At 68.7% G+C, this 57,671-nt stretch carries 30 protein-coding genes and 2 pseudogenes (2 of these 32 cut by a window edge); 10 read left to right on the top strand and 22 right to left on the bottom strand.

Annotated features, from left to right (window positions below):
- The 4 genes in view from AB0M29_RS20435 to AB0M29_RS20420 are tightly spaced (each overlapping or abutting the next) and all read left to right on the top strand, a layout consistent with a single transcriptional unit that may run on beyond the window.
- Positions 1 to 197: the end of a glycosyltransferase family 9 protein gene (locus tag AB0M29_RS20435; protein ID WP_365384407.1), read on the top strand. The gene continues 964 nt to the left of window position 1, outside the view; the window shows 197 of its 1,161 coding nt (coding positions 965-1,161); its start codon lies beyond the left edge, outside the window; it ends in the stop codon at positions 195 to 197.
- The gene (locus AB0M29_RS20430) at positions 194 to 1,333 is read left to right on the top strand and encodes a hypothetical protein (protein ID WP_365384405.1); all 1,140 of its coding nucleotides are present in this window, start codon (positions 194 to 196) and stop codon (positions 1,331 to 1,333) included. The genes AB0M29_RS20435 and AB0M29_RS20430 overlap by 4 nt, the downstream gene beginning before the upstream one ends.
- Entirely contained in the window at positions 1,318 to 2,079 is a 762-nt protein-coding gene (locus AB0M29_RS20425) for an SDR family oxidoreductase (RefSeq protein WP_365384403.1), read from the top strand. The genes AB0M29_RS20430 and AB0M29_RS20425 overlap by 16 nt, the downstream gene beginning before the upstream one ends.
- Positions 2,072 to 2,635, top strand: a complete 564-nt coding sequence (locus AB0M29_RS20420; RefSeq protein WP_365384401.1) for a histidine phosphatase family protein — start codon at positions 2,072 to 2,074, stop codon at positions 2,633 to 2,635. The genes AB0M29_RS20425 and AB0M29_RS20420 overlap by 8 nt, the downstream gene beginning before the upstream one ends.
- Positions 2,636 to 2,654: 19 nt before the next feature.
- Here the strand turns inward: AB0M29_RS20420 and AB0M29_RS20415 are convergent.
- The 11 genes and pseudogenes from AB0M29_RS20415 to AB0M29_RS20365 form a co-directional block, all read right to left on the bottom strand.
- Positions 2,655 to 3,512: pseudogene (locus AB0M29_RS20415) on the bottom strand (hypothetical protein).
- Positions 3,513 to 3,684: 172 nt separating this feature from the next.
- Entirely contained in the window at positions 3,685 to 5,967 is a 2,283-nt protein-coding gene (locus AB0M29_RS20410) for a UvrD-helicase domain-containing protein (RefSeq protein ID WP_365384399.1), read from the bottom strand.
- Positions 5,964 to 12,722 carry a DEAD/DEAH box helicase gene (locus AB0M29_RS20405; RefSeq protein WP_365384397.1) on the bottom strand — a complete coding sequence of 2,253 codons (6,759 nt, stop codon included), beginning with the start codon at positions 12,720 to 12,722 and terminating at the stop codon, positions 5,964 to 5,966. Before AB0M29_RS20405 ends, AB0M29_RS20410 begins: the two co-directional genes overlap by 4 nt.
- A 105-nt stretch (positions 12,723 to 12,827) precedes the next feature.
- Positions 12,828 to 13,769 (bottom strand): hypothetical protein, encoded by a 942-nt coding sequence (locus tag AB0M29_RS20400; protein WP_365384395.1) that lies wholly within the window; start codon positions 13,767 to 13,769, stop codon positions 12,828 to 12,830.
- Positions 13,770 to 13,827: 58 nt separating this feature from the next.
- Positions 13,828 to 15,024, bottom strand: coding sequence for a DUF3696 domain-containing protein (locus tag AB0M29_RS20395; protein ID WP_365384393.1), 1,197 nt, complete (start codon positions 15,022 to 15,024; stop codon positions 13,828 to 13,830).
- Positions 15,021 to 16,400 carry a DUF262 domain-containing protein gene (locus AB0M29_RS20390; protein WP_365384391.1) on the bottom strand — a complete coding sequence of 460 codons (1,380 nt, stop codon included), beginning with the start codon at positions 16,398 to 16,400 and terminating at the stop codon, positions 15,021 to 15,023. Before AB0M29_RS20390 ends, AB0M29_RS20395 begins: the two co-directional genes overlap by 4 nt.
- Positions 16,397 to 21,856 (bottom strand): hypothetical protein, encoded by a 5,460-nt coding sequence (locus AB0M29_RS20385; protein WP_365384390.1) that lies wholly within the window; start codon positions 21,854 to 21,856, stop codon positions 16,397 to 16,399. Before AB0M29_RS20385 ends, AB0M29_RS20390 begins: the two co-directional genes overlap by 4 nt.
- Before the next feature lies 1 nt (position 21,857).
- Positions 21,858 to 24,824: an SNF2-related protein gene (locus tag AB0M29_RS20380; protein WP_365384388.1), complete on the bottom strand. Its 2,967-nt coding sequence runs from the start codon at positions 24,822 to 24,824 to the stop codon at positions 21,858 to 21,860.
- 105 nt (positions 24,825 to 24,929) lie between these two features.
- Positions 24,930 to 26,048, bottom strand: a complete 1,119-nt coding sequence (locus AB0M29_RS20375) for a serine/threonine-protein kinase (RefSeq protein ID WP_365384386.1) — start codon at positions 26,046 to 26,048, stop codon at positions 24,930 to 24,932.
- Positions 26,036 to 26,524 (bottom strand): ASCH domain-containing protein, encoded by a 489-nt coding sequence (locus tag AB0M29_RS20370; protein WP_365384384.1) that lies wholly within the window; start codon positions 26,522 to 26,524, stop codon positions 26,036 to 26,038. The genes AB0M29_RS20375 and AB0M29_RS20370 overlap by 13 nt, the downstream gene beginning before the upstream one ends.
- On the bottom strand, positions 26,521 to 28,578 hold the full coding sequence (locus AB0M29_RS20365) for a GNAT family N-acetyltransferase (protein ID WP_365384383.1): 2,058 nt from the start codon (positions 28,576 to 28,578) through the stop codon (positions 26,521 to 26,523). The genes AB0M29_RS20370 and AB0M29_RS20365 overlap by 4 nt, the downstream gene beginning before the upstream one ends.
- Positions 28,579 to 28,802: 224 nt before the next feature.
- Between AB0M29_RS20365 and AB0M29_RS20360 the strand changes: the two genes are divergently transcribed.
- On the top strand, positions 28,803 to 29,984 hold the full coding sequence (locus AB0M29_RS20360) for a Shedu anti-phage system protein SduA domain-containing protein (RefSeq protein WP_365384382.1): 1,182 nt from the start codon (positions 28,803 to 28,805) through the stop codon (positions 29,982 to 29,984).
- 357 nt (positions 29,985 to 30,341) lie between these two features.
- On the opposite strand, the gene AB0M29_RS20355 is transcribed toward AB0M29_RS20360, so the two are convergent.
- The 5 genes from AB0M29_RS20355 to AB0M29_RS20335 form a co-directional block, all read right to left on the bottom strand.
- Positions 30,342 to 31,442, bottom strand: a complete 1,101-nt coding sequence (locus tag AB0M29_RS20355; protein WP_365384381.1) for a S1 RNA-binding domain-containing protein — start codon at positions 31,440 to 31,442, stop codon at positions 30,342 to 30,344.
- 482 nt (positions 31,443 to 31,924) lie between these two features.
- A complete protein-coding gene (locus AB0M29_RS20350) occupies positions 31,925 to 33,085 on the bottom strand; it encodes a hypothetical protein (protein ID WP_365384379.1) in 1,161 nt (386 codons plus the stop codon).
- 315 nt (positions 33,086 to 33,400) lie between these two features.
- Positions 33,401 to 33,805 (bottom strand): DISARM system phospholipase D-like protein DrmC, encoded by a 405-nt coding sequence (drmC, locus tag AB0M29_RS20345; protein ID WP_365384377.1) that lies wholly within the window; start codon positions 33,803 to 33,805, stop codon positions 33,401 to 33,403.
- Positions 33,806 to 33,860: 55 nt separating this feature from the next.
- A complete protein-coding gene (locus tag AB0M29_RS20340) occupies positions 33,861 to 34,331 on the bottom strand; it encodes a DUF5615 family PIN-like protein (protein WP_365384376.1) in 471 nt (156 codons plus the stop codon).
- Positions 34,328 to 34,972 carry a DUF433 domain-containing protein gene (locus tag AB0M29_RS20335; protein WP_365384375.1) on the bottom strand — a complete coding sequence of 215 codons (645 nt, stop codon included), beginning with the start codon at positions 34,970 to 34,972 and terminating at the stop codon, positions 34,328 to 34,330. Before AB0M29_RS20335 ends, AB0M29_RS20340 begins: the two co-directional genes overlap by 4 nt.
- A 219-nt stretch (positions 34,973 to 35,191) precedes the next feature.
- On the opposite strand from AB0M29_RS20335, the gene AB0M29_RS20330 reads away from it, so the two are divergent.
- Genes AB0M29_RS20330 through AB0M29_RS20315 form a run of 4 tightly spaced genes read left to right on the top strand, consistent with a single transcriptional unit; the run spans position 35,192 to position 43,639 of the window.
- Complete coding sequence (locus AB0M29_RS20330; protein WP_365384373.1) at positions 35,192 to 36,814, top strand: TIGR02677 family protein; 1,623 nt, start codon at positions 35,192 to 35,194, stop codon at positions 36,812 to 36,814.
- Entirely contained in the window at positions 36,811 to 38,136 is a 1,326-nt protein-coding gene (locus tag AB0M29_RS20325; protein ID WP_365384371.1) for a TIGR02678 family protein, read from the top strand. Before AB0M29_RS20330 ends, AB0M29_RS20325 begins: the two co-directional genes overlap by 4 nt.
- Positions 38,133 to 42,371, top strand: coding sequence for a TIGR02680 family protein (locus AB0M29_RS20320; protein WP_365384369.1), 4,239 nt, complete (start codon positions 38,133 to 38,135; stop codon positions 42,369 to 42,371). The genes AB0M29_RS20325 and AB0M29_RS20320 overlap by 4 nt, the downstream gene beginning before the upstream one ends.
- On the top strand, positions 42,368 to 43,639 hold the full coding sequence (locus AB0M29_RS20315) for a TIGR02679 family protein (RefSeq protein ID WP_365384367.1): 1,272 nt from the start codon (positions 42,368 to 42,370) through the stop codon (positions 43,637 to 43,639). Before AB0M29_RS20320 ends, AB0M29_RS20315 begins: the two co-directional genes overlap by 4 nt.
- Positions 43,640 to 44,084: 445 nt before the next feature.
- Here AB0M29_RS20315 and AB0M29_RS20310 read toward each other — a convergent pair whose 3' ends face one another.
- Both AB0M29_RS20310 and AB0M29_RS20305 read right to left on the bottom strand, forming a co-directional pair.
- Positions 44,085 to 49,301, bottom strand: coding sequence for an NACHT domain-containing protein (locus AB0M29_RS20310; RefSeq protein WP_365384365.1), 5,217 nt, complete (start codon positions 49,299 to 49,301; stop codon positions 44,085 to 44,087).
- Between the two features lie 681 nt (positions 49,302 to 49,982).
- Positions 49,983 to 52,349 (bottom strand): hypothetical protein, encoded by a 2,367-nt coding sequence (locus AB0M29_RS20305; RefSeq protein ID WP_365384363.1) that lies wholly within the window; start codon positions 52,347 to 52,349, stop codon positions 49,983 to 49,985.
- Between the two features lie 339 nt (positions 52,350 to 52,688).
- Here AB0M29_RS20305 and AB0M29_RS20300 point away from each other — a divergent pair, with 339 nt between their 5' ends.
- Complete coding sequence (locus tag AB0M29_RS20300) at positions 52,689 to 52,907, top strand: hypothetical protein (protein WP_365384362.1); 219 nt, start codon at positions 52,689 to 52,691, stop codon at positions 52,905 to 52,907.
- A gap of 118 nt (positions 52,908 to 53,025) precedes the next feature.
- On the opposite strand, the gene AB0M29_RS20295 is transcribed toward AB0M29_RS20300, so the two are convergent.
- The 4 genes and pseudogenes from AB0M29_RS20295 to AB0M29_RS20280 all read right to left on the bottom strand — a co-directional run.
- A complete protein-coding gene (locus AB0M29_RS20295; protein ID WP_365384360.1) occupies positions 53,026 to 53,250 on the bottom strand; it encodes an Imm53 family immunity protein in 225 nt (74 codons plus the stop codon).
- A 663-nt stretch (positions 53,251 to 53,913) separates the two neighbouring features.
- A pseudogene (locus tag AB0M29_RS20290) lies at positions 53,914 to 54,126 on the bottom strand (integrase); the annotation flags it as partial.
- A 222-nt stretch (positions 54,127 to 54,348) separates the two neighbouring features.
- Complete coding sequence (locus AB0M29_RS20285; RefSeq protein ID WP_365384358.1) at positions 54,349 to 56,217, bottom strand: DUF1998 domain-containing protein; 1,869 nt, start codon at positions 56,215 to 56,217, stop codon at positions 54,349 to 54,351.
- Positions 56,214 to 57,671, bottom strand: the final stretch of a protein-coding gene (locus tag AB0M29_RS20280; RefSeq protein ID WP_365384357.1) for a helicase-related protein. It continues 1,800 nt past the right edge of the window; the window shows 1,458 of its 3,258 coding nt (coding positions 1,801-3,258); the start codon falls outside the window, past its right edge; the stop codon is at positions 56,214 to 56,216. The genes AB0M29_RS20285 and AB0M29_RS20280 overlap by 4 nt, the downstream gene beginning before the upstream one ends.

The following is a 57,671-nucleotide window of genomic DNA, read 5'->3' as shown; positions in this document are numbered from 1 at the left end:
ACGCACACAGCAAGTGGCGCACAGGCCATCCCCACCACCACGCCGTAGCCACAACCTTCTCCGAACGCATGCACCAAGGCGACCTCTGTCCCGTACGCGACACCATCGCGCCCGGCGCCGACGTCCACCTCGACGCGATCACCCCCGCCGCGCTGGCCCGCGTCTGCATGGAACTGCTGGGCAGGGCATACGGATGACTGCAGACCGACGGCGATGGCGCATCGGCGCCATCCGCCGCGCCACCCGCAACCTCTTCCTCCCGCTGGACGCCAACGGCCATCCCCTGCTGATCAAGTACACGCGAGACCGCGAGGAGGCCCGCCAGGAAATCCGCGGCCACGCCCGACTTCTCGGCCACTACCGCGTCCCCGCACTCCACGCCCACCTGCGCGTCCCCCGCGGACACTTGCTGGCCTACGAGCGACTGCCCTCAGCCCCCGACCGAGGCTTGCTGCTCGACCTGCTGAACACGGAGACGGTCACCGCGGAACTCCAGCAGTACATGGACGACCTCACCACCGCCTACCGCAACGTCATCCTGGAGACCGCTCAGGAAGCGCCGCCCACCGACGTCGTCCGCAAGCTGTACTGGGACCGGGCTGCAGCGGGGGGACGCCTGGATACGTACTACCGCGGCGCGAACTTCCCCGTGGCCGACGGCATCGTCGACCTGCCGATCACCCGCCTCGCGGAGTACGTCCTCGTGGCGAACGGCCAACCCCTGGTCTTCGGCTGGACCGCCACCCTCCGCAGGCTGCGCGCCCACTTCCAAGGCGCCAAATCCGTATGGGCCGCCCTCACCCAGGGTGACCCCACCGATGTCAATCTCGCCCACCCACTGGCTTGGCTCGACTACGACACCGCCGGGCTCAACAGCATCCTCGGCGAGTTCGCCAACTTCCTCTGGTACATCACCGCGCTCGGCGGCTGGCTCGTCCCCACCTACAACCGGGCCGCCTTCGCCGACCACCCCGCCACATTCGCCCACGTGGAAGCCAACTGGCCCCGTCTGCACCGGGTGTACGTGAACCACAGCGCCCGCACGATCCACGTCGACTACACCCCGCAGCTCTGCGCACCCCGAAGAGCGGCCGCGGCCGCCTACTGGAATCTCCTCGTCCAGCCGATCGCCGACAAGCTCTGGCCAGACGGCAACCTCGCCGAACTCCTGCGCCCCTACCTGGCCATGCGCATCCTCGCCGTCTACAACCTGGCCGACCTCGCCCCCGTCGACCGGCTCCTGCTTCTGGTGCGGCTTGCCGAGGTCACGGGCCCCACTTTCGACCCCGTCACCTTCTTCACTACCGAGGAGGCACCATGCCTGGCCCCTTGAACGGGCGCACCGCCCTCGTCACCGGAGCAACCGGCGGCCTCGGCAGGGCCATCGCCCGTCGCCTGGCCGCCGACGGCGCCGCTGTCGTCCTGGGCCACTTCGGCGCCTGGGACGACGCCCGTGAACTCGCTGACAAGATCACCGCCGACGGCGGCACCGCACGTCCGTTGGAAGCCGATCTCCGCGACCCCGACGCGGTCCGCTCCCTCTGCCGCCAGGCCCACGGCCGCCCCGGCCCCGTCGACATCCTCGTCAGCAACGCCGGCGCCTACCCCCGCACAAGCTGGGCCGACACCACTCCCGCGATCTGGGAGGACATGTTGGCCACCAACGTCACCAGCCACTACCTCCTGGCACACGAACTCACCCCCGCCATGGCCGCCCGCGGCTGGGGCCGCATCATCGCCATCGGCTCGGTCCTCGCCACCACCGGCCGCCACGACCTCTCCGCCTACATCAGCGCCAAAGCCGGCCTCGAAGGACTCACCCGTGCCCTCGCCCGCGAACTCGGCCCCGTCGACATCACCGCCAACTGCGTCGCCCCCGGATCGATCGCCGTCCCCGCCGAAGCCACGGTGGTCCCCGACCAGGAGGCCATGACCACCCGCCAACTCGCCCGCCAATGCATCCAACGCCGCGGGCACCCCACCGACATCGCCGCCGCCGTCGCCTTCCTCGCCACCCCCGACGCCGGCTTCATCACCGGCCAAACCCTCCGCGTCGACGGCGGCTGGATCCTTGGCTGACATCTGGCTCATGCGCCACGCCGCCTACGAAGGCCACCGCCCCGGCCACCACGCCCCACCCGACGCCCCCCTCTCCGCCGAAGGCCGCACCCAAATCCACCGCGCCCTCCCCCTCCCCGACGGCATCACCGCCATCGTCACCAGCCCCCTCCACCGCGCCCGCCAAACTGCCGGCCTCCTCTCCGATCTCACCGGCGCCCGGGTCGTCGACACGACCCCGCTCCTTGCGGAGTGGCGCGCCCCCAGCATGGTGATCGGCCACACCCCCGACACGTACCCGCCCGAGTACCGCGCCTGGCGCGTACAACGCGCCACCAAGCCCTGGCTGGCCTGCGGGGACGGCGAGAGCCTCACCGAGCTGTACGACCGGGCCGGCCGCTGCGCCGACTACCTCGCCGAAGTCCACCGCGGCCGGAACGGCGACGTGTTGGCTGTATCCCACAGTGTGCTTCTGAGCGCATTGACGTGCCTCGACACCTGCTCGCAGAACCCCGAAGTTGCCTTGCAGCAGGAATGGCCCTTCGCCCACCTGATCAACGCCGCTACGAGGCTGTGAACCACAGCGGCCTGGTGTCTCAGCCGGATTGAAGCTCCTCCATCGGCCGCTCGGCTGCCAGTCGAGCGGGCCGAAGGCGAGGGTCCTCCGGATGAGCATACGGCCCGGCGATCTTCGCGCACGCGAACAGTGCCATCACCTACCGTCCCGGCTGTCCAGGTCACGGTGGCGCTCCCTTCGCACTCGCTCGGCCAGTTCCGGTACCGCGAGGGGCTGCGCCCACAGCGACGCCGAATCCAGGCCCCGAGGCGCCGTGCCCCAGTCCTCTCAGTCGAACAGACAGAACCGCGGCCCCGTCACGTTCGCCCAGTTCATATCTCCATGGGCAGGACGCCATTGCCCCACTGCCGCAGCCGGCGCGCCGCGAAAGACCGCGCGGATGACCTGGCTGACGTGAGCCGCAGTGATCGCGACCGTGTCCGGCGTCGCCAGCCTCGTGGTGTGCGCGCAGGCCAAAGCGTCCAGGGAGGAGTTCAGCGTCGACCACCAATCGCTTGGCAGCTCGGGCGCCTCAGTCAGAACGCCACCCGACTTCACCGGCGTGTCGGGCAACAGGTCCATCTCGTCCGCACGCCACATGACGCCTTCAGCGTCATCCCGCCAGGACACCGCCGACCACCACGTCGGCTGGGCGACGCCCACCAGGAGCGCGGCGCACTCCGCACCATTCCACTCCTGCACCCCGATCCGCGAACGGCCGCCGCTCGATCCGCACCCACGTACCGGCCTCCGACCGCGTCCCGATAGTCCGCCGCTTACGTACCACGCCCTCCCGGTCCAAGCCGGTCTGAAGCGCGCGCTCGACCCGCGTCATAACCTCGTCCACCGGTTCTTGGCGCAAGTCGACCGCTCGAGTCGAAGATGCCGAAGGAGTCATACCCGGGAACCTAGCGCCGCTGCCGCAGCCCCAGATACCTCCATCGGCTTCCGTCTACAGAAAGCGGGAGCCAGTCACGCTCACAGACGACCAACCGCCATCACCCCACCCCTCGCACACGGAAAAACGGTCATAGGATGCTGTGCAGCAGCGGCGACAGGCCGTGCCAGGCTCACTTAGCCGGAAGCAGCGGCGCCAAGAAGCGGCTCGGCTCGCCGTGCCAGGTGATGGCCAGGGCGTCGCGGGCGCGGGTGGCCGCCACGAAGAGCAGAGAGCGGGCGCGGTGGAGTTCGCGCTGGTAGCGGCTCGCGTCGGTGTGGGCCCACGCGTCGACGGAGGCGCGCGGGACGAGTCCCTCGGAGGCTCCGGCGATAATCAGGCAGCGGTACTCCAGGCCCTTGAAGCGATACATCGTTCCGATGTGGACGCCCTGCTCGCTGCGCGGGCCGTTCTGCGTGATCTCCGTGGCCGTGATGCCGCGACGGGCGAGGCGATCGGCGAGTTGGGTGACCATGTCGTTTGTCGGGACGCAGATGGCCGTGGATTCGCGGGGTACGTCGTGCCAGGCCCTCAGCTGTTCCACCACCAGGTCCATCTCCTCGTCCCAGCTGCGCGCCCCGCGCAGCGAGGGGGATGGGCCGTGGAGGACGGAGCGGTACCCGGCGAGGGTGTCCGTGTCGCCGTCGAGGTCGTCGTAGTCAGCGCCGTCCAGGACGCGGATGGCTTCGCGGAGGATCTCCCGGGTCGTACGGTAGCTGAGTGTTAGTCGCGATGACCGGCCGCGGATGTGGACGCCGAGGCTACCGAGGGTGACCTGGTTGTCGTAGATCCGCTGGTGAGTGTCGCCGACGAGGAAGATGTCGTCGGGGGCTGACGGCACCATGGCACGCAGCATCTTCCAGTGGGCGGCGCTGAGATCCTGGGCCTCGTCGACCACGATGTGCCGGTAGCGGTAGCGCAGCCAAGCGCCCGACCCGGCCTCGACGTCGAGGTTGTCGAGGCCGCCGCGGTCCTGACGTTCCCCGGCACGCTTCTCGGTCTTGTCCCGGCGGACGGTCTCCAGCCGAGCAGCCCGCTCGGCGACCTGGCGGTGGGTCTCCAGTCCCTTGGTCTCCAGCCGCTGGACGAAGCGCTCGGCGAGCTGCCACACCTTGGCCCGCTCGGCGCGGCTGAGGCTGACTCCCCGTCCGGCCCGACGGACGACGAAGTAGTCGTTCCGGGACGTGACGGCCTGGCCGAGGATGACCTGGTTCCACTCGTCGCTGAGGAACTCGGCGTTCCAACGGGTGTCACCCACCTCCACCAGAAGTTCGCGCCATTCGCGGAGCGCTGCGGTGTCGTCGATCCGCCGGTTCGCGTTGCCCGGGTCCGCCTCGTTGACGATGCGGGTGGCCAACTGGTCGACGTGGGTGATGTCGACACGGGCAAGTACCTCGGGGCCGCCGAGCGAGAGGATCCGGGTCCGCAGGTCCGCCGCGAGGTTCCGGTTGAACGTGGTGAAGAGGACGGGCTTGTCGCGGCCGGGCGGGAGGTTGCGCACCAGGTGGCGCACGCGATGGAGGGCGACGATCGTCTTGCCGGTCCCCGGCCCGCCCCCGACGCGTGCGGGGCCGTTGTAACGCCGGTGGACCAGTTTCTCCTGCGTCGGGTGGAGAAAGTTCTTCCAACGCCCGAAGTCGCCCTCTTCCAGGATGCTCTGCAGCGACTCGTCGTCGGTGATGACGACGGTCTGGGAGCGGTCGACGGCCGCCTGCCAGTCGTCGGTGTCGAGGTTCTTCTCCGGCTCTGGCACGGCGACGGGTGCGGTGACCTGCTCCATCACCTCGTCGTACGGGACCCCGTCGCGCAGCCGGAGGAGCACCTCCCCTGTGTGGCGGGGAGCGTACTCGGCGAGGCCGAGCAACTCGTCGTCCGTGGTGAGCTTGCGGACGATCGGCATGAGGGGCGCGGCGACGCCCAGGTCGGCGAGCTGCTGATCGGTGTACGCAGCGAAGAGCCGCTCTTCCGGAGCCGCAGCCGCAGCCGGGGCCGGTTCCGGCGCGGGTACAGACGCGGGGGCGGCCGGCGGCTTGGGTTCACTGCGCAGCACCTTCTGCTCGACGACGTGGAGGTCGACGTACTCGATGGCGCCGGTGACGTAGTTGATGCCGTAGTTGAGGCGGTCGAGGTTCTCGTAGACGTGGCTGCGGTGCTGAACGGCGACGAGGAGCCAGTCGTCGCGGCCAAGGCGGATCATCAGGGCCCGCCACTCGCGGTTGACGCGCGCCGACCAGAGCCGTTCGTGTCCCTCCAGCCGCTTGAGGTGGAGACGACCTGATTCGGGGTTGCGCCGGAAGTCGTGCTGGAACGTGTAGAACGCCCCGAGGACCGCACGGTCCAGCTTGATGATCTCCTTGTCGGCCTTGTCGAGTAGGCGCAGGGTGACGCCCGTCCGCGGCGCGCCCGTGACGCTCATCGCTGGTACTCCTCATGGTCGTTCGCCGCCCCGCCGCCCCCCGCGCGGGAGGGGCCATCCTCCCCGCCAGAGGGGCCGCCCGCCAGCTCGCCGAGTTCGCCGGCGTCCCATTCCGTCGCGGTACGCACCTGCCAGCCCGCCACCCGGTACGCATTGTCCCGCTCCGCCGCGTCGACGTCCCGCCCCGAACCCGGGTCCGGCCGGTGCGCGAGTACGACGCCGACGCGCCGGTCGGGCCAGGCGAGTTCCGCGGGCCAGGCTTCGGCCCCCAGCTCGTAACCAGCTTCCGGCACTGGCACGTCCCGGTTCGCGAGCGCCTGGGCGAGCGCGAGCAACCCGGGCTCGTCGACCAGCAGCTCGATTGTGTCGTCCCAGGCAGGATCCCGTACACCCGCCGCGGGCTGCGGTACCCCCCGCTGGGATGCGAGCCATCCGACGCCGCCGGTGACCCCCAGCTCACGGGGCTGGAAGTCGGCCAGCATGCCGGTCGTGAGCTGCACCCCATCGCCCTCGCCCGCGTCGAGGAACTGGAGCAGATTGCTCCAGTACAGCCACGCCCGCCAGCGCCTGCGGTGCCCAGCCTCGTCGTCCCGCACCGACTCCGCCCGGTCGTCCAGTACGGTCAGCGCAGTCCACACCGCTCGGGTCGGCCCCCCGCGCGGGTCGAGCACGATGGTCAGCGGGCATCCTGACGCATCACGAGTGGCCATGACCTGGACGGCACCGTGCCCACCGGCCAGCCGCTGGCCGCGCAGCGATTCGCTGATCCTGCGCCCGATGTCCGCCCCGTCGGCCAGCGCCCTGCTTGTGGCGGAGACGGCGGCGAAGCCGGCGAGCGCGCTCTGGGTGCGCCGACGCCATACGTCAGGATCCGGGTCAGTGAGGTAGCCGATCAGCGTCTCGACCGGATTCGCCCACACCAGGCGCGTCAGGTCACGGGTGTCCCCGGCATGCATGCGCCGGTGCACGTCCATGGCCGTCTTCTGCGCGGTATTCGGGTACGGACGCCACGGGGGGGCGGCCTGCGGGCCGGTCTGCCCGGTCCAGGCCTGCACGTCGTCCCAGGTGAGCTGGAAGACCTGCCAGCCTTCCGTACGCAGCCGAGTGCGCTTGGCCGCGTCCTGCTCGGCGCAAGGGTGCTCGGGGCTGGCGTGGTAGCGGTACCCGTCGAGGTAGACGGCCACCCGGCGGTCACCGCCGGTGCTACGGAAGACCACGTCCGGCCGGGTGAAGCCGAGCGGGGTCTGGGTCTCCATCTGCCAGCCGCGGACGGTGCCGTCGGCGGCTTTGAAGCGCAAGGTGGTGTCCCGGGTGCCGTCCGCCACGAGCTCGGTGCGGACGCTGACCTCGTCGGTCCGCTCGGCCCATTCCAGCAGGCCTCGCCGGAAGAGCGCCTCCAGTTCGCTCTCCACCTGGTGGACCAGGGTGATGTCCCGGGTGGTGGCGACCGGTCGGACCTCCCACCGGTCCTCGGTGCGGCCGAACAGGTCGCCGAGCATGTCCAGCGCTTGCTCGCGGGAGACCAGTTCGTACTCGCTGTCGCTGACGTGTCGCAACAGGCACCGGTGGCAGGCGGATCGGCCCTGCCCGACGCACACGCAAGTCTCGATCGCTTCACGGGCCGCGGCGAGGACGTTCCTGAGGCCGTCCTGGCCGGCGAAGCGGTGCAGGTAGCCAGTGCCGCCGGGGAGGGTGTCGTACAGCACGAGGTAGTGACGGCGGTGGGCGCTCTCGCCGCCTTCCTCCGGCATGGAGTCGGTAAGGACGGCCAGGTGGTCGGGGTCACCGCCGTAGCTGCGGGCGATGCCGGCGAGCAGCAGCGCCTTGAACGAGACGAGTCTTTCCCGGGTGTGGGCGGTGACGGCGGGGATGAGGATGCGCAGCGCGTCGGTGTCCAGTTCGTGGGCGAGTAGCAGCCGCTCGCCGCGCCGGGCTGCATCGGCTCCGGCGCGTCGCCTGGGGCACCAGGGGCGGTGGTACCTGCCGTACCCGGCCGGGTCGCCGGTGTCGTGGGCGGCAGGGCCGCCGTCCGGGTCGGCGAAGCCGCACGCGTCGCAGACCCAGAAGGGGTTGAGCCGGACCTCCTGCCCGGCGAAGGAGGTGTCGGTGCCGCCGTCGACCCGGACGGCCCCGACGTTGATGTGCCGGATCTTCGCCTGCCGGGTGAACTCCCAGCCGAAGGTCGCGTGCGAGTGCTGCCAGGCCTCCTCGACGTCGCGCGCGTCGATGTCCACTGCGGGGACGACAGTGTAGTGCCGCCGCTCCCGCTCATCGGTGTCGTCGCGTACGCGCACGTCGTCGCGCTTGTCCCGGGAGGTGACCCGGTGCGGTACGAGGACCTTGTGCAGGCAGCCAACGTCGCCGATGGCGGCGGAGCAGCAGCGGGGGCAGGCCGAGGCGTCCTGCTCGGCGCGGTGGGTGCGAATGTGCCCGCAGTCGGGGCAGACCCTCCACCACAGCCAGGCAGGGCGGCCGGGGCTGCCGACGTCGAGGCCGGTGACACGGTGCTTGTAGCCCTGGACGTAGTAGTGGTTGCCGGGGGCGAACTCGGTGAGGGCCAAGCGTGCCGGGCGGCTGTGCCGGAGGGCCTTGCTCTGGTCCTTCCGGTCGTCGATGCGGTCCTCGCCGCCCCTGCGGCGGCCCTCGCGAGTGTCGTCGTCGCGCTTCTCGGTCCAGGTGAGGGTGGCTTCCAGCTCCGTGCTCGTGTCGATCAGGCTGTAGTTGGGCAGCAGACCGAGGTCGACAAGGGCCCCGTGCGCGGTGGTGCGGCTGATCTCGCGGGACAGGCGCGCCACGTCCCGGCGTTCGGCCCGGAGCTCGCGCCCTTGCCGCTCGTGGTCAGGGTCGCCGGCAACGAGCAGCCCGTGGGCCTGGTCGATGGCCTCGGTACGCCGCTGGAGTTCGGCCCGGCGCTCCTCCCAGCGCGTGCGAGCGGCGTCCAGGACGCCGCCGAGACCTTTCGGGCCAGGATCGGTCGCGTACGTGACGAGGGCGGCGCGGGCCTGCGGACTTACGCCGCTACCGCGGGTTTCGTCGTACGGGGGGAAGAGGTCGAGGAAATTCTGGACAAGGCGTTCCCCGGCGGCGTGCGCGGCCTCGGCGAACTCCGCCTGCCAGGCCGCCGTCCCGAACAAATCGGTGGCCCGGCTGGGCAGCGGGCGCAGCGACGTACCGTCGGGCGCGGTCAGCCGCCCGGCGGCGGCGAGGTCGAGAAGGTGGGCCAGGTACTGGCGGCGCAGGATCTCGGCCGCCGACAGGTAGCAGCCGGGCGGCAGCACGTCCCCGGCGATCATCAGTCGGGGGTCTTCGAGGTAGTAGCGGTCGCGCGGGCCCCGGTCGACCATAGTGAGCAGGTACGCGTTGCCGGTGCTGCGGCCGGCCCGGCCCACGCGCTGGATGTAGTTGGCCGGCCCCTTCGGTAGCGAGGCGAGTACGACGGCTGACAGGTCGCCGATGTCGATCCCGAGTTCGAGAGTGGGAGTGCAGGACAGCACCTGCGGGTTGGCGTAGTGGACGTCGACGCCGTCGCGGAAGGCCTTCTCGACGGCTTCCCGCTTGGCGCGGCTGAGTGCGCCGGTGTGCTCGGCCGTGTTGATGGTGAAAACGCCCGCGTCTCGGTACATGCGCCGGTAGAAGTCGTCGGTGAAATCCCGTTGCCTCAGGCCGCTGTCCAGGTCGCGGCCGGTGCGGAGCCTGCCGGCGCACCGGTAGCGGGGGCAGGGCTGTCTATACCACAGGTCGGCGAGGTCGGGGTGGACGGTCTGCTCCCAAAAGCAGCGCGGGCAGTGCGCGGTGGCGTGGGGCAGAACCTCGTCGGCGAGCTTGCGGACCTGGATGTGGCCGGGTTGCAGCCCGTAGACGCGGGTGGCGCCATCCAGCGCGGTGCGTACGGAGAGGGCGCCCATGTCGGCGAGCGCGGGCAGCAGGCGGGCGAGGAAACCGCCCGCGGCCTCCGGGGGCAGGCCGAGGGCGCGTACCACCCAGTCCTGGTACCAGCCGAGCCGGCCACTGAGCACGTCGAAGTCCTCGCTGCCCTGCTTGGGCGAGCCGAGGAGGAAGGCGGGTGCGGACAGCCCGCGCGGGAAGGCCGGCATGCCGGTCGCCCGCCCGCCCCAGATCGCCCACCGCCGCACCCCCGCCTGGTCGAGCCAGGGGTCCAGCCAGGCGTGCCGGACGGCGCCCCGGGTGCGCAGCCGCTCCAGCAGGCCCTTCACGAAGCCGAGGTACTCGTCGGGCCCCGGCGCGGACCCGTCGGGCAGGGCGATCTCCCCCGGCGTGGTGAGCAGCAGTTCCCGTACGAGGTCCGCAACGGCGTCCGGGTCCTCGATGGGCACGTCGGCGGCGACGGTACGGGTGAACTCCAGGGTGCGTCCCTGCCGGGACCGCAGCCCGAACTCCATGACGGTGGCGAACGCCAGGCGTTGCGCGATCAGCTCCCAGGTGGCCCGGGACCCGCGGCTGCGGCCGGACAGTAGGGTGTCAACGCCGCGGACCATGTGCAGGTCCGGCGGGATGACGGCGGCCTGCACCTCCGTGCTGTCGACGACGTCCGCGATCAGGTCGGCGGCCAGGTCGTTGAGGGTGGTCGGCTCGTCCTCGTCGATGCGGCTGGCGAGCAGTGCGCGCAGCGAGAAGGTGTACGAGCGGCTGGCGACGTATCCAGCGCGGTGGGCGGCGTCCTGGACGGAGTCGTTGAAGAGCAGGGTCTTGTTCTCGTGCAGCGTCTTGTCCAGCTCGCCGCCGGTGAAGAGCTGGGTGATGGAGGCGGCGGCGAGCGCGGCCAGACCGGTGCCGAGGTAGCGGATGGAGTTGAAGGTGCGGCAGGCGGGGCACTGGTCGCGTTCCGCGGCGCGGTCGCCGTCGAGGTCGACGTGCACGAAGGCGGCGTCGTGGCCAGGGCCCGGCCGACCGGGCCCGCCGCCAAAGTCGTTCTCCGGCGACAAGGGCCGCAGCCGCCCGCGGCTGCCCTCAAGGACCATGACGACCGGCCCTCCGCGACGGCGTTCCGCCCCGGGGCCCAAGGCCGCCTCGTGCGCTTCATGCGGGGTGGCGGCGATCATGTTGCGCACCCTGCGCTTGTCGCGACTCACGGAGGCGCGGCGAATCCTCGTCGCGGTCAGGTCGAGGTCGGCCGGGTCGATCTCCGGAGAGTACGCAGCCCAGCCGGAGCGCCCGCATTCGCGGCAGAACACGGCGGGCAGGAAGACGTCCGCGGGCGGCGTGGCGCTGTCGTCGGCTGGTACGGGGGGCTGCTCGGCGGCGTCCAGGGGTACGGCGGGGCCCTCGCCGTCGTACGGGAAGGGCCGGGCGGCGAGTTCACGGTCGCTCAACCGGCCGCCGGCTGGCACCCGTTCGTCGTCCCAGCGGAATTCGGCGCGGGCCGCGCTGACCCCGCGCAGCACGCGGGTGACCGACCGCACCCAGTGGTGGACCTCGATGGACAGCAGCGGCTGCCCGGGGTCGTCGCGGTTGCGGGCGTACGACAGCAGCGCGATGTACCGGGCGAGTGCCAGCGCGGCCACCCGCGGCCGCTGCTGCACGTCCGCGCCCCAGTGGTAGGCATACCGCGGCAGCACCTCGGTGATCTCGGCGAGGGTCTTGGGGGCGCCGTCGAGGATCTCCAGCACGGCGGCGGTGAGCCGGTGCCGGCGCAGTACGCCTCCCAGCTCCTCGGGTGTCGGCCCGCTCAGCTTGGTGAAGGCGGTGACGAGGGCGTCCATGGCGTCTCGGTCCCGGGTGGGGTCGCCCAGCGCCAGGACCTCCTGCGGGGAGGGGAAGGGCAGGGTGAAGTCGCTCTCGCCGGTGAAGTCCTTGGCGGAGCGTCTGTCCTCGCCGACGACCGAGTCCGCCGGGAAGGGCACGCCGAAGACCTGCTCGGCGACCTCACGCATCCCCGCCTCGTCATCGGCGCCGCTGGCCCCGAGGGTGGCCGACGTGGCGACCGGGCAGATCGGCCCGAGCGGCCGGCCGGGCTCGGCAAGCCTGGTCACTGACCCGAGCCGCCGCAGCAGCATGGCCACGTCCGTGCCCTGGGCCCCGTCGTAGGTGTGGAATTCGTCCAGGACCACGAACGCGAGGGCCGGGTCCTGCCACAGCGGCTGGTCCTCGGGTCGCTGCAGCAGCAGGTCGAGCATCTTGTAGTTGGTGATCAGGATGTCCGGCCGAGTACGCCGGATCTCCTCCCGATCCAGGGCGACCGCCGGGTTGGCCCGCTTGAACTCCTGCGACGGCGTGTCGCCGATGTAGAGCGCCGCCCGCACGCCCGCGTCCCGCAGCCGGGTGTCCTTCGGGTCGCTGAGTCGCTTGCCGATGCGCTGCGCCTGGTCGGTGGCGAGCGCGTTCATCGGGTAGAGCAGCACCGCTTTGACGCCCTCCCGTCCTGCCAGGCGCTCCCGCAGGCAGTGGTCGAGCAGCGGAATCAAGAAGGCCTCTGTCTTGCCCGACCCGGTTCCCGTGGTGACGAGCGTGGGTCGCGCCGGCCCGTGCAGTGTGGACAGCCGCTCCCAAGCCAGCTCCTGGTGCCGGTATGGCGTCAGGTGTGGGTGCCAGCTCAGGTGCCGCTTCCAGTCCGCCCCGACGGCCCTGGGGAAGGGGGTACGAATACGCAGGTAGGGCCCGCGGAAGATCCCGTCGTCGGCGTCCCCGAGGAAGTTCTCCAGCGCCCGCCGCGTGCTCTCGTCAGCCAGCGCGTACGTCGTCGCGAGGTACTGGCTCAGGCTGGCCCGTACCTGCTCTGCGGCGAGAGTGGGACGCACGCGCGGGACCTCCTAGGTGCTAGTGCTCCTGGCGGGAGCCGGGCAGGTCGGGGCGCCCGTTCACCGCCTACGGTAGCGGTGACGGCGGGGCTGCTCCGGTCCGGATCACACGCCGCGCTTGCGTCCGACGTAGGCGATGCGCAGGGTGCGCTCCTCGTGGATCAGCCGGAAGTGCATACGGCCCGGTTTCGGCAGGAACTCGCAGTGCCAGTCGAACAAACGGCTCTCACCGTCGTCGTCCTCGAACCAGCAGTCGCGCCTACGGGACTCGAACTCGGTCCGCACGTAGGAACGCCACAGGGGTGCGATGGGTCGCAACTCCGGGTCCCAGTCGCTGACCGCGTCCTGCAACTCGCCGAGCCGTTCGCCCACTGGGCGCACCCACACCTCGGGCAGTGCGGTGAAGTGCTCTTCGGACAGCCGCGTGAACTGTAGCAGCGGGAAGAGGTTCGCGCGTAGGCTCCACAGCTCAGCGCCGGATCGCAGACGCTCTACGGCTTGCTGCCGGCCGGCGTCCGTACCACGTCTGATCCACGGCAGGTGCGTATCGACGTGCTCGCGGGTGGCGGCGTGCATGACCTCGACCGCGGTGCATGCGGAAGCACCCTCCGGGTCCTCCAGCAACTCCTCCCGTTCGAGGGCCAGCCGGTCCAGGTCCCAGCACGGCTTCAGTGGCAGGGAGACGCCAATGCCGCCCATCAGGTGCGCGGCGCCCAGCCCGACCACGGAGTCGCCCTCGTGGCGGTAGTCGACCTCGGAGTAGGTCTCGCCGTCGGGGTAGACGGCCGCGTGCGGGTACTTGGTCTGCATGACCAGTAGCCGCTTCCACAGGTCCCTGGCCGCCGGGGTGCCGATCCACCTGCCGATGGGGTGGCCCTGGGCCAGATGTAACGCGGTGATGGGCTCCTGAGCCACGAGCACGGTGCCGGACCGGTCCACCCTCGCGACGGCGACGACGGCCCTGGCGAGCTCGGTCATGGCACGGTTGACCCGCTCCGGATCGGCGCTCGTCTCGCAGGACTTCTCGTTCAGGAACAGCTGCGGCACGTCTCCCCCTCCGCGATGGTGTGCGCCTCGCCCTGCCTCCCCAGGCAGGCCGGTAATGTCAGCCGATGAGCTGGTCGAGCGTGTTTTCCAGCTCGTCGAAGAACCCGGAAGGCCACTGGTCGAGCATGCCGTCCGCGTCGATCCGCGGCGTGACGACTTCCGTCCCGGTGCCGTCGCCGCGGAAGTAGTGGAACACCGCTTGCTCGGGAGTGAGGCGCCCCTGCTTCACTGCGAGCCGAACGCCGTTGATCACGTGGTCGCTGTGCGTCTCCATGATGACCTGGGCGCCCTGCGCGGCAGCAGCCGCGGCCAGCGCGGCCATCTGCGTCTGGCCTTGCGGATGCAGGTGCGCCTCCGGGTTCTCAAGCAGGACAAGGGAGCCGGGGCGGGCTGTCAGGCAGGCCACGACGACCGGTAGAACGTAGGTGAGACCGAAGCCGACGTGACTGGGGCGGCGGCGCCGGGTGGCGCCGAGAGTGCCCTGGAAGCCGTACGAGAGGCGTACGGCGTCGGTGCCCTCGATCGCCACTGCCTCGATGTCCACTCCAGGGCACAGATCGCCCATCCAGGCAGCGGTCTGGTCGAGCAGGAGATCGGACGAGGCACGCGGATGACGCATCGGGCCCGCGGGGATCGTCGTGCCTCTTTCGGCGTGATGTCGGAGGAAGTTGACGGTATGCTCTCCGCGCACACCGAGGAAGCCCCGGCCGATAGCCGCCTGGTGGTCACGCGGGTAGAACTCGGCGGGCGAGATGCGGTCCGCGTGCAAGTACTGGAAGTGCTGGGGATCGGTGAGGAAGGACGGGGCCAAGGATTCAGGTCCAGCTGGTCGGTGACTGCCCTCCGAGGAGAACGGCAGGTCCACGGTCATCAACGGCAGCAAGTTCTGCTCGGCCTCGTACCTCACGTTCCAGCGGTAGTGGTACGGTCCCTCGTCAATGGCGAGGCCGATCTGCGGCTCGTCCTCGGCGAAGTCCTCATGCAGGACGTCCTCTCCCGTTCCCAAGCCGACGAGTTCGCCGTTGAGTAGGAAACCCTGGTCGGGAACGCGGATCACCCCAGACTGTCGCGCCCTAGACAAATAGTCCGAGACTTCGAGATCCCCCGCCTCATACGACTGCCGCAGCAGCGCAAGGGCCTGGAGCACGCTGCTCTTGCCGGACGAGTTGAGTCCGGTGAGGAGGGTAAGCGGGCCTAGCGGTAAAGACGCTTCGCGGAACGCCTTGAAGTTGCGCAGCGTCAGACGGTCGATCACTGCTCTGCTACCCCCCGGAACAACCGTGCCATGTACTGGAATCGCGTACGGACCTTCGCTGGGTCGCCCGTGCCGATAGAGATCGACCGGTCGAAGTCCCAGTCCTGCTGCAGTTCACCGAACCGGTCAAGCAAGATGTCCTGAGACGCTATCAGCCTGCCAATCTCCTCGGGGTCAAGTAGCGCGAGATTGACGGCGATCGTCTCGAACAGCGCCTTGTTGATGGGAGAACGGCCCGGCCCATCACGCCGCTTCCGGAAGGCTTGCTTACCGAAGAGGAAGCTCGCGCAGCCCATGGCCAGCCGGAACTCATGGATCAGCTGCTTCCGCTGCTCCTCGTCGAGCGCGTTAACCCGGTACATCGCTGCGGTGAGGAAGCTGGCAAAGTCCTTCTCTGCGTACTCGGTCGGGTTGGTCAGCCGGAAGGCGAGGAAGCGCAGCACGAGCTCCCGATCGGCCATCCGCTCGCTGGACACACTCCATTGGGTAGCCAGGCCGAAAGACGGGTCTTCGGCCAAGTCTGCGAGGAACGCTCGGACCGGCCCGGCCACCAGCGCGTGCCGCAGCTCCTGCGCCGTTAGCGGTACACCGCCGGTGTTGATCCGGGAGAACACGTTGTACTTGACGCTCTCCGGGGTGCCCTGCTCGATGATGTGGACCGTGAGCTGAGACTCCCGCAGCCTGATCTTCATCCGTCCGGCCAGGTCCTGGTAGGTGCTGCCGTTGGACCCCCACAGGTAGTCCAGACCCCGGAGGGCCAGCGGACCGAGGCCGGTGAGGCCGGGCTCCATGAAGCGGGCGATGGCGGTGAGCCGCTGCACACCGTCCACCACTGCCCACCTGTCGTCGTCCATCTGGGCCATGTGGAAGTTGGAGATCGGGATACGCAGCAGCAGCGACTCGATGAGCCGACTCTGCCTGACATCATCCCAGACCCCCACCCGGCGCTGGAAGTCCGGCTTCAGGTCGATCATTTCCTCCCGCAACCGGGAGAGCAGCAGGTCCACGGTGGTGGTCTCCGTGTGGATCCTGATCTCCTCGGGCCGGAACGGAGCGCCATCGACGTCGTCGGGGGGGTCTCCCTGATCATCCTCGTCGTCGGAGGGCAACTCCAACTCCACGCCGGTCGGCCGGCCGTCGGGGCCGATCTCCAGCGGCACCCCCAGCGAGAACGGATCGTGCTCCTCCCCGACGTCCTCCGGCGTGGCGTACCCCCGGGCCCCCGGCGGTTCGCGCCGCCCGGCACCCGGGCTGCCGCTCTCCGCATCCGCCATGTCGCCCGTCGCCCTCCGTCGCCGCCCGATGCTCTGCCCCACCAGCGTATAGAGGGGGTCGCACCCTGTCAGGGAGGCGGCGCCCGGGCTGGTGGCGTTCACCGCTCCTTGGCTGAGGCGTCTTGGAGGCGCGCGGAGAAGTAGGCGTGGGCCTCGCGCATCTCCTTCTCACGGTCGGCCTTGAAGAAGGGGGCGATGTAGCCCTCGGGGGGGTCAGTGCGCTGCTTGCTCTGGTAGGCGAGGAGGTGTTCGTAGTGGTCTTTGGTCTGGCCGAAACCGTACGTGTAGCGATCGCCGGCGATCTTGCGTTCGCTCGCGTCGAACCACGTCACGGCGTCGAAGTCCTGCATGATCGGGAAGCGGGACTTGTACATGGCGACGAGGGCGTCCGCGCTCACACCGAGCCAGACGGCGACCAAGGAGTCGATTTCCACGAGGGCGGCTCGTCGCGCTCGCTCGGTCCGCAGCGGGGTTGCCCGGTCCCATGTGGGCCCGACCTCGTGGAGAGGCCGCAGGTCCGGCCATTCCACCGCCCACGGTTCGTAGCCTGCCCACGTGGGCTCGTATAGCTCTTCCCACAGCTCGGCGTAGGCGGAGGTCAAGCAGTTGAGCCGCAACGTGCGCAGAAGGAGGGCCGAGGCAAGCGGGTTGTCGACCGTGGGCGCGGGCAGACGCTTGGCGGGGGTCACATCGAGATTTCTCACGCGGACTGTGCGAAGCAAATAGTCCACTGGGAGGGACGCCCAGAACCCAGCCAGCAGCGCTGTACTGCGATTGTTGGGCAAAGCTGCGCTGCGCAGCGCATCGACGTGCGCGGCCCCAGGGGGCAACAAGGCTGTGTAGAGCGCCCTTTCCGTATCGGGTGCGATCATCTTGCGCCACGCCACCCGGTAGAACTCCGTGAACGGTCGCCGTAGCCGCCGCAGCAACTCCGCCTCCACCTGCTCTTCTGTGACGTGGGCGGGCGTCAGGCCGAACCGTCCAGCGGCAACTGTTCGCGCTCGCGCCACCTCGCGCTCCGACGCCTTGAGCTGGCCCAGCGTCCTGCCGTCGCTCCACTTGTCCTGCTCGGCCCGGTAAACGTTGGGCTCCGCGACGTACACGTACTCGGACTCCGGCACTGCGTCGTCTGCCAGCGTCATTGGGTTGAGTCCCAGGACCTCGCCAGCGCCTTGGCTGGGCTGTTTGAACATCGGGTTGGCCAGGCCGATCTGCGGGCCCTTGAGGATCACCTCCGACCAGTCGGCGGGCCTCCAGGTCACGCCCATGTCGTCCGGCTTGTTGTAGCCGATGAGGTCGTCATCCTTCGCGGTCTTCTCGTTGTACCCGCTGCTGATCTGTGGCTCATACACCCCGAGCCGTAGCGGGTACTCTGCAAGCGCCTCGATCGCCTGCGCCTCGGCCGTACTCACTGGGGACAGCAACCGGGCCTGGCGTACGGGCTGTGTCTCGTCGCCCGTGAGCTTCTGCCACCGGGACAGCGTCGCCTCGTCCACACGCACGATCCGCTTGTGGTGCGGTCGCTCGTCCCAACTGTCGCCGTAGCGGACGCCCGGGTCGGGGGCCGTTCCGTCGTCGTCCTCCGACAGGCGCAAGGCGTCCACCGAGAAGAGCCAGGACAGATGGTCGAAGCCGATCTCGCCAGGCTGACCGTAGACGTGCACACCGAAGTGGCTGGACCTGCCGACAGGGGGCGGGAAGAACCTGTTGCCTGAGTTCACGAAGTCGCCGTGGATGCGCAGTCGAGCGTACGCGGCCTCGCGTAGCCGCCCTTCCTTGTCGCCACTGAAGTGTGTGTCTGGGTGGACCAGGCCGATCGTGCCGTGCTCGGCCATGTGCTCCCAGGTCCGGCACATGAACGCGCGGTAGAGGTCCGGGCGTGTCCCCGAGATCAGCGGATACGTCGCAGAGCTGCCCAGAATCTCAGCCACGCAAGTCGTCGTCGTCATGTCGCGCAGATACTGCGTGCGGTCGACAGCGTTCGCCACAATCGCGCCTTTGCGTTCCTTCCGCGCGGTGGCTTGCGGCTTTTCCTCCAGCTGGAACCACGGGTCGAACTCCGCCAACGCCACGCTCTCGTTCCAGTCCGGCCGCACCCACGGCGGGTTCCCCACCTGGAGGTCGAAGCCGCCCGACCGGCTGCGGAAGACGTGCGCGAAGTGCAGCTCCCAGTGGAAGAAGCCGTGGCCATCTTCCGCCTTTATGTCCCGCTCCGTCGAGCCGGCGATCGCCTCCACCGTGTCCAGCCACGGGTGACGGAACGGCAGCAGTGCGGCCGGCTGCATGCCGAGGAAGCCCTCCAATCGGTCCTCCACGTCGGCCAGCAGGTCAAGCGCTTCCTCCGGGGGAAGGTTGTCGATGCCGGAGAGCAGGGAGTCCGCGGGCATGTCCACCTTGCCCAGGACGGCTTCCAGGAAGTCCAGCCAGTCGCCGAAGCTCTGGAGCGGGATCGTCCTCCGCTCCAGCGGGCGCGACGAGGGTCGACGGCGCCCGGCCTCCGGCTCGTCGGGCGTGTCCAGCTCCTGCTGCTCGCCGTCCGGGTCGTCGAAGAGGCCGGCGACCCGCCACCGCTGGTCGCCCACAGCGGGGGCGGGCGGGGGCGGCGGCACGTCAGCGATGGCCACGGAGCCCGCCTCGTACGCCGGGGCCGTGCCGTCGAGTTCGGCCACTTTGTCCAGCGGCCAGAACCACAGCGCGCACCACGCGTCCATCACCGTTTTGAGGCGCCAGTACGGCGTGCCGAGGCGGGTCAGGCGGTCGAGCACCTCCTGCCTGTCCTCGGCCTCTTCGGACTGCTCCAGCCAGTCCGCGCCCCATACGTCAATGCGGCGGGCGACCACCTGCTCGGAGAGTTCGAGGCGGGTGGCAACGAGGGACCACAGGAACTCCACCCGCCTGGCCACGCCCTGCAGGCGGTGCAGCTCCGTCTTGGCGGCGGACCGGTGCCACCGGTCGTAACGCTTCTGCCGCGCCTCCGCCTGCTCGTCGCCGCGCTCCTGGAACGGCTTCGGGCCCGTCGGCGGCTTCTGGACGCGCTTGCGCCACGCGCCGAGGGCCTTGGCCATGTCTGGTGCGAGCTTCTTCGCCTCCGGTTCGCCGGCGACCGCGCCCCAGCCGATCGCGGGCAGCAGGAACTGGTGCACGGCGCCCTCGGGGAGCGGGCCGGCGCGGAAGGGGAGGTCAGTCGGCGGCAGGGTGTTCGTCCTCGCCAGCCATCCGCCGCCGGTCAGGGCGTCGGCGCGGTAGACCTTGCGGGCGGCGCCAATGAGGGAGTTGCCGCGGCGCAGGTGGAGGCCGAACCAGGGGGCGCGCATGCCGGGGTGCATGGAGTTGAGCCAGAGAGATACCTCCGCCAGCTCCACCGCGGTGGCATTGAGGTCGACGCCGTACGCGTTGTGCAGGGCGATGTACGCCTTGGCCTTCTGTAGCTCGACCTGTCGCAGTTCGGGGTCCACCCGGCGGCCCAGTTCGCGTTCACGGCGCCGTAGGTACTCGGCGGCGACCTGGTCGATGGCCTCGTTGAGGAACGCGCCGGAGCCGAGGGCGGGTTCGCAGATCTTCCACTCCAGGAGCTCCCTAGCGGCGGTGCCGGTGCCGTCCTGGTCGAGCCGGTGCTTGAGGGCGAGTTCTACGGTGACCTCGGTGAGGGACTTCGGGGTGTAGTAGGACGCCGACGTCTGCCGGTCGCGGCCAGCCAGTCGGTAGACGAAGGTGCCCTCGGGGTGGACGACCCGTTCGCGGCGGCCGGTCTCCGGGTCGGTCCGCTGGACGAAGACCTCGTCCGGGTAGTCCTGGACACGGGAGGCGGGGATGGTCCAGCTGCCGCCAGAGGGGTCACCGCCCTTGGCGACCTCGTAGAGGTCCTCCTTGGCGAGGGAGCCGGTGTAGGACATCAGGCCCTCGTACACCGCGCCGAGCTGGTTAATGCCGAGTTGGGCGTACGAGATGAATCCGCCGCGCTCGCGGCCGCGTGCCTGGGTGAGCATCAGTCGGCGCAGCACCTTGTGCAGGGTCTCGTTGCGCAGCCGGGTGTCGAGGTAGGGGAGGCGCCGCTCGCCCTCGCCGCCTTCGTACGCTGGGTTCTCGATCTGGTCGTCCGAGATGAGGCGGACGGTTTCCTTGGTGAAGAGCTCGGAGCGCAGTGCCTCGAAGCGCAGTCCCTCGCTGGTGCTGCGGGCGGCGGCGCGGCGGGCGCGGTCGGCCTCACGGATGCGCTCGGTGTACTCAGCCTGCGTGATGGTGCCGGCGGCGAGCAACTCCGCGGCCTCGTGTTCGGCCGCGGCGGCGGCGCGGGCGGCGGCTTCGGCGGCAAGGTCCTCGGGTTCCGTGCCGTAGCGGCGGTGGCCCTTCTCGACCTTCTCGAAGAGCAGGTCGAGCGATTCGTAGAGGTGGAAGCCGCGCCGAGAGCGCTCGCCGACGAGGTCGCGCAGGACGAGGTCGCCGAGCCGCTGGAGGCCGTAGCCCTGCTGGTACTCGGGGTAGTCGGCGGGGAGGATCCCCAAGGCGGGGCTGGCCTCCGCGTACAGCAGGAAGAGGATGCGGTAGAGGTAGCGCAGCGCCTCGCGGCTGAGTTCCTTGGCGAGACGGGCGGGGTCGTCGAGGTCGGCGGGCGCGATGCCGTTCTCCGGGTCGCGTAGGCGCTCCAGGACTGCGTTGGCGATCCACTCGACGCTCAGCCGCAGGCCCTCACGCAGCTCGGTGGAGACGCCGACGGCGTGCTTGCCGGACTTGTCGACGAATCCGGCGAGTGGGGCCGTACCGCCTTCGGCGGGGACGCGCAGCGCGTCGGCGCCGAACAGCGCTGCCAGCGTGTCGAGTTCGCCGCCGTGCCGGTCGTCGCGCCGGTTGAGGGCGGCGTCGAGTGCGGCGGCGAGGTAGCGGCCTTCGGGCCAGGCGAGGCGGTCTGCGAGGACGATGACGCCGCCGACGAGGAGGAGGACGTAACGCGGCGGGGTGTCGCAGGCGAAGAGGAAGTCGGTAAGGGCCTTGGCGTCTTCCAGGGGCGCCGACGCCTCCAGGCTCACGGGGTGCAGCAGTCGGCCGGCGTCGTCCGGGTCGAGGGCAGCGTCGGGCCCGGTGGTCCAGCCGCAGGAGACGGCGTACAGACCGGGCTCCGCGTGGGCGACCTGGACTGTGTACGCGCGGTCGGCGCGGTGGAGGGTGACGCTCTGCTCGTGGGCGGCGGTGTAGCCGAGGGCGTGCAGGGTGTCGAGGTGGAGTTCGGTGACACGCTTGCGCCACCCGGCGGGGGCACTCGCACCGGGTTGGGCGAGCCGTTCGGCGTCCTGAGCGAGGGTGGCGCGGCCGGCGAAGTAGGGGCCGCTCAGGGCGCGCAGGCCCTCGCGGGGGGTACGGGCACGGGGGGGCACGGTGTCCGCGCCGAGCCCCTGCCGCTTCGCCTCGGCGACGGCGTCGGCGTACCGGCGGCGCTCCGCTTCCTCGAGAGCGGCCCAGCGGGCGAGGAGGCCGTCCTTGGCCTTGAGGTCCTTGGGGAGGATCTCGGCGAGGTAGTGGGCGGAGAGGTAGTCGCCATAGTTGACCAGCGAGTCGTACGTCACGTCAGTTCTCCCGCTGGGCGTCGGGGGTGGTCGCCGGGGCGGCCGCGGGACGGTCCAGGACGGCCAGGACGCGCAGCAGCGGGCGACCGGTTGTCCTCAGCTGATCCAACAGCCGGGCCAGTTCGTCGGCAGTCTCCTCGACGAGGCGTTCCCGCCGACCGCTGATGCCGGGCAGAAGGGAGTCGGTACGCCACTGCGCGACCCTGGCGCGGTAGGCGGCGAGCGGTTCGCTGATCCGCTCTTCCCACTGGGCCCTTCCCGCGTCCAGGTGGCCGCGGGCTGCCGCGACGGCGGCCGGGACGAGGGCCTGGAGTCCGTCGAGGTCGCGCGGCCCTCCGGTGCGGGCGAGCCGCGGGCCGACCTTCGCGTCCCGCAACGCGTCGGCCATGGACCGCACCTCGGGCGACCCGGCGTCGAGCCCGCTCACGGCCATCCAGCGCACCACGGTGGGACGGCCCAGCGCGTTTGAGTGGATGCCCTGCACGAGGAACACCGGCCCGTCCACGTGCGGGGTGGTGATGACCGGGGCCTGCTGCGCGTCGAACGCCACGAGGACCTTGTCCGTCAGCCACTCCACCACCGGGTGGATGTCGGTGAGGAAGGAGACCTCCGGCCAAATGGTGGTGCTGCTCTCCCTGGCCTCGGTGAGCTTCCGCTGGGCGAGGGCCCGGTCGAAGGTGACCAGCATCCGCTCGCCGACGCGCTGCTCCTTGAGGTAGCCAGGCGGCAGGGCCTTGAGGCGGTGCAGCAGGTCGGGGGCCTTGGCCGGGGAGAGCGAGAAGTACGTGCCGCCCTTGGCGTCGGTGCCGGTCGCCAGGCCGATCAGGTCCTCAGCCCGCTCCTTGTAGACCTCGTCGAGCGCCGTGGCGACGAACGCGGCTGTATCGCCTTCGAAGAGGGAAATCAGTTCGGCGCGGGCGGGCAGTTCCGTCTCGGTGATGGTGTCGACCTGACCGAACAGGTCGGCGAGGGTAGTGTCGTCGTCCTGCCCTTCAGCCAGGAAGTCCTCGACGGTGCCGCCCGCGACCAGCTCCATGATCAGCCGGCGCTCCTCCTCCTCGGCCCGGTAGCAGCCGGTCACCGCCTCGGCTGTACCGTCCAACTTGTGCGCCTCCTCCTCGCGGCGCAGCAGCTTTTCGGCGACGGTGCGGTCGTCCTTGGCGCCGGGGACGGCCGAGGTAAGGATCAGGGCACGGAACTGCGGCTGGTGTTTCTGCCCATAGCGGTCGATGCGGCCGTTGCGCTGCTCGATTCGGATCAGCGACCACGGAATGTCGTAGTGGATGAGGTGGTGGCATTGCCGGTGCAGGTTGACGCCTTCAGAAGCGACGTCCCCGGTGAACAGCAGCCGGACCGGGGTGTCGGCGAGGCCGAACGACTCCAGTACTTTCGCCTGCTCGTCGTCGCTGAGGCCGCCGTGCATCACGGCCACGGCCTTCGCCTCCCCGTCGGCGCCGACGGGGAAGCCCAGCCGAGCAGGCACGACCTTGGCGAGCCATGTGAGGGTACGGACCCGCTCGGAGAAGACCACGGCACGGACGGTGGATCCGGGGCCCACCCCGATCTGCGTCAACTGGGCGACCAGCGCGTCGAGTTTGGCGGAGTCGCCGGGGGCGGTGCCGTCGCCCATACCGGCGATGATCTCCCGCAGCCGGCTGAGCGCTGCCTGCTCATGAGTGATGGCCGAGCCGGCCGCGAGGCCCTTCTCCTCCGCCTTGCGGACCCGCTCGCCCAGCCTGGCGATGCGGTTATCGACGGTTTCCCGGAGGGCGGTGTGAGAAGAGAGGAACGTCTTGAGTAGGTTGTAGGCGAAGATCTGCTCGCTGGCAACGGAACTCCGGTCCTGGTCGGCTGTGCCGAAATCCGCACCCGCGGGCACGGGCAACCAGTGCTCCGTCAGCTCGGCGAAGACCCGTTCCTCCGCCTCGGTGGCCGCGCAGTGCAGGGACACGGTGGGGCCGCGGTCAGGCCACTCCGTGCCCATCTCGTCCCGCACCTCCGGGCTGATCTTGGTCCGCCTGATATAGAGGTGGCCCAGGTCTTCTGCTGGGTCGTAGTGCTCGCGGTCGGCGATGGCAGCCGGGTCGAGCAGCGAGATCAGGTCGGCGAAGGAGCGCTTGTCACCGTTGTGCGGGGTCGCGCTGGCGAGCAGCAGGGCGTCCGTGCGCGGCGCGAGGGTCTCAGCGAGGGCGCGGCGCTGGCTGCCGGGGTTGATCAGGTTGTGGGATTCGTCGATGACGACGGCGTCCCAGCGGATGCGCTCCAGGTGGTGCCGGTACTGGCCGATGTTCTTGAGGGTGTCGACCGAGATGATCACCCGCTTGTAGTGCGTGAACGGGTTCCGGCCAGCCGGGATCTCGCGCTGGATGCGCTGGATACCGAGCGAGTCGAGCCGTACGAGCGGGATCGAGAAGCGGGTCCACAACTCGTGCTGGAACTGCTCCAGGATGCTCTGCGGGGTCACGACCAGGATGCGCTCGCCGCGCCCGCGGCGGATGAGCTCCGCGAGGGTCAGGCCGATCTCCAGTGTCTTGCCGAGCCCCACGACGTCGGCGATGAGCACCCGAGGGCGGAGGTTGCGCATGGACAGCGCTAGCCCGGCGGGACGCTGCTGATAACCGAGCGGGTCGAGCAGGAAGCGGTCGGTGAGCGCGAGGCCGCGCTCCGACTGGGGGAGCGGGGTCTTGCGCAGGACCGCTTCGAGGAAGAGGCGGCTGCGCCGGAAGTACGACGAGGTGTCGGCGACCAGTTCGGTCTTCTCCGGGTCGAGCAATTCCACGGAGTCGATCTTGCTGAAGAAGACCGCCTCCTCGTCCCGGACGAACTCGGAGACGCCGACCGCTTCGATCCGCTCCCCGTCGTAGTCGGTCGTGGTGGTGTTCCGGACCAGCCACTCCTCGTCCCGTACGAGGATCTGCGCCCCCGGTGGGAAGCGGGTCCCGTCCTGCGCCACCCCCTGATCGCTCACCTGCGGCTCCTTCTGCTGCCCCGTTCGCCCCGTGTGTCCACGACCGCCAAGTCTGTCACGGCGGCCGGGGCGTCGAGCGCGCTTCAGCGTGGGCGAGCGCGCAGCTCAGAAACGTGCCCCGCGGGCGTATCCGGCGCGGATGCGCTCGGCAATCTGCAGCGGCGCGGTGGGGCGTACGCCGGTGGGCCTGCCGACGCCGCGGCTCGCGTCGGGCGTGGGCTCGTCGGGCTCGGGCTGCGACGCGGGGGCCTGCTCGTCGTCCTCTTCCGCCGCGACGTCGAGCACTGCCGGGGTGTACGGAGCGACGGTGTCCGTTCCAGCCGAGAGCTCCGCGGGCAGCTGGGGCAGAGCAATCTCGGGTGTCCGGTCGGTAAGCCGCCGCTTGGCCTGGAAGGCGGTCAGGCCCTGGCCGCGGATGACCCGGACGAGCCGCTCGGTGACCTCGGGCAGCGTCGGCCGCGCCCCGGGGTCCGCGGCGAGCATCTCCGTGACCAGCGGTCGGAGTTCGGGTGGCAGGCCGGTGAGGTCGGGCGGCACCGTCGGATCCTCGATGTTGAGCGCGACGGCCTGCCAGGTCCGTCCCTCGTATGGGTAATGGCCGGTTGCGGCGAACAGCAGCACCGCGCCCAGGCCGTAGACGTCGGCGGACCTGTCCAGCCTGTGCCCGCCCCGGGCCTGCTCCGGCGGCATGCACAGCACGCTCCCGACGACGAAGCCGGTCGCCGTCAGGGCTGTCCGGCGTTCCGCGAGCACGGCGAGGCCGAAGTCGATCACTTTCGGGCCGTACGCGGCCAGAAGGATGTTCTGCGGCTTCAGATCACGGTGCAGGAGCCCCGCGTCGTGGATCGTGCCGAGCCCCTCCGCCAGCAACGCGCCGAGGCTCGCGGTCTCGACGAGCGGCAGCGGGCCGTAGTCGGCGACGAAGCTGCGCAGGTCCGGCCCGTTGACGTACTCCACGGCGAGCCACGGCGGGTCAGCGTCCGCATCCGCCCCGACGAAGGCCGCCACGAACGGTCCGTAGACGGTGCGCAGGCTCTCCACTTCGCTCCGGAAGCGCAGACGGGTGTCCTCGTCGAGGATTGAGGGCTTGATGACCTTCACCGCGGCTTGGTGCCCGGCCGGCGACTCGCCGAGAAACACTTGGCCCATTCCGCCGTCGCCGATCCTGCATACCAGCGCATAGCCTCCGATCGCCGTCGGATCGGCGTCTCTCAGTGGTTCCAAGGCATCACGCTTCCTACTCGAACGCCAGGTAGCGCCTCCCCGATTCCTGGTGCGGCCGCAGCGACCTTCCGGAGATCCTCGCCCGTCAGGTAGCGGTAGCTCTGCGGGGGGTGGAAAGCACCGGCGGTCCGGAGCGCGGCCAACGGCACCGGGGAGTCGAAGGCGATGGGCTCTTCGAGACATAGGCCGCTGGCCCTGGTCGCTCCGCTCATGTACTCGTCGTACTCGCGCCGGCTGATCCCTGCGCTCGTACGGCTGGCCGACCACACCTCGCCCGGGGACGCCACCTGCACGGAGGCGATCCGTGCAATGCCCACGATGGCCATCGTGGGCGCTGTCGCGTAGAGGAGCACCGGAGTTCCCGGCGGAGCAGCGACACGTTGCCGGCGCACCTCGACCCTCTTGGTGCCGGCGAGGATCGCCGTGGCGAACCGTGGGTGGACGGACAACAACATCACGCGCTCCGGATCGCTCACGTCTTTCGGTGCCCCTCTTCGTACACAGCCTGGAACAGCGCGTTGCTGATCTTCGACAGCGTGATCAGCGACAACGGTAGCCGTAGCCCCTCGGCGAGCGCGGCCAAACGCGCATGCGTCACCTGTGCCGGAAAGATCTCCGTGTCCGAAAACCTCAACGCCATGACCTTGTTGGTCGGCTGGGCCTGGGCCCGTACCTCGGCAAGACCATATACGCCCAAGTGTTCGAATCGCGAGAAGAGGGCGTCGGGATCACCGACAACCACGTCGTCCAGCCGGGAGCAGCCGATCACCATCTTGCCCTGCTGCCCGGCGTTCCCCTCACTGACGTACCAGAGGATCCGACCGGGGACCGACTCTCCGCGGTGGCCGGCGGACCGGTAGTAGACGTGCTCACGGCTGATCCCGAGCACGTCATCTCGCGGCAGGAGCATGGCGGGCACGTTGAAGAGCTCCGCGGAGTAGCGGGGCTTTACCGGCGCGATGAAGGAAGGCAGGGCCGTGTCGATGAGTTTCGCGGGCCACCACACTCGTTCCGCCACGCTCACGATCTCGGGGGATGCCCGGGCATCCAGACGCGGTGTTGTGCGCCCAGTTCGTGCCGCGATCCGTCCTGCCGTTTCGGAAACTACTTCGGCCGGTCCGCACATGTCGACGACGAGTGCCGTGAAGCCGTTCCCGTCGTCGACGAATCCGTCGGCGCCCGCAGCAGACCTTGCAGCCGGCGAGAGGTGAGGATCGGCGATACGGACCACTTGAGCGCCCCGCTCCCGCCCCAACCGCTTGAGCATGAAGAGCAGCTGCCGGGCGAGCGTCTCCTCCAGCCGGTGTGCCGCCGTCCGTAAGAAGGCGACGTGCAGCGTGCGCCCGTCCATGGCCCAGGCGTACAGCGCCACTGGGTGTCCGCTGTCATCCCGCAGCAACTCCCTGTGCCACAGCACCCCGTCGGAGTCGAGGGCCGCTAACCGCGCGGCGAACGCGGTACCACTGTCGCCGTCGGCCTGCTGGAAGAAGGCGACCAACTCTCCTTCACCGCCGGAGGCGACCTCCTCAACCGAGAACGCGGTGCCCAGGAGATCCGCCGGGCGGTAGACCTGGGCTTGGCGGAGTTCATCAACATGCAGTGTCACCAAAGCCGGGGAGACCACCCGGACTCCGGCGACATCCCAGACGAGGTCGGTCAGTCGCTCCAGCTCGGGATCACGCGTGGCCAGGACCTGCAACCCCGCGCACGCCGTCTCGGCCACGTATCGCAACCGGCGGCGCAGTTCCACGTCGATCGGCACATCCGCCAGCCGCTCGCTCACCGCCGCGACCAGCTCTTGCTGGCGAGCGGAGACCGAAGTCTTGTCCGGAGACGCAGAGCGGAGTCGGGACAGACCGGCTCGCTGATGGGTCCGCGCCTCCCGGTCCTCGATCTCCCTGATGTCTAACAGCAGTTGAGGCGTGTAGGCGAGTTCGATCAGGTCCGCGAGCCAACCGGCCTCCAGAGCCCGTGATTCTTCGACGTCCTGCTCGGTACCCGCGCCCTGAAGCCCGGAGAAGACGCTGTGGTCGACTGCCACCACCAGCAACGCGTCGCTTTGCGCTTCGGTGAACAGGTCGTCGTGGCCGAGATCGAGCCACCACGTGTCGAGGGTTTCCTTGTCGCCACCGCGCCCCAGCCCCTCGCCCTTCGGAACGAAGCCGAGGCTGCTCCACATGGGACTCAGCCCGTAGTCCCGTCGACATCTCGCCCGGATACCGAGACGGTGCGATTGCCGACGGCGCAGCTCCGCAATCAGAAGAGCCGCGATCCCGTTGCCCCGACGTTCCTCCGCTACACAGAGGTGCGCGAGACGCACGTACTGGTTGCGCTTGGGTAAGCCGAAGAGCGCGTACCCGACGATCTCGTCCTCGTCCAGTGCCACCAGCAACCCGCCGTCATCTGCGTACTTTTGGTAGGCGGGTGGCGTGAGCAGGCCGAGCCGTTTCGTGTAGCGGTCACCAAGGGCGATGGCTGCAGCGAGTAGTTCCGGCTGCTCCCCTGTCACTGGCAGCACGTTGATCGCCATGCGCCCCTCCGAACTCGGCATAGTCCGACAGATCCAACTCTGAGCGCATACTGCCGAACCTGGGCGACACCGGCCACCGCTTGATCGCATCTGACCTGTTTAGATCGAATGGCACCCAAGTCACACCAGCGCATTCGAAATGCCATCGCCCCGTCGGCGATCGCGGCTACGGTTAGCGCGTCGTTTACAAGGAGGGGAAAGTGCCGGGGCTCAGGTGGCAGGTCGTGGCCGAGGGCCTCGAACGCAAGTGTGCGACGCCGACGAGCGAGCAGATCAGCGTCGCCCGTGGGCTGGGTATCGACCTGGGGCGTACCACTCCCGCGCCGGTCGCCGCCGCCGAGCTGCGTGTCCTGCTGCGCATCCCTTTGGAGCTCGCGCTCGCAAGGGATTTCGGCGACGAAGAGTACGAAGTCCTCCTCGAATTGGCGGCCCGCACCGACTTCGAGGTTCCCCGCATGGACGAGCTCGAGTGCCGAGAGGTGCTCAACGCCTGGCTGCGCGTCGCCCGTGACCGCGAGTCCGCGACTGCCCTGCGCAGGCTGGAGCCCGCGGTCGAGGACGTTGTTGCCGCGCACGATCGGCGCAGGGGGCCGGATCTGTACGGCGAGATTTCATCAATCGGAGCCAACGGCCGTCTGCATTTTCGGGGCGGCCACGGGCTCGGGACCGCCCCACACCGGGTCACCCGCATCACCCGCCCCGGCGAGGACGGCTATCTCGACCGGCTCCGCATGGCCAGGGAATACGCCGCTGCGGTCCAGAGCAACCCGGCCCGGATCACCCGAGCCGAGGAGGCGCAGCTGGCCCGCTGGCGAATCAACTTCCCAGCGACCCCTGCGGCAATCGAGGCCCTGCGGAACGCACTAGAGACAGCCGACGACGAAGCCGCGATGCAGCGACTCCTGGAGAAGCACCCGGCGCTACTGGCCGGCACCGTAGTGGGCACCCACGACACCTGGGTCCGGCCTCAGGTCCAGCTCGGAAACCACTACATGGCTGACTTCATGATTGCCGGTCAGACTTCCCTAGGACTTCGGTGGACCCTGGTCGAGCTGGAGAGCCCGGTCAGTCGCCTGACCAACCCCGGCAACAGGCGGCCGACGGCCACCCTGCGGCACGCGGTCGACCAAATCGAGGACTGGCGCAGGTGGCTTTCCAACAACCTGCACTACGCCCGCTCCGCACGCGGCGCCGACGGACTGGGCCTGCCGGGTATCACTGCCGAGGTCCCCGGCTTGATCATCATGGCCCGGGAGGACGCCAACGACGCGGCCGCTGACATCCGGGAACTCCAGACCCGGCGCTCACACATCGAGGTACGCACCTACGACTGGCTGATGCGCATCAACGAGGCCCCCGACCCCCTGCGCCGAGACGCCCCCGACCAGAGCCTTCGCATCGCTTGAAACCGGCCGCCGCCTCGAACCCGGGGATGCGGCAGGAATCGTGGGCGCGTCGCTGCCCCACACGATCAGATTGCCAAACTTCAGTTCACTGGGAGAAAATTGGGAGACAATCATGTAAAAACCGCCTCCCGAGGCCCACTCAGACCAACCCCCACCCACCCCCTGACCTGCAGTTTCCCGATCTCCGCAGGTCAGCGGACAGGCTCCGCCTCATTAGGGACGAAGAGGCCGTGGGTTCAAAATCTCACCCAGGTCGGCCGGTCCTGATGCGTTCCCTGCGAGCGTTTGAGGTACTTCGTACGCTTGGGCCGGGCATCAGCGGGGTGGAACTCCGTCGTGATGGCGAGGCGCTGTGGGTCACGGTGGACCGGCGGCGGCCTGTGGCCAGGACAGTGCGACTCTCCGCCGCGGCCGATCGATGTCGCTGACGATGACCTCGACCTCGTCGCCGACCTGGACCGGGCCGTCCGGGGAGTGCGGTGGCGCGCCGTCGGGGTCCTCGCGCTGGTGGAGCAGTCCCTCGATCCCGTGGGCCACCTCCACGAAGATGCCGAACGGGACGAGCCTGGTGACCCTTCCCCGGAGTCCTTGGCCTACGGCGGTGGCTTCGGCGAACGCCATGAGGGGGTCGGGTTGCATGGCTTTCAGGGAGAGGCGGGCCTCGCCGTTCCACGTGTCGAACTGGAGGAATTCGCATGCGACGTGCTGGCCGACTTGGACGACGTCCGTCGCCGTGTCGAAGTGCGCCCAGGACAACTCCGCGTATGAGATGAAGCCGACGCCGGGGAAGATCGGGTGATCGGGGGCCTCGTCGAGCGCCACGAACACGCCGAACCGCTCGATTGACGCGATGGTTCCCGTCAAGGTCTCACCCTGCCGCCGTCCCTTCAAGAAGGCCCAGAGTTCGGGGTTCTCGGTGGCCGTCATCGCCAGTCGCGCGCGGCACGCCTCCAGGTCGATGCTGATCACTTCGGCGGTGATCCGCTGCCCGGCCTCCGGGGGTGCGACTGCCGATGACCGCCCCCAGGACCGGTCGGAGGAGAAGATCCTGCCGAGCGCGCGAGCGGGGAATCCGTCGAGGATCACGGACACCTCGTGCCGTCGCGTGAAGTCGCTCACCGTCCCGCTGCAGATGTCCCCGACGCCGAGCGTTGAGAGGAACTCCCTTGCCGCCGCCTCATCGTCCGCGGATCCGTTCATGGCGATCAGCTTCCCACGGCTGCTGCGCGTCCGGCAGATGCCAGGGCAGTGCAGGTGAGCGCAGGCGCAGCGCCTCCCAAATGCGTGAGCGATGCGTAAGCGGACGTGCCAGCATTCGGCATTCACCGCCGGACCACGTGGCAACGGGAAACCCGCTGACCTGCGGGTTTCGGAAATCCCGTCACCCGCCATCACCCGCCAGCACGCTCCGAGCAGACCGTGGAACTCGCCCGGAGCCGGGAGCTGCTGGTGGTTCATGCGGAGCCGCTTCTCGGCATCGGGGTGGCGGCTGACACCGGACGGGGGGACAAGTGCCAGCCGCCGGTCTGGTTGCCCTCTGTTGCCTCATCAGCACACCGGATAACGTGCGGAGCCAGGAGCCCATCAAGCGGTCAACTCGGTCAACTTCGTTGCGGAGCTCGTCTTCGACCTTCACGAAGGGGCAGCATGGGATGGGCGGAGGCGCGCAGCGACGCGGGGGTGAACCGCTGAATGAGCCGACGACCAGAAGGACCGAACCCGCGGCTTTCCGCGTGCTTGGACGAACTGGGGTGGAGCCCCAAAGCCCCTCGAAGACCCGCTTCTGGACTGGTTTCTCCAACGCCGCGAACTCCAGCAGGAAGTCCCGGTGCATCCCCAGCGTCGCCATCCGCGCCCCTCCAGAAGACTTCGATCACGTTACTGACCGGCTCCCCTTCGCGAGCTGGATCGCCTCGATCGCCGTCCGACTGCGGCGTGGGTCAGTTGACTCGGCGGTTGCCGGGCGGAACCTCGCTCCGGTGCATCCCCACGACGACGGAGCCCGGCCCGCTGGCGGACAGGCTCACGCGTATCAGGTCGATGACGTAGTCCCACCCGGTGCCGCGCGTGCCGATCCATCCGTCCCTGAGCAGCGTGGTGAAGGTGGTGTTGTTCAGGTACCGGGGAACCGACCCCTCGACGATGCGTGTCCCGCCAGACGGCCCCTCGGCCTCGGGGCGTTGAAGCAGTTCCTGGAAGTGCTCCCGCGTCAGATACATGCCGGGGATGAGGGCGGCGGAGTTCATCATGAAGGGAGTGGTTCGGCACAGTTTGACCATGCTGGGCGTGGGGACCAGGCGTGGATCTCCCAGCGTCGTCGGCCCCTCCTGTCTGGTCCGAGCCCACTCGTCCTCGGCCTTGCACTCTTCGTCGACGGTCTCCATCCGCTTCAACTCCCTCTCGCCGGTGGCGTCGTGCCAGTACACCCAGCCGGGCCCGCTCTGACGCATCCGCTTGTACTGGACCATGGCCACGCTGCGGGCGTACTCGTTCACGTAGATCATGTCGACGCCCATGACGGTCTCGGCGTTCGTGCGGTTGGCGTTGTACACGAACAACCGATGGCGGGATTCGGAGTTACGACGGTAGATCCGCCAGCCGACCTGCACGGCGTCCTCGCCCTCCATGCCAGGGAAGCGCAGGTAGTCGTGGGCGATCTGCTGGTCCTCGATCTGCCGGAGAGCGGGCAGCCCTTCGATGAAGGGGACGGACCGGGAGCGGGGATCATCCCCGCTGAGTGGTTGTTGCCACGCCTCGAGCGGATCGCGGTCCGCGCCGAACGTCTCCATGACGGTGCCCACGGCGTCCTTCTCAAGGCTCCGCTGTTCTCCCTCCCGACCTGTCGGAGGATTGGCCCCCAGGCTGTTCTCCAGGTCGTCCAGCGTCTCGTTCAGTTCCGGCCGCAGATGCCGGATGGCGGCGAGCAGGTTGTCGCCGGCCGCGGGAGACAAACGACCGTCGTCCTTGAGGAATCGGCGGCTGGCCCCCATTGCGCCCTCAAGGTCGACGAGCGGCAGCGGAACTTGGAGCGTGGTGAAGTCGCGGGCGAGCAAGGAGCGTTCGTAGGTACCCGACCGCCTGCCCGGGAAGACGCCGCCCACCCCGATGATCCTGCGCTGCTCATAGCGGGTGTGACGGTCCGTGAAGAAGGCGAGACACCACACACGCGGCTTTCTCCAGTCCTTGTACGGGTACGCGAAGGTCCGCTCACCGCGGGTCAGCCATGCCGGAGGCTTCTCGGGGAGCCGCTCCGTCATCAGCGCGGTGCTGTGCACCCAGAGCGACCGTTACCATCTGTGACCCCCTGTATCGTGTGAAACTGGAGGCTCAATTGTTGGCCAGGTTCCGGCCATCGGAGCGCAGGGACCGTCAATCGGTCAGGTGAATGGCGATGATTCGATGGTGACGGGACCTCATCAGACGCCTGGCCACCGCGCGAGAACCCCGCGGCGCTGCAGCTCCCTTATGTGGTCCGCTATCCGTCCCGGCATGGGACCGCCGTTCAGCACGACGCCCGCTTCGATGTTGCGCTCGGCGCCCGCCGCCGTGAGGTTGGCGCTGGAGAGGAAGAGGATCCGGTCGTCGGCCACCGCCAGTTTCGCGTGCAACCGGCTTCCGGGAGTGGGGCGTTGACCCGTCGGCCAGTGCCAGAGCCGCAGGCCCGGTATACGGGAGAAGGCATCGGCCGGCTCACGCCCGGAGAGTAGCCCGCCCGCGCCTTCCAGCGTCTCCACAACGATGTCCACTGTGACGCCCCGGGCCACGGCCTCGGTCAGCGCTGCGGTCAGCGGTGCGTACGAGGTCGGCGGGCGCCGCGTCATCTCCCAGCATCGCTTCCCATGGGGTGCTGGCCGGGAGCCCCCGTGGGTCGAGGTGTCAGGACTCAGCGGCCGAATCACGCCCCGGCCAATGCTTCGGTGGGGCGACGGCAGGGTCAGTAATCTGGAGGCGCTTCTGCCGGGTCGGGTCGATCGACGTCAGAGACACGAGACGCTGGCCGTCAGCCGCTTCGAGTTCGGACAGGGCATGGGGAAGAGCCGCGCACACGGTGGCAATCGCCGTTCCCAGGCCCACCAGGCCGCCGTGCTTGTTGTTCTGGCGGTACTCGATGCGGTGCAAGCCCGACTGTGCGAGGGCCGCCACTTCGAGTGGCCGGCTGAGCTGCTTGGTGTCGTTGGTGATGACGACCTCGAAGCCGTCGGCCTTGGCCTTGGCGTACAGCTCGATGTCCTTCGTGCCCGTCCAGCCCTTGAGGTCGTGGACGTGGACGACGTCATGCGCCTTCAGTAGGATCCGCACGATCTCGGCCATCGGCCGGGGCACATTCTCGTCGAGCAGCAGTTTCAAGCGACGGCCTGCCGGGGCTCGCTGGTGCCGTAGCTGTCGACGTACTCGCTGAAGTCGGCGGCGTCACGGGCGGCCTCAGCCGTCACGCCTGGGTAGAACTCACCGATCTGGTCTGGCGAGACGCCGTCCCTCACGAGGGCAGCGACGTCTGACGCGGGGATCCTGGTGCCTTGGATGACCGGTTCTCCGCCGCGGACTGACTCGTCGACCGCAACGTGCTCACGGGGGGTGAGCAGAGCGGGAATGCTGCGGCCGTCCTTATAGAAGGGAGCGAGAACATCCACCATCTGGTGGATGACCACGTTGCCCCCCTTGATGAGATCCACGGCGTGGTCGGGTTCGGCCAGATAGATGGTGTCCGGGCCCGCGACGAGTTTGTATGAGGAGAGGTGCTCCCACTCACCGAGGTCTTCCCGAAGCGTGTTCAGCGCACGGCGGATCTTCTGCAACGAAGCCTCTTCGCGCAGCTGCACACAGATGCGGAGTGCGACAACGTCACGGAACGAGTAGAGGATCGGCCTCTCGCTGGAGATCTCGGGCACGAGCACGGCGCCCTTCGGCCCCGCGGCTCGGCGCCAATGGGACAGCTGACGCAGCGTGGCGCCGGAAAGAGCCGCAGCGAGTTTGGGTTCGTACGACACCGCGTGCCTCCTTCCGCCCCCATCGATACCGGCCTGAACGTACCCCATTCTCCCGGAAGCCACTCGGTACAGAGCCCAAAGGGCCCACACAGGGTGGGCCTGGCCCGCTCACTTGCCTCACACGCCGCTGCCTCGGGAATCGCCACAGGCTGGCACACGTCCGTGGCATTTTCGGCCACTCACCGGCGGCGCCCGTGCGCGCCGCGTAACCTCGCGGGCATGGGGGCATCCGCATCCGGCGCAGCTCAGGACGCCGACGAGGAGGCGCGTCGGCGGCTCAACGCATACACGTACCTCAGCGCGCCAGAGCGGCTGGAGCACGTCGCGATCATGCGGGTCTTTTGCGGAACACTGCTGGCGGATCTTGCCGTCCCGGACATCATGGCCAAACTGCGCCAGGCCGGTGCTTCCGCCGCAGGACTCGACGCCGACACCCTCACGGTTCGGCTGGAACAGCTGGTCCAGTGGGGAAACCTGCTGCGCAGCAGCCACACGGTGAACGCGTCCAGCATCAGCGAGTACCAGCGTTCCCGCTCGCGCTACCAGCTGTCGAAACTGGGTGAGCGCATCCAGCGGGACGCCGACGGAGTCCTGGCCGAGGCCGACGCCGCCCGCGAAGTGAGCAACGAACTGCTGGCACTCGTCGAGCGCGGGCTGCGGGAGCTGGCCGGCCTCGTGACCGCACCGGGTGGCATCGAGCCGCAGGACGGACTGGAGCGGATCAGCACACTGTTTGTGCAGTTCACCGAGTTCGCGGACTCCATACGCGACTTCTACGCCTACCTCGGCCAGGTGCTGTCCCGCTACGACCTGGACAGCACCGAGTACCAGGGCTTCAAGGAGTTGCTCCTGGACTACGTCGAGGCGATCACGGAGGACGTGGCGTTCCGCGCGCCCCGGATCTCGGCGGCTCTGGACACCCTGTGGCCGCACATCCCGGCTCTGCTGGAGCGGCTGGACGCCCACGCCCAGGGGCTCACCGGACTCTCAGCGCAGGGCGAAAGCCGCTTGGGGGTGCGGATCCAGCGCAGCCGGGGCCGCGAGCTCGCGGATTGGGAGGGCCTGCGCGGCTGGTTCAGCGATACCGACGGTCAAGGCAGCCAGGTAGACCAGCTGCGGGACGCCACCCTGCGCGCGTTGCAGTCGCTGCTCGCCAACGCCAAGCGGATGTTGCGGTCGGCTACCGGGGAGATGTCCCGGCGCAAGGATCTGCTGCGGCTTGCCCGCTGGTTCGACGAAGCGGCGCCGCAGGACGCACACGACATGGCCGTCGCCGCCTTCGGGCTGTACGGCGCCCGCCATCTGGGCATACCTCCGGCCACCGACGAGGTGGTGCCCGCCTACACGAGCTGGTGGACCGGGCCGGTGGTCGAGGTGCCCGTGGCCTTGCGTGAAAGAGGCAGCCGCGCCCAGCGGGGCCGGACGTCGGCGGTAGAGGACCACTCCGCGCAGAAACAGCGACTGCGAGAGGTCGCCCGTCAACGGGCGGTGGCCAGGGCAGCAGCGGCGGACGAGCTACGCAGCGCGTCCGGCCGGTTCGCCGAGGTACGCCTCACGTCAGCGGCGCTCGGCCTGCTCCTGGAGCTGCTGGCCACGGCACTTGGAAACGCACAGCTCAGCAGGCGCGTCAACGCAGACGGGGAGAGGACGGTGGGGTTCGATCTCGACTCGGCCAGCAGTGAAGACGCCGAACTGCGCATCCGGCTCATCGTGCGCCGGACGACGGGCACCCAGACAGTGCTGCACTCGGCCGATGGCGACCTGCTGCTGGACGACCTGGAGCTCGACGTCAATCGCACCTCCGCCGCGGTCGACGGCGAAGCGGAGGCGAGCGTGTCATGACCCTCCCCTCGACCCACGACGTGGCCCTGGCCGCCGAGCGCCGAACCGCCGCCCGGCTGCTGCTCGCCTACCCCCTCGTCGCGTCGAATGGCCCCCACGCCGATCTCTTCCCGCTGATCCGCAGGCACGCCGACTGGCTGGGCAAACGGTTCCAGCAGGTGCTTGGCTACCGCCTGCTGGTCGACAGCTCCTACGCCCGGCTGTTCAAGGCGGGGCTGGGTGCGGGCTCGGGTCACCGGCTGGAACGCTCCACCGGCACGCCCTTCACCCCACACACGTACGCCTGCCTCGCGCTGGCGCTGTCCGTGCTGGTGACCGCGCCCGAGCAAATGCTGCTGTCACACCTGGTCGCCGATATCAGGGCCGCCGCAGCCGACGCCGGGATCGAGCTGGAGGAAACGGGCCGGGCGGCCGGGAAGCGGACCCTGGTCGCGGCTCTGCGCCAGCTCGTCGATTGGGGCGTGCTCATCGAGACCGAGGGCCATGTGGCTGCGCTTGCGCAGGAGGCTGGCGGAGAAGCCCTGATCACAATAGATCGGGAGCTGGCACGCGTGGTCGTCGCCGGCCCGCTCTCCCAAGCACGGGACAGCGCCGACCTGGTCCGGCGGGCAGCGGACCCGGGCTTCGGCGGACCACGCACCTACGTGCGCCGGATGCTCGTCGAGACACCCGTCGTCCACCTCGACGAGCTGACCGACGCTGAGCGTGACTGGCTGCGCACCCGGCAGCGCCGGGAAGCCCAAGCTTTCTCCGAACTCCTGGGCCTGGAGATGGAGATTCGCGCCGAGGGCGTGGCGCTGGTGGACCCCGAGGAGGAGCTGACGGATCTGCACCTGCCGGGCACTGGGACCGTCGCACAGGCCGCCCTGCTGCTGGCGGAACGGCTCGTGGAACAGCTTCGGCCGCAGGAGCCGGGGCATCCGGCGACCGGCGGGACGCTCGTGATCGGGGTGGCTGTCCCGGACGGCTTGGTGGACGAGGTGCTGGCCGGGCTGATCGCCGGGTACGGGCAGCGCAGCAACTGGCAACGCGGCTACATCGAGGACCTTCCCTCCCTGCGAGAGGCCGCGCTGGACCTGCTGGTCCGCATGCGGCTGATGGCGCACGCCGGGCGGCTGCGCGCCGAGGGAGAAGGGCTGCCGGAGGGATACGTCGAAGAGGCGCCGGAAGGACGCACGGTGACCGATGTCCATGGCGCACGGCCCGGCGGCTACGGCTGGGTGCTCCTGGCCGCGGCGGCCCGCTACGCCACCCACGTCACCGTGCGCCCGGCCACCGAAGCCAGCAAAGGCACGGACGTCCAAGAGGAGTTGCCGCTATGACCACCGACGCGCGTGGCCATGTTCCGCTGCCGCGCTCCGGCCCTGCGACGATCACCAGCCCCCGATTCCGGCTGCACCGCGCGGGCATCCAGAACGTCTGGCAGTACGACGAGCAGGAGTTCTCCTTCGGCGACGGACGGCTGCTGCTGCGCGGCAAGAACGGCGCGGGCAAGTCCAAGGCCCTGGAGATGCTGCTCCCGTATCTTCTGGACGGCGACTCCCGGGCACTGGACGCGACAGGCACCGGCCGCACCACCCTCGCCTGGCTGATGCTGGACGGATTCGAGCAGACCAACCGTCTCGGGTACCTGTGGGTGGAGTTCCAGGGCACGGCCGACGACGGCGGTCAGCGCCACCTGACGCTCGGTGCCGCCATCCGCGCCTCGAAGTCGACGCAGAAGGTGCTGCCGACGTTCTTCGTCACCCCGCTGCGGGTCGGTGAGGACCTGCACCTGGTCGAGGCCGGCAGGCCGCTGCCGGTCGACCGACTCAAGGAGATCATCGGCTCCGACAACGCGACCGAGCGTGGGGTCCTGCATCGTGCCCGCGTGGCAAGGGAACTGTTCGGTATCACTGACGCAACGCGCTACCGCAACCTCACCCAGCTCCTCCATCGGCTGCGGCGCCCGACGGTCGGGGACCGCATCGAACACGGGGGCCTGGCCTCCCTGCTCAGCGAGACCCTGCCGGGGCTCGACGAGGATGTCGTCGAGAAGGTGGCGCGCAACCTCCACGACCTCGACGCAGTACGGGACGAACTTGGCCGCCTGGAACGCACCGACGCTGCTTTGCGCACGTTCCTCACCGCTTACCGCGGCTACCTGTCCGGCGTCCTGCGCACCTCCGCCCAGAAAGTGAGCCACGAGCTGGGCGTCCTCACGCAGCGGCGCCGGGCGGCCGGAGACGCCGCACAGCGGACGAGCGACCTGAGGACGCAGGAGGAGGAGTCGGCGGGCCGACTGGAGACCCTGCGCGAGGAGGAACAGGTCGCCCGGACCGACTTGGCCGCCCTGCACGCCAGTCACGCCTACCGCAGCCTGCGTGAACTGTCGGAACGCCGCGGCACGGTGGAGGCGCTGCACACCGCCGCCATGGCCGCGTTCACCACTCTGCGGAACGCCCACGACGCGGAGGAGAACTCGGCGGAGCGACTGGCCGAGGGTGTCGAACACCTCGGAAGCCGGCTGGCCGAGTTGGGAACCGAACACCGGGAGCTGCTGACGCAGGCGGAGAAGGCCGGGCTTCCCACCGGCCATCTCGGCGAGGCGGTGGCTCTGCCGCGCACGGTTCTGACCCAGGCCACCGAGACTGAACTGACGACTCCGGACGGGGAGACGCGCACCGTACGGCACCGGTCGGTGGCCCGCGTGGACACGGTCACTACGCAGGAAGGGCTGCGGTCCTGGCAGAACCAGTTGGAGGACGCCGAGGCGGTCGCGAGAAACCGGGCCCGGATGGTTACGGAGGTGGGCCGCCTCGTCTCACGCGCGGACGAGGCTCGGGCCGGGGCAGCTCAGGCCGATGCTGAGCGGGAACGGCTGGAGAGCGAGGCGGAAGAGGCCGCCGGCCATCTCGACGTTAGCCGCCAGAAGGTCGCCGAGGAAAGCGGCGCCTACGCCCGCCGAGTCGCCGAGTGGGCGGCGCAAACGGGGACTGCGCTGGGTCCCGACTGCCCGCCGCTGGATGCCGTCCACATGTCGGTCGGCTGCGAGACCTCCGCGGACGTGCCGTTCGCTGACCGCACGCTGCCTCCTGACATCGATAGCCAGGCGTGGCGGACCGCTCAGGCCGCGTTGGAGCCGTACGGCGAGGAACTCATCGGACGCAGGGACGGCTTGGCACTCGGCGTCAGCCAGCTCGGCGAGGAACTCGACCGCCTGGCGAAGCAGAAACGGGACTGGGAGCAACGTACCGACCCCGAGCCGCCCGCCCCGCACCATCGCGCCGCGGCGAGGACGCCGGGCAGCGGAGCACCCTTCTACCGGCTCGTGGACTTCGCGGATGACCTGGCCCCGGCCCACCGAGCCGGTCTGGAAGGGGCACTGGAGGCGAGCGGAATCCTGGACGCGTGGGTGAGCGCGGACGGCGTCCTTCTCGATCCGCGCACCCGGGACACTCTTCTCCAGCCAGGTCCTGTGATGTCCGACAGGCCGACTCTCGCCTCAGCCCTGCGCCCAGCCCCTGAACCAGGTTGCGGCGTCACGCCCGAGCAGGTGGAGGGTCTCCTGGCCACCATCGCACTCGCATCACCACAGGAGCCCTCCGTTCATAACGCGGTTTTCTACGACGGAAGTTGGCGTCTGGGCGTACTCAGCGGCCGTCACGACAAGGGCGACACCGAGTACGTGGGAGCCGCCGTACGCGCCGAGACCCGGCGGCGCATCCTCGCCGAACTGGAGGAGCGGATCGCGCAGACGGAACAGCAGCTGGCCGATGTCCGCGAGGAGCTCGCCGTAGCCGATGCCATACGACGGGCCCTCACGCTCGCGGAGCGGGGCTTCCCCAGGGCACGGAATCTCGCGGACGCATGGAGCAGGACCGAATCAGCGGAGAGGACGCTGCGCGACCTGACCGCCAAGGCGACCCGGGCGGCACGGCTGGCCGAGGAGGCCCGCGCGCTCGCAGTAGCAGCGCATGCCAAGGCGGATGCCACCGCGACCGCCCACGACCTGCCCGGCGACCCCGCCGCCCTGGACCGCGTACGCACCGCGCTTGCCGCCCTGCTCAGCGGTATCGGGCATCTACGCAGGGCCGTCGGCGGCACCGGCGAGCGGCTGGGGACGAGCCACGCCGATGCCGACCGGTACGGACGTGCCCGCGAGGACCGCCTGACTGCGGACGAGAGCTACCGGCTCCACCTCACCGGGCTGCGCACCGCAGAGCAGGACCTACGCACCCGCGAGGAGGCCATCGGGTCGTCCGAGGACGAGATCCTCGCCCGAGAGCAAGAGACCAAGCAGCGCATCGCGAACGCCGTGCACGCCCTCCCCGCGACACAACGAGCCCGCGACGAATTCCACGACCTGCGCGTGCGCGCGGAAGAGGACGAGAAACGCCTGCGCGGGAACCTGGCGGACCAGGAGACGGCGGTCATCGACACCGGCAGCGCTCTTCGCGGCGCTCTCGGCCGACCCGAGGTGGTACGCGGCGCCGGGCTGGACCGGTCCTCGCTGCCCGAGTACGTGTCGGACGATCCCGGCGCGGACGGCCGCACCCGTCTGCGCGCACTGCGGGCGCTCGCCGACGCTGTGGAACAGGCCCTCGGGCGCCCGAAGGGCGAGGTGTCGGACAGCACCCTCCTCAACCGCCACACGGAGCTGCGCGACCAACTGGCAGGGGGCTTCGACGCGCAGCTGGAGGAACGCGACGGGATCAAGGTGTGCCGCCTGGTCGACGACCACGGGTCGCATGACGTCGCAAGCGTGGGCGAGCGGATCGCGGTCCAGGCCGCGGAGGCCCGGGGACGGCTCACCGAGCGCGAGCGTGAGGTGTTCCAGCGGTTCCTGACCGGTGAGCTCGGCGACCACCTCTCGGCACAGGTCATCACCGCGGCAAACCTGGTCGCGGCTCTCAACGACACCCTGCGGACCGTACGCACATCCCACGGTCTCGGTGTCGAGCTGCTGTGGAAGCTGGACGAGGACGTGGACGCGGACGTGCGCGCGGCCGTCGAGCTGCTGCGCAGTCCGTCGGGCCTCAGGACGCGCGAACAGACCGAGCAACTCCGCGAGGTACTGCAACGGCGGATCGAAGACGCCCGTCGTGCCGACCCGTCAGCCGGTTACGCCGCGCATCTGCGGACCGCGCTGGACTACCGCGACTGGTTCCGTTTCCACACCTTCGTGGTCGAGGACGCGGCCCCGGGCCGCCGTCGGAAACTGACCGGGCGGACCGGTCTCAGCCAGGGCGAGCAGCGGGTGCTCTCCTACCTCGTGCTTTTCGCTGCGGCTGCCGCCCACTTCACCAGCCTCGCCGAGTCGGCACCGCACGCGCCGCGGCTGATCCTCCTGGACGATGCCTTCGCCAAGGTCGACGAACCTACCCACGGCCGTCTGGGCCGTATCCTCGTCGACCTCGATCTCGACTTCGTCCTCACCAGCGAGCGGCTGATGGGCAACTGGCCCGAGGTCCCGTCCCTGCACATCTACGAATGCCTCCGTGACCCCCATGTGCGCGGGGTCGCCACACTGCACTACACCTGGAACGGTCGGCACCGGCGCCTGGTGTCCGTATGAGCGGGCTCCCCTCCGCAACGCGCGACTGGCTGACGGGACCTGGACTCACCCGGCTCTGGGAGGGGGTACGTAAACGCCTGGAGAGCAACGGCGTGCAGGCCACGGGTTCGCTCCGACTGACCGTGGTGAACGCCCGGGAACGCAACGACCTGTCTCTCCTTCTGGGCAAGCCCCTCACAGGTGCCGCCGTGACCGTACGGCTCGACGTGCTCGACGCACGGCTACGCGCCTCGGCCGCCGGACTCGGCCTCAGACAGACCCTGGAGGAAATCGGCCCGCCACTCTCCGACCGCCGTGCCGCCCGTGCGGACGTGGCGGCGCGGCGGGAACAGGTGTGGTCGTCCCTCGCTTCGTCACTGGACACTTCCCCGCTCGCCGACCAGGAATGGCCCCGGCAGTGGTACGACCTGCTGCGTCGTACCGGCGTTCCGAAAGGAGTGACGCCCGAAGCGGCGGTGCGGACACTCCAGCAAGCGGTCCGAGTCCTCACCACTCTCCTCGGACCTGAGCGGAGCGGCGCACTCGGCCGAGGAGAACTCGCCGCCATGGCGACCGGCTCCGCGCACGGCCTGGACGACGGCACCTGGCTCGCACGCCTCGTCCAACGCGGCGTCTCCCTCGCCCACGGCACCGAGTTCCCCGGCGACGCAGCCGGCCGGCGCGCCCTGTGGCGGCTGGTGTCCGTCACACCGGACGAGGTCTCCAGCACCGTACTGGCGTACGGGCTGCGGCCCGACGGCGAGGGCTGGCGGGAACGCGCCCTACGGGAGCGGGCCGACCATCACGCCGAAACCCACCTCACACCACGCGACCTGCATGATCTTCAACTGCATCTCCCCGCCGGAACAATGATCCACATCTGTGAGAACCCGCGCGTGGTGGAAGCCGCGGCAGACGCGGCCTGCATCCAGCCCCTCGTGTGCACGTCCGGCAGCGCCGCCACGGTCGTCTTCACGCTTCTCGACACCCTCGCCGCCACAGGCTGCCGCTTCGCCTACCACGGCGACTTCGACTGGCCAGGGATCGCACTGGCCAACCGGGTCATCCGCCGCTACAAAGCCCTGCCATGGCGCATGAGCACCGCGGATTACGAACACCTGGCCGCTCGCAGTCAAGCCGAGGGCATCCCTCAACTGGCCCTCGATGGCGATCCGGTCAATGCGGACTGGGACCTGGATCTCGCCCCCGCCATGACCGCCCTCGGCGTCGCGCTCCACGAGGAAGCCACCCTCGACCAATTGGTGGACGACCTGTCCCGTCAGGCGTAGGTGCAGCGACGATCTGCCGACTTGATGTGGACCCAGAGATCTGGGAGCCGTGTGGGAGCCGATGCGCTCCCCGAGCCCCTGCGAGGCCACACCAGACTTGTCCATACCAACCATCTGACCAGCAACAACGCTAAACACCCAGCTAGCGATCTCGCTTCGACCGCATTCGGGCGAAGAGGGCGTGGGCTCAAAATCTCGCCCAGTCGGCTGGTCCTGATGCTTCCCTGCGAGCGTTTGAGGTACTTCGTTCGCTTGGGCCGGGGATCAGTGCGGCCGAACTCCGTCATGATGGCGACGCGCTGTGTATCACGGTGGGCCGGAGGCGGTCTGTGGCCAGGGCAGCGCGACCCTCTGCCGTGCCCGGTCAATGTCGGTGGTGACGACTTCTACCTCGTCGTCGACTTGAACGGGGCCCTGCAGTGAGTGCGGAGGCGCGCCGTTGCTGTTACTTCCTTTGTTGCGAGGCGTCGAGGATGCCCAGCATTAGGAGGGGAACGGGAAGTGTTTCGCCGCTGACGTAGTCGTGGGTTGCGTCAGGAAGATGCGCTTGTCTGCGAAGCCGGCTGGCGAGAGATTCTGCGGTGGTCTCATTGAGGGGCGTAGCACCTGCCAGGAGCGAAGCCAACTGAGCGGCTTCAGTATCGCTGGTCGTGGCTGCCTCAATGTGGGCAGCGAGGCTGTCTCGGGCCTGTTCGTCGCGGCGCAGTCTGCGCATGACGGCTCTTGTGAATTGCCGGTCGAAATTTCCTCGAAGCTTCTCGAGGAAGACGCCGTCGTGTGCAATGTGGCTGAGGAGGTCGGCTACTGGGGCTGCGGCGTATACAAGCGAGAAGTAGGTGGCCGGCGCCATGTCGAGCGGCTCGCCCCGCGAACGCATATCGGCCAGCATCGCCCAGTAGCGGCGCACCTCGTCGTCCTCGGGGAAGGCATCGGCGAGGGCTTCCAGCGCACTGGACTGGCTCGGAAGGCTGTCGTGCCACGGCGGTTGGGGAAGGCGTGCGTGCAGGCGCTCGCGGACGGCTTGCGGGTCCAGGCCGAGGGCCCAGTAGTCCGCCAGAAGGAGGTCGGCCATAGGGCGCCAAGAGGTGTGATCGGCGTCTGTGACTTGGCAGAGAGTATCCAACAGTCCCGCCTGGCCGTAGTGGGCACTGGCATGCCAGGCAAGAACCGTACCCCGGTTCAGGAGTGAGGGGTCTGCAGTGACGGCCTGAGCGAGGTCGGAGGCCAAGGCTGGCGCGCGGTCTGCAACCAAGGCGAGATAGGCCCACACGTTGCTGATGTCGGATTCCATGTCGACAGTGAGCCTGCTGACCGGTGAACCCCCGAACCGCGCGCGCAACGGTTCCCATTGGCGGGCAATTTCGTTGAGCAGCTGAAGGTCTGCTTTATGTCCGAAGCTCCCGAGCGTGACCTTAAGAGGATCGCCCCGGAAGTCGGTCAGATTGTCCAGGATATGGAGTTGTTCGGTCAGGAGGACACCGATCCATGCGGCGCGTTGGCGGCCCCAGTTCATAAATCCGGTGGTGGCAGCATGGAGGCGCAGGGAGTCCAGAGCTGTACACCATTCGCTCTCGGGAAGCGTGCCGCGTTGATGATCGCGGGCAAGGTGTGTGTGGTGGGCTGCGGATGCCGAGGAGCGGGCTAGGTCGTTGCTTTCCAGCACCCAGTGTCGCGTGAGGCCCCGAATGGTGGCGCTGCTTGTGGCGGCGTCCCGCAGAAGTGCGGTGAGGGTGATGCGGGCGGGGGTAGGGAGGGCGGGGTGGACGGCGTGGAGGGTGTCGAGGACGGCTTCGATTACGGCGGGGTCGTGTCGGTAGCTGTAGAGGATCGCGGTTAGAGGCGGCTGGGGCGTCTTCAGCAGGTCCGTGGTCCGTTGCCGAGCAGGTACGCTAGCTGGCAGGCGGACGATGACTTCCTGGTCAGCCCCCTCCGACAGCCACGGGTGTTTGAAACGGTCCAATGCCCCCAGGCATGCGGCGGCGATACGGTCCGCTTCTGGACCTCGCGTGATGGCCAGTTCGTCGCAAGCATCCATGATCGCGATGGTCACGATGTCGGGGCGGTGGTCGCGCCCGTCAGCGGGTGGATCAAGAAGGGGCAGGAGCAGTTCAAGCGCTTCTCTTGGCCCCAATACGGGCACCGCGGCTCGGGCGACCCAGGAAGCGGTAGAGGTGGCTGTGCCGAGTGAGGTCCGCAGCGTGTCGGTGACCTCGACGTCGTGGAGCCAGTGTGCACACAGGGCGGCGACGGCCCACTGGGGCGTGCTACTGGTGGTCAACTGCTTCAACAGCGTGCGTCTCATGACGGGGCCTTGGTCGATGGCAGCCAAGGAGGGCAGCCACTGGTCCAGTGGCGGCCTGTCCCGTGCGGTGAGCATTCCCTCCACGGCCTCAGCCACCTGTTCGTGACCAGCGTAGATTTGCCCGAATAGTCGCTCCCCCCACATGCTGGGCGCGTAGTGCTCGGTGCGGAGCATGGTGCACATGTAGTCCACTGTCAGTTGGTCGTGGCCGAACCCGCACAGCAGGACCTGCCAAGCCAAGTAGCGGTCCCCCATTCTGGGACCGCCCATCCGAAGGATGTCCAGACAAGAGCGTTGGACGGATGCCCGCGCCTGCTCGTCCTCTGCGATGGCAGCCAGGAGGGCGTCGGTGAGCAGGTCTCTCCATAGATCGTTGCTGGCGTCGCCGGTATCGAGCTGGCCAACCAGCCACTGCCTTTCCTGTGCTGTCAGGGCTGACAAACCGACGAGCCGGGCCTGCAGCGGCTGATTGGTGGTGGCCCCTCCGCACAGCACGCCCAGAGCGGCGCCGATACCTACCAGCTTCGGTTCAGATGGCCGCTGGCCGCGCGCGTGCGCGATGGATGCGACAACACGGTCGTCGTGCGGCCACCCCAGGGCCAGGTGCCTCAGGACCACGGCGCCATGCTGGGCGGTCGGGGCTTTGGCAGCGGCTGCCAACAGAAGGTCACGCGCTTCGTCCCGATGCGGTCCCATCGCATGGCGGTCTACTAGAGCCCGAGCTGCCGCGTGTACTGCTTGCGGGTCCTCGTCGCGTAGGGCTGCAGCCAGTACGGGCCACAGCCGGCCATCCGGGCTGTGGTCACCATCCGCATGGCCGAGCTGGGCAAAAACCGCAGGGGGCAAGGGCTGGTAACACACTGTCCAGCGTTCGAGTCGGTCGTGGAGAAGATCAGCCACGGCTGGCTGCTCCAAGCCGGCCAGGGCAATTTTTAGCAGTCGCTGCCGCAGGGGAATATAGGGATGGCTATCAATGATTTCCAGGATGTCCTGGGCGTGGGCACGGGCGGTAGGTACGGGAAGCCGGAAATCACCGAACGCGATCTCGGCCAGTAGTTCCGCAGCGACCATACCTGCAGGCGATTCGGGAACCGCCGTCTGCGCCAGCGCCAGCACTGCACGGCTGATCTCGTGGGGCCGCAGCCGCCAAGCCATGGTGAGCAGAACTTCGCTCCAGCGCGGATCGCCAGCTCGTTCGGCAATCAGGCCTGGAACCTGGTCGGAGCCCGCGTAGTCCACCACGTACTCGGCTGCCAGCTGCTCCATCAGTGCCCGGTGAAAGAAGCCCAGTTCCTGGTGTCCTTGGCGGACTAGAACTCCCAGCTCTCCCTCGGCGATCTCGATGAATTGTTCGCTGGCGGCTGCGGCGGTACTAGCATCCTTTGCGCAGTACAGTGGATTGCGCAGCGCCTCGATGACGTCTTGGCGAACGCGCTGCTGTGGGATGGGGCCGAAGTCGCCGCGGCTCTGGTGAGTGAAGGCAACCTGTGCGAGGACTGCCCGCACTTCCGCAGATGAAAGTCCGTTCCGCTCCTGTGCTTGCGAGGCTGCTGATGCCCGTTGGGCGGGGTGGTCGCGCAGCAGTTGTTCAACAACGCGGTCGTAGACATCGAATCTCCGGTGCGGCAGTCGGATGCCGGACAGCCGTAGTCCGATCAGCAGGAGCAGGAACAGGGGCACCTGTGCGAGCTCGCGGAGTTCGGCGCCCCCTTGAACATCACGGGTGAACTCTTCCACTACTTGATCGACCACAGGGACGCTGTGCCGCCCTGCTACCGATGGATAGTTCTCTCCCAAAGCCATCTGCTCGCCATCAGATGCATGGGCGGCGCCAAACCAAATTCCCGCCAGCATGTGCTGCTGCTCAAGAGACAGCGGCGCCAACTCCGCCTTGTTCCAAACCCCTGACAGGCCGACCCGTGCCAGTCCGTAGGGACGGGTGGACACCAACGCCGGCAGACCACGCTGGTCCAGAAACGTCTCCAGTGCGATAACTGCACTGCGTGCTGAGGCCTCGGACTCCCATTCGTCCAGCCCGTCGACGATCAGCAGAAGTCGCTGGTCCTCAAGCGCCTTGCTGACCAGATCCCAGAGATCTGCGGCATCGTTATGCTCAAGCCACGCCTTCAGAGTTGACGACACGGAGGCTCGGTGGTCGCCGTAGGCGCGGCGTCGGGTGAAGAAGTGGAACGGAAGCCAGACAGGCAGCCGTCCACCGAACCGCGTGGTCCAGCCATCCAGGATCGGCCGGTCGGACAGCAGATCCAGCAGCGCGAAGCGTAGGAACGTACTTTTCCCGCTGCCTGGACCGCCGACCAGGAGGTGCCTTTCTGCAGAAGCCAGCCACGCATCGACATCAGTGCGCGCTGTAAAGTCAGCCGCCAATGCAGCGCTCCACCCTGTGGAACTGCCGACTACCCGCTGGGCAGGAAGGGGCGGGCTCGGGCTCCGCTCCCACGGCTCAGTGCTGGTGCCGATCGTCTCGAGTAGCTGAGACTGCTCGTGCCAGTGTCGAGGCGCCACGATGGGTGCTGATGCGACGGCAACTGGCACGTCAGTAGTCGCGGCGACGGGGGCCAGCACATCAGGTACGACGAAGCGTTCGGTGAACGGCACCCGGGGGGCGTCAGAGCGCTGCAATGCTGTCATCCCCGAGTCGGTGACCTCGAAGAACGCTGTATAGAACTCCCTGAGCCGTGTCCGCAATGCGGCAACCTGTCCGGCATCCAGGCGCTCCCCTAGCGTGTTGTTCGCATGTGGGACACAGAATCTGTCCACCCAGTTGCGGCCAAAGAAGTCGTCGACTACGCGTGGCTGATCCTTCAGCTGAGCTGACAGCTCCTCCGCGTCCCACACCTCGAACCCGATGCCCAGGGCGGTCAGCCGCTCTCGTTGAGTGCGAACCTCGTCAGCGAAGTCTCGATCCACTCCGGACAGGCTCACCGCGTACACGAACACCCGGGTAACGACCGCCCAGTCGCCTTCGAGGAAGTCCGTCACGGCCTTGAGAAGTTTGGCGCCGGTGAGCTTGGCGATGCGCCGCGACTGCAGACTCAAGTAGCAGCGCGTCCCGTCCGGCGACCACTCTTCCTGGGGCAGCCGCACATAGAGGTCGATGCCCTCCTGGTCCTGCCCGCGCGTTCCGTAGAGGCCAGCAGCAACGGCCTGGTGCTGACTCATCGTCCTACGCGGCGAATCTGCGGGGACATGGTCAACCGCGTGCCGCACCTGGCCCCTCGCGCGGGCCAGCCGAAGATTAAGCCTCTCGAAGTTCTCCCAGGCCAACCTCTCGAAAGGCAGGAGCTGCTCCCTGGTCTCGACAGGTGGTTCGACGTCCTGCTGGATGATGAGGGTCTGCAAGCGTGCAGGAACGGGGGCCCACGTGCCGGAGTCCTCCGGTACCGCTTTGGAAGCCGTTACTTCACCCGTCCGTGACTCACGTCTCATGTGCCCATCTTCGCCTACACCTCCCGGTCGCAGGCCGCGTCCGTCGAAGTGGTGTGGTGAGTTGGCCCTGATCTGAGCGCTTGCTCTGGCGTCCGGATTGGTGCCCGCATAGACGGACGGCCGCCGGCTTATCTTCTAAGCGTCTAGCCTCGAAGGAGATCGGCACGATGACCTCATCAGACAGTCTGCGCCTGCACGCCCTCACCGAGCACAACCTCGCCCCGGCGGCTCCGGATCTGCTGCGCGCAATGGTTAAGTCGTTCACCGACGCACAACCATGCAGGGGTTCGCTGGATGAATTGCGATGCGGCGGTGCACGAGGTCCACCGCTGGGGAGGCGCGGGACCCGGAGTAAGCTCTCTGGCCAGCGTAGCTGGACGGGCTCGCACGACGCCGGCGCCGTGCTGTAGCCGCCGATCGCGCCAGTACCCACACCGACTTCGTCACTCTCCCGCGCAGCCAGAGAACGGACAGTGCCACCGCCTCACCGCCCTCCTGGACGCCTTCAATGCTGGGTGAGCACAGTCGCACCAACGGCGCCGCCCGCCGGGCGTGCCTCGCAGTCCCGCTCACTGATGTCGCACCTCGACGGCACTAGAACAACCAGGGATCGGCGATCGAACCATCGATCTCCAGGCCATAGCGGCGGGCCTGCACGGCCTCCTCAACTCTCCCTTCGTCTTGCCAGAGAGCAGCAAGCGGGCTAGTGCCACCGCCAGCATCGGCCACCGCGCGGTGCGTGCGCTCGGCGTCGGCCGCGTTCCGGTGCCGCTCCATCATGGCCAGCCGCTCCTGCGCATAGGTGTCTCCTCGCTCTGCCGCGCGCCGATACAGAGCCTCGGCCTGGCTCGGGTCACGGGTCTGCTGGTGCCAGCCCGCCACCGCCCAGGTCTGCGGGTTCCGAAACTCAGCCAGTCGGCGCAGGATAGACTCTGCATCGCGCTCGTCGTCGCCGTACAGGCCCATCAGTAAGATGACCGCCGCGAACGTTCCGCCCGGCCAGTGCTTCTCCGCCGCGCCGAGCACGTCCCGATCAGCCAATTCAACTACTGTCCAGGCCAGCCGCTCGGCCTCGATCCGATCACCGTCCCGGTACCGTTCCATCGCCATCATTGCCAGTTCCAGCCCATCGCCGGTTTCCGCGAACGATCGTGCCAAGCGCTCGGCTTCTTCCCACTCATGAGCGCGGCACTTGAGCATCACCAATTCGCCCATGGCGTCCCGATCACCCGCCGATGCCCCCAACCGCAGGAGCCGTTCGCACTCCGGGAGATCGCCCGCTTCTCTGCTCAGTTCAGCCAGTAGGAAGGGTGCGGTCGGGTCTTCGAGGGCCACAGCCTCCGTCAACGCCGTTTGCGCCTCGGGGTCGGGGGACAGCACCACCGCTAGCGAGGTCAGCGCAGAGGCCCGCCCGGTGGTGGCCGCTTCCCTAATCAGCCGCTCGCTCTCATCAGGGTCGCCGACCTCGCTGAGTGTCCAGGCCAGGGCCAGCATCGGCTCTGGGTCTCCGCTCTGGAGGACTGATCGCGCGAGAGTCTCAGCCTCGTCGATCAGGCCCCGGTACGCCATCATCGTGACGATTGACTCCCAAGCCTGAACGTGCCCCCCATCCGCCGCGCGACGCAGCAGAGAGGTCGCCAGGCGCAGCCGCCCCCGGCGCTCTGCGGAGCTGGCCAGTTCGTACAGGTCGGCGGCGGTCGCCGCGTGGTGTTCAACTGCGTGCCAGAACGCGGCCGGCGGGAAGCACTCGCGCCGAGACGTCCGGGCGTAGTGGTCGAGATAGTCCGCCAAGCGGCTCACTCCCGACCTGGCCCCCATGCCGTGGTCGCGGGCAACGTCGGCGAGTGCCGCCGCCACATCTTTGATTCTGATCCGTGCGAAGGCCAACGCGGTCTCGAACCAGTCCGCCGGCGCTGCCGCGCGCTGAGCATCCGTCAGGTAGCCAGGTGCGGCCACTTTCAGTAGCACCAGCGGGAGCGGGGAGGCGTGGCCAAGTCGACGCGCGTCCATCGCGGCTGTGACAACGGCCTTGCCGTAGCAGTCCTGAGCTCCGTCCGCCTGCTCATACCATTGGACCAGAGCTGGGCCGCCTGCGAGGGTCTGGGTGATGGAACCATCCGGAGCGGTTCGCGCGGCGACGGCCAGGGAACCGTCCTCTGTCGCGTGCAGCCGCTGCAACGCCGAGCCGTCGAAGACAGCAGGAATGGAGATCACGCGCGCTGCCGCGAGCAGCGCTCTGGCCTGGGAGTGGCGGTCTGGGATGTCGGTCGGCCGATAAATCAATTCATGTCGGTGGCTCGGCCATAGGGTGGCGATGACCACTAACGGTCCGGGCTGCTCTAGCCTTCGGCGCAGGGCGGCCGCAGCGACCTCACCGTCGTTGCCGCCGAGTAGTTCCTGGGCCTCGTTGAGCCACAGCACGGTGCGTGGGCCGAGGACGTCGGCCGCGACCAACTGGTACAGGCTGTTGGCGTCTTTCGGATAAGCCAGCGACCAGTCGGCGAGGCAGGTCACAACCGCCTCGTATGCGGTGCGAGTCTTCCCCGTGCAACTGTACCCGCTCAGCACGAGCAGCACGGGGTCGTCTCCGGACGCTGCATCCTTTAAGAGGTTACGCAGCTCATGGTCGTGGCGGCGGAGGATGTACGTCGGGAGCACGAAGCCAGTCGTGGCAGTTCGCAGCGGATCGGCGATAGCCGCATGCACGCCGAGCCGCTGGGGCTGCCAACTGGCCAGCGGACGTGGCATGTCGAGGAGGACGACGCTGGGCTCTCCGTCGGAGAGTGCCGATCGTTGCCCAGTCCCGCCGGCCTGCCCGCCGCTCCGTTCGGCCACCGCGTCACCATAGCGACGGCGCCAGCGGGCGAGGTCGAAGAGGTGTCGCTCGTCGGGCAGCGGCTCCGCTCCTTGGTGCTTCGCCTCGGTACCGATCGCGCGCACCAGTCCGATCAGGTGCTCCATGGACGCCGGCAGGTTCCGTCCGAGGAGCCACCCGCCAACCGTCGAAGGTGACCCCACACCGGCACTGCGCGCGAGCCTGCGCAGACCTGGTACGGGCCTGAGCCTGCTGAGGCGCCATTCCCCCAGAGTCCGCAGGTCCGATCGGAACCGTTCATCAGCGGTGCCCGGCACACTACCCCCTGTCCGATCTGGTTCGCCTGGCCTTGGACGGCCCCTCGGCGTACGCCGGTGACCTCCCGCTCTCGGCTTCGACTGTACAAAAGGAGAATCCGGGTTCCGTACGGATCTGCCGGACAGCGAGAGTCCCGATCGCCCCGTTCTTCACGAAGGGATCCTCTCGTGCCACTCGCCGAAGCCGTACGGACCGATGCGGCCGTGCTCTCATCCCCAGGCGTCGTCGTCCTGGTCGTCTTCGTGCTGCTCTATCTGGGCGTTGTCCTGCCTGCCGTGTGGTCACGCCAGAGTTATCGTCGACAAGCGGCCACGCGGGTCCTGGAGCTGATGTTCGGCCAACTGCTCTTCGTGTTGAGCGTGCTGGCCGGTCTCCTCCGGCGCTGACCGACCTTGTTGACGCTGGTGGTGGCCCGGCGCCCAACCATTCCGATCCCTGACGGGCTCGACCCTGCGCACCACAGCCACCCTGACCACCGTACTGCCGACCACCACGCGCACCCGCTCAGCTGGCGATCGTTGTTGCCCGGGTTCGGAACAGGGTGAGGGCCTCGGTGAGGTTTCCGGGGCCGCATGCGGCGTGGAAGGTCTGCCCTGCGATCCAGGCGCGGAGCCAGTCCTGCGTGCTGCGGTTGATCTCATCGAGGTTGTACTCGTGTCCTTCCAGGTTCGTCTCCTCCAATCCGATCTCGATGGTCCAGCCGGGATTGTCGAGCGTGGCGATCTTCACGCCCCATGCGTTCTCCCAGTCGCTGTCGCACTGCTGCATTTACTGTGTTCCGAGTCGAGTGCCACTGCGGTGCAGCGGATGCTTCCGGCCAGGCCGCCGGCGGCCGCGACGAAATCGACGTTATGCTCGCGGCCCGAGCGGCCCATGCGTCCGCGGTGTACAGCTCGTGCGTCACCCAGCCATGGTGGAAGCCGACGTGTTCATGGTTCCCAGCGGGCGACCGGGGAATCCGTCGAGGATCACGCACACCTCGTGGCGTCACGTGACCTAGTTCATTGTTCCGGCACAGACGTCCAGGATTTGAAGCGTTGCGAGGAACTCTCGTGCCGCCGCCTCGTCCTCCGCGGGGCTGCTCATGGCAAGTACCCTCCCACGGCTGCTGCACGTCAGGCACGTGCCCCGAACCTGCTGGTGAACGCAGGCGCAGCGCCTCCCAAATGCGTGAGCGATGCGTGAGCGGACGTGTCGGCATTCGGCATTCACCGCCGGACCACGTGGCAACGGGAAGCCCGCTGACCTGCGGGTTTCGGAAATCCCGTCACCCGCCACCACCCACCAGCACGCCCCAAGCGGCCCTCGTAATGCGTAGGTCTCGGGTTCGAATCCCGAAGGCGGCTCCGTGAAAGGCCCAGGACTCACTCGCCGTGACCTGGGCCTTTTGCTTTATCGGATGCGGCGTCGACGCTGAGCGCGGGCCGATTTGCTGCCCGTAGTCTCAGTTCTAGTCTCAGTTGAGGGTGTGGGCTGGGGGAGGAACGTGTCTCCCATCCGGTGCATGGCGGCCTTGCTGAGGTGCGACCGCCCCTTGACGTACCGGCGCGTCTGGCTGATCTGCGTGTGCCGCAGAATCTCCATGATCGTCACCATGTCCACGCCCTTCGGCTTGCGGGGCATCGACCAGTGGCAGTACCCGCCGCGTGGGGAACGCATCGCCCAGGGAATCGAGCGCCCGGAGTTCCGGACGGCCGAAGATCGGCCCGCCGCGGTCGAGGCCATCGCTGACCCGTTCATCGGCTCCGAGTGCACGGCCTTGACGCGGACGAGGTCCTCGACCGGACCCGGCTGCGCTGCGGGAGGGACGCAGAGCGTACTTCGACGTCACTGCCCCAGGACCCCCTCGAAGTAACCGAGCCGAGGGTCGTCGGGGGTGCCGACGAGCAGAGCGCGGTCGAGCAGGATGTTGTTGTGCTCGCAACTCGTCTCCGGCAGCATCACGCAGGCGTGGCAGGCCGCCAGGTTGATTCCGCCGACGCCGGACGCCTCGGTCTCCATACAGAGCGGATCCGAGGAACACCACTCGGCACGGCGGACGGCCGAACGGACCGTACGATCGAGAGTCTCCGGTTCGCCTTGGGCGACCAGACCACCCAGGCTGCCCGCCGAGTCGCTCGTCGCCGTGTACACGAGTACCCCAGCCATGTCGTCGCCGGCGTACAGGCGCTCGCGCAGAGCTGCGGCCGGGTAGCCCGCCTCAAGACTCCACTCGTTGATGAGGACGTGGGCCAGCGTGTGCAGCAGCACCATGCGAGGGGTTGCGGGGGAGGTTGCGACCCTGCTCGGGTCATCGGCCCGCTGCTCGAGCACCCGCTGGTGGGCGGTACGCATCCGCTCGACCCGGGCGGCGACTGCCACGCTCTTTTCCCAGGCATCGAGCCGGTGCTCGTCCATTCGGAGGAAGACTCCCTCGCCCCGCACCTCCATGGCCGGGAGCCAGCGCAGGGGACGTACCGACAATGGCATCTCCCTGGACTCGGTCGTCGACTCGGCGTCGACGAGCCGGGTGAACGCCTTCAGGGCGCGCACCTCACGAAGCTTCTTGACCAGCATTGGGCCGGTGACGCCGAGAGGGTCGAGCACGCTCTGGTTCCCCAGTGGGGTTTCGCAGACGAATTGCTCGTCGCGAGAGTGCTCACTCTCCTCGTTGCCCGAGCGAAGACGCTCGTACTCCATGTTGCGCAGGACGCGGTAGCGGTGGTCGGAGGTCGGTGCGGACTCGCTGTCGGGGTCCTCCTCGCTCTCCGCGGCGAGGAGTGCCATCACCTCGTCCAGCGGCACCGGACTCGGCTTTCCCTTGAAAGCACCTCTGAGATAGAGCTCGACGTGCTCGCGCTTGTCGTACTCACGGAGAGCATCCCAGTGCTCGGCGAGCGGATCCTCGCGGCGGTTGCTCCACGGGGGAATGGACAGCGCCGACTTCAGCACCGGTTGCCACACCGCTGACGAACCGCGCTGCAAGGTGCGCAGAGGAAGTCCGCACCCCGGAGACGGGGTGGACGAACCGAGCCAGGGGAGGGTGCCTTGGCACTTCAGGCCCAGGTCCTTGAGCGCCTGCCTACGGAAGGAGCCCTCCATCGAGACCTCGGGAGCCTGCCCGCAGGTGCAGGAGACGAGGATGGAGCGGAGCGCTGAGGTGCGCCCGGTCGTGCGCACCTTGAGCTTTCCCCCGCACTGTCCCACCGTCGAGACACCGCGGTCCGAGGAGCGATGCACCCACTGCCAGTACGGGAACTCGCCTAGATGCCCGGCCTCACAGGCGACGACGAAACGGGAGGGGACCAGGTCAACCTCGCACGTCCCACAGACGCTCCGCCCGGTGGGCGGATTGAAGTCGCGGTGCCGTTGCAGGTCGTTGCACTCCGGGCAGGAGTGCATCAAGGGGAATCGTCGGACCCGGAGGCCGTCCTTGCTGGTGTCGTCGGATGCAGGCGGCAACCGGAAGTAGTCGACTTCGAGTACGCGGGCCAGGCGCCGTTCATAGATTCGCGGAGACTCGTCACGGCTCCAGCTCTGCTCGGCGTCGTCGAGTCCCGAGACGATGAAGGACTCCTGGTCGACGGCGATGAGAGACCCGACGCCGTACGTGGTGATCGCCTGGGCGCGACGGACCGCACCACGCCGCGGAAAGTTGTGGGCGGGGGCGGAGCCGTTCGCGCCGGCTCGGCGACGGCGGGCAGGGGGCGGGGTCATCGAGTTCCCTCCATGAAGAGCACGGTCTCGGCGTCGACGTCGCGCAGGCTCCACAACGTGGAATATGCCTCGGTGTCCTGGGACTCGTCGTCGTACGCCCTCAGGATCGAGGGGGCGCGACTGCCCCGCCGCGGCTCGAACAGCAGGTTGTTGTCGATCTCGGCCTCGTCGCACCACCAGTCGACGAACTCGTCGAAGGCCCTGGACGCTGCGTCCGTCTCCTCCTCGGCGACCGCCTCGACGCGTTTCAGGAGGATCGACTTGATACGACCCCGGAGTACGTCTTCGTAGGACTCGACCTGGCCGGCGCCCTCGTTGGGGCGGGCGGCGGGGATCATGATGCGGGCGAGGGCGACGATCACTGCGTGCAGGCCCCGCTCGCGGGCCCGGGCGGAGAACGGGGTCACGGAGGTGGACTCGACCTCGCGATAGAGGGCCGAGTGGAAATGCTGGAAGCTCTCGTAGTGGGAACGGTCCCTGGATCGTGTCGAGTTGAGCATCACGGCAACCAGGCCGGGGTGCGCGCGGCCGACCCGGCTCGTGGCCTGGATGTACTCAGCGGTCGTCTGCGGCTGGCCCATCACGGCCATGAGACCGAGGCGTTCCACGTCCACACCGACCGCGATCATGTTGGTGGCCAGGAGAACGTCCACTGTGTCGTCGTCGGGCCGCCGCTTCTCGATGCCCTTGAGGCGGGTGGGGATCTCACTGGCGTCGATACGGCTCGTCAGCTCGGAGTAGTTGGCGACCGAGCGGACCTCCACCCCCTCTCGCTCGGCCAGCAACTCCAGATAGGCCACCACGTCGTCATGGACTTGGAGTTCGGCCGCCGACAGCACTCGGAGGCTGTTGAAGTAGCCGACGAGGCTCCAGTACGCGTCGCGCACCTCCTCCTCGGTCCTCGCCTGCTTGACCCGGTGCAGCAGCGTGGCGTACGTGCGGATCAGCAGGGTGGACTGGCTGGTGCCCGGGGCCAGGAGGCCGACGTAGCGGCGGCTCGCCTTCTCCTCGCGCGGTGTCTCCACGGCGAACCACGAGTCGCGGGCGTCCAGACCGGCGGGCGGGAACTGCCGGACGTCGCGAGCAAAGAGGTGGCGCCCCTGGTCGGCGGCGCGACGGATGGTCGCCGTGGAGGCGATCACCTTGGGCTGGTCGGCGAGGGCGTCCACCGCCGTCTCGTAGAGGCCGGTGAGAGTTCCCAACGGACCGGAGATCAGATGGAGTTCGTCCTGGACGATCAGCTCCGGGGGCGGGGTGCCGCCGTCCGGGTCGTCGTCGCGGTTGAAGAGAGCGGAGGTCGCGGGACGCCAGGGCATCGACGCGAACTTGTCGACCGTGGCGATCACCAGGGTGGGCCGCGCGTCGTACACCGCCTCGTCGACCAGGTGAACGGGCAGACCGTCGGCGAAGTCGCAGCCCGTGCCGGGGCAGCGGACACGCATCCGCTTGGCGTC

It is taken from the genome of Streptomyces sp. NPDC051976, from assembly GCF_040680795.1.
Lineage (GTDB): Bacteria > Actinomycetota > Actinomycetes > Streptomycetales > Streptomycetaceae > Actinacidiphila.
Note: the sequence above shows the minus strand (reverse complement) of the source record. Positions and strands in the feature narration are given on the sequence as shown.

Excerpts from the sequence above, each read along its gene's own strand:
- AB0M29_RS20430 (WP_365384405.1), top strand. The coding sequence starts at position 194 with ATGACTGCAGACCGACGGCGATGGCGCATCGGCGCCATCCGCCGCGCC.
- AB0M29_RS20425 (WP_365384403.1), top strand. The coding sequence starts at position 1,318 with ATGCCTGGCCCCTTGAACGGGCGCACCGCCCTCGTCACCGGAGCAACC.
- AB0M29_RS20410 (WP_365384399.1), bottom strand. The coding sequence starts at position 5,967 with ATGAGCGTCACGGGCGCGCCGCGGACGGGCGTCACCCTGCGCCTACTC.
- AB0M29_RS20365 (WP_365384383.1), bottom strand. The coding sequence starts at position 28,578 with ATGGCGATCAACGTGCTGCCAGTGACAGGGGAGCAGCCGGAACTACTC.
- AB0M29_RS20355 (WP_365384381.1), bottom strand. The coding sequence starts at position 31,442 with ATGAACCACCAGCAGCTCCCGGCTCCGGGCGAGTTCCACGGTCTGCTC.
- drmC (WP_365384377.1), bottom strand. The coding sequence starts at position 33,805 with ATGACGCGGCGCCCGCCGACCTCGTACGCACCGCTGACCGCAGCGCTG.
- AB0M29_RS20330 (WP_365384373.1), top strand. The coding sequence starts at position 35,192 with ATGGGGGCATCCGCATCCGGCGCAGCTCAGGACGCCGACGAGGAGGCG.
- AB0M29_RS20325 (WP_365384371.1), top strand. The coding sequence starts at position 36,811 with ATGACCCTCCCCTCGACCCACGACGTGGCCCTGGCCGCCGAGCGCCGA.
- AB0M29_RS20320 (WP_365384369.1), top strand. The coding sequence starts at position 38,133 with ATGACCACCGACGCGCGTGGCCATGTTCCGCTGCCGCGCTCCGGCCCT.
- AB0M29_RS20315 (WP_365384367.1), top strand. The coding sequence starts at position 42,368 with ATGAGCGGGCTCCCCTCCGCAACGCGCGACTGGCTGACGGGACCTGGA.
- AB0M29_RS20305 (WP_365384363.1), bottom strand. The coding sequence starts at position 52,349 with ATGGAGCACCTGATCGGACTGGTGCGCGCGATCGGTACCGAGGCGAAG.
- AB0M29_RS20285 (WP_365384358.1), bottom strand. The coding sequence starts at position 56,217 with ATGACCCCGCCCCCTGCCCGCCGTCGCCGAGCCGGCGCGAACGGCTCC.